The sequence below is a fragment of the Streptomyces sp. NPDC002787 genome (assembly GCF_053592095.1).
Window position 1 is genome coordinate 115,094 of record NZ_JBSFVC010000013.1, and the last position, 56,335, is coordinate 171,428.

Here is a 56,335-nt window from a genome sequence, read left to right on the forward strand (position 1 = left end):
CTCCCGAGCCTTGCCCACCTGCCAGGTGCGGCTGTGCGAGCCGGGGTTGTACAAGGCCAGCACCAGGTCCGCCGAGGCCGCCGCGCGCAGCCGCTCGGCGATGACCTCCCAGGGCTTGAGCCGGTCGGAGAGGGAGAGGGTGGCGTAGTCGTGCCCGAGCGGGGCGCCCGCCCGGGCCGCCGCCGCGTTGGCGGCGGTCACGCCCGGCAGCACCCGCACCGGGACGTCCGCGTACTCCTTCTGGGAGGCGACCTCCAGCACCGCCGTCGCCATGGCGAACACACCCGGGTCGCCACCGGAGACGACCGCGACCCGCCGCCCGCGCCGGGCCAGCTCCAGGGCGAACTCGGCGCGTTCCGACTCGACCCGGTTGTCCGAGCCGTGCCGGACCTGACCCGCGCGCTGCGGCACCCGTTCCAGGTAGGTGGTGTAGCCGACCAGATCGTCGGCGGCGGCGAGCGCACCCCGCGTCTCGGGCGTCAGCCACAGCGGCCCGGCCGGCCCGGTGCCGACCACGACGACCTCACCCCGTTCCCGGGACTCGGGCCGCTCGGCGTCGACCTGGCTGGGCAGGACGGCCACCGAGAAGTACGGCACCGACTCCGCGTCCACGTCCGCCAGTTCGGCGAGCCGCTCCCCGGCCATGGTCGCCCGCTCGACGTAGCGGGCCTCGCTCAGCCGTCCGGAACTCTCCAGCGCGCTCCGCACCTTGGTGAAGGTCCGCCCCAGCTTCATCACCACGGCCACGTCCGTCGCGGCGAGCCGCGCGGTCAGCTCCTCCTCGGGCAGCGTGCCCGGCAGGATGGTCAGCACCTCCTCGCCCTCGGCCAGCGGGGTCCCGAGCCGGGCCGCGGCGGCGGACACCGACGTGACCCCGGGGATCACCTCGGTGTCGTAGCGGTCGACGAGCCGCTTGTGCATGTGCATGTAGGAGCCGTAGAACATCGGGTCGCCCTCGGCGAGGACCGCGACCGTGCGCCCGGCGTCGAGATGCGCGGCCAGCCGGGCCGACGCTTCCGTGTAGAACTCCTCCATCGCGCCCTTGTAGCCGCCCGGATGATCGGTGGTCTCCGTCGTCAGCGGATACATCAGCCGTTCCTCGATGTGGTCGGCGCGGATGTGTTTCGCGGCGATCGAGCGGGCGATGGACCGGCCGTGGCGGGCGCTGTGATACGCGATCACATCCGCCTCGCCGATGACCTCGACGGCCCGTACGGTCATCAGGGACGGGTCACCGGGGCCGAGCCCGACCCCGTACAGCTTGCCGCTCACTCTTCCTCACTCGCGATCGCGTTGAGCGCGGCGGCGGCGATGGCGCTGCCGCCCCGTCGGCCGCGTACGACGATGTGCTCCAGGCCCGACGGGTGCGCGGCCAGAGCGTCCTTGGACTCGGCGGCACCGACGAACCCGACCGGGACGCCGATGACGGCGGCGGGCCGGGGCGCGCCCTCCTCGATCATCTCCAGGAGGCGGAAGAGCGCGGTGGGCGCGTTGCCGACGGCGACGACCGAGCCCTCCAGCCGGTCCCGCCACAGCTCCAGCGCGGCGGCGCTGCGCGTGGTGCCCAGCTTCGCCGCCAGCTCGGGAACGGCCGGGTCCGAGAGGGTGCAGAGCACGTCGTTGTCGGCGGGCAGCCGCTTGCGGGTGACTCCGCTGGCGACCATCTTGACGTCGGTGAAGACGGGCGCGCCGGCGCGCAGGGCCTCGCGGGCGCGGGCCACCACGCCGGGCGTGTACGCCAGGTCCCTCACGAGGTCGACCATCCCGCAGGCGTGGATCATCCGGACCGCGACCTGGCTGACGTCGGCGGGCAGGGCCGCGAGGTCCGCCTCCGCGCGGATGGTGGCGAAGGACTGGCGGTAGATCGCCGGGCCGTCCTTCTCGTACTCGTACGTGGTCACGGTGGTCTTCTCGCTGCTCTCGGTCGGCATACGGCTGTCGGTCGTCATAGCTGTCGGTCGTGCGGTCGTGCGGCTGTAGGTCGTGCGGATCGTGCGCTGCGTGGGGCTTATGAGGTGATCGCCGCCAGGGCGGTGGCGAGTCGGGAGGCGTCGGCCATGGGCGCGGTGCGCGGTTCCTGTCCGGGGGCGGTGCGGGAGACCTCGTAGCCGCCGCTCGGGACGGCCACCACATCGATCCGCTCGCCCGGGGGACGGCCGCAGCGGCGCTCGCATCCGGACCAGTACAGGGGGAGGCCGGCGCGTCCGGCCGCGGCGAGGCCGGCGGCCGCGTCCGCTCGTACGTCGGCCTGTGACTTCGCGCACCCGGGCCGCCCGACGCACGCGCCGACGCGGAGCCACGGGGAGGCGGGATCGATGACGAGGTTGGTGGCGGAGAGCCGGGCCAAGGCGTCGGCCGCCTGTCCGGAGTCCAGGCCCGGCACGGGCACGACGATGCCGCGCCAGGGGGTCAGACGCAGTTCTCCGGCGGGGTCCTGGGAGGCCACATCCGTCAACTCCCGCCACTGGAGGGCCGAGAGGCGGCCGAGGGGGACGTGTACGGAGAGGGCGGCGCCGACGATGCCGGGCAGGGGTCCGTCGCCGCCGGGTGTCCCGGCCCCGGCCGTTCCGTCCCCAGTCGTTCCGCCCCCGGTCGTGCTCGCGGTCTCGATGCCGTCGTCCGTCAGGCGGTGTCGGACCCGCTGTGTCAACTCTCCCTCGGGCAGCTGGAGTTCGGCCACCCGCCAGACCCGGGTCCCGCTCGTCCGCACCGCCTCCAGAAACGTCTCGGCGGCCGCCAGCGCGGCGCGGGGCGCGTCCGCGTCGGACACCAGAAGAGCTTCGTCGGCCGTTCCGAGGCGCAGCACCGCCGAGCCGTCGTCGGTCGCCCGCACGGTCACATCGGCGCCGAGACCGGCCACGTCCCCCCGCCCGTCGTCGAGCGCGAACAGGAACCGGCCGGACAACGCCCGCGCCGCGTCGCTCGCGCAGAGCGCCGCGTCGAGGCCCGTCAGCCACGGCCGTACGTCGCGCAGGCCCTGCCCGTCGAGCCCGGACAGCGGAGAGGCGACGATGTTGCGCACCCGCTCGTGCGCGGCGGAGGGGAGCAGACCGGCGGCGCTCAGGGCCTCGGCCAACTCCGCCCCGCAGCCGTCGGCCAGGCCGCGCAGCTGCACATTGCCACGCGAGGTCAGATGCAGCTCGCCGTCGCCGAGCCGCCGCGCCGCCTCCCCGAGGGCCTCGGCCTGGGAGACGGTCAGCACACCACCGGGCAGCCGTACGCGGGCCAGGGCCCCGTCGTCCGCCGTATGCAGCCGCAGGGATCCGGGGCAGGCGTCACCTCGGTCCCGTGAGACCACTGTGGCCTGGGAGGATGAACGGGGGGCAGCCATGGACATGGCGGCGAGCATACCCACCCCCACAACGGGATGTATGCCCCACCCTTTTGAGCCGACCCTTACTATGCTCCGTGGTGGATCATCCGGTCCACCGACGCCACGACGGCGACAGGGGAGGAAGCCCGGTGTGAGTCCGGCGCGGTCCCGCCACTGTGAGCCCGGCCCACGAGGGCCGGGCGAGCCAGGAACTCCCTTCCCCAGCACCTCGGGCCCGCCCGAGCAGGGGAGACTCCGATCCGACACCGCCCGGGGCGCGGACCCCGAGGAAGGCCCAGCCGCCACATGATCCTGCTCCTGTCGACGTCCGACACCGACCTGCTCAGCGCCCGCGCGGCAGCCGGTCCGGTCCCGTACCGCTTCGCCAACCCCTCCCGCCTCGCCCTCGACGACCTGCCCGCTCTCCTCGACGGCGCAGACCTGGTCGTCGTACGCCTCCTCGGCGGCATCCGCGCCTGGCAGGACGGCCTCGACCTGCTGCTCGCCGACGGCCGCCCGGTCGTCGTCCTCACCGGCGAACAGGCCCCTGACGCCCAGCTGATGGCCGCGTCCACGGTCCCCGTCGGCATCGCGGCCGAGGCCCACGCCTATCTCGCCCACGGCGGCCCCGCCAACCTGGAGCAACTCGCCCGCTTCCTCTCCGACACGGTCCTGCTCACCGGCCACGGCTTCGAGGCGCCCGCGCCCGCCCCCGCGTGGGGCCCGCTGGAGCGCACCCCCCGTGACGGCGTCGACGGCCCCACCGTCGCCGTGCTCTACTACCGCGCCCACCACATGAGCGGCAACACGGCGTTCGTGGGCGCCCTGTGCGAGGCGATCGAGGACGCGGGCGGCCGGGCGCTGCCGCTGTACGTGGCCTCCCTGCGTGCCCCCGAGCCCGAGCTGGTCGAGGCTCTCCGTCCCGCCGACGCGATCGTCACCACCGTGCTCGCGGCGGGCGGCACCAAGCCCGCCGAGGCCTCGGCCGGCGGTGACGACGAGTCCTGGGACGCGGGTGCCCTGACCGGCCTCGACGTGCCCGTCCTCCAGGCGCTCTGCCTCACCTCCTCCCGGGCCGACTGGGACGCCAACGACGAAGGGGTCTCCCCGCTCGACGCGGCCAGCCAGATCGCCGTACCCGAGTTCGACGGACGACTGATCACCGTCCCGTTCTCCTTCAAGGAGATCGACGCCGACGGTCTCCCGGCCTACGTCGCCGACCCCGAGCGCGCCGCCCGCGTCGCCGGAATCGCCGTACGACACGCGCGCCTTGGCCACATCCCCGCCGCCGAGAAGCGTCTCGCGCTCGTGCTCTCCGCCTACCCGACCAAGCACTCCCGCATCGGCAACGCGGTCGGCCTGGACACCCCCGCGAGCGCGGTCGCCCTCCTGCGCCGACTGCGTGAGGAGGGCTACGACTTCGGCGGCGCCGATGTCCCCGGCCTGGCCTCCGGCGACGGTGACGAGCTGATCCGCGCGCTCATCGAGGCGGGCGGCCACGACCAGGACTGGCTCACCGAGGAGCAGTTGGCCCGCAACCCGGTCCGTATCCCGGCGGCCGACTACCGCCGCTGGTACGCCACCCTCCCCGAGGAGCTGCGTACGGCGGTGGAGGAGCACTGGGGTCCGGCGCCCGGCGAGATGTTCGTCGACCGCAGCCGGAACCCCGAGGGCGACATCGTCCTCGCGGCCCTGCGTTTCGGGAACCTGCTGATCCTCATCCAGCCGCCCCGCGGCTTCGGCGAGAACCCGATCGCGATCTACCACGACCCGGACCTCCCGCCCTCCCACCACTACCTGGCCGCCTACCGCTGGATCGCCGCCAGGGCCGACGACGGCGGGTTCGGCGCCGACGCGATGATCCACCTCGGCAAGCACGGGAACCTGGAGTGGCTGCCCGGCAAGAACGCCGGCCTGTCCGCCGCCTGTGGCCCCGACGCCGCCCTCGGCGACCTCCCCCTGATCTACCCCTTCCTGGTCAACGACCCCGGTGAGGGCACCCAGGCCAAGCGCCGCGTCCACGCCACCCTCGTCGACCACCTGGTCCCGCCGATGGCCCGCGCGGACTCCTACGGCGACATCGCGCGCCTGGAGCAACTCCTCGACGAGTACGCCCAGATCTCCTCCATGGACCCGGCCAAGCTTCCCGCCATCCGGGCCCAGATCTGGACGCTCATCCAGGCCGCGAAGCTCGACCACGACCTCGGTCTGAACGACCGTCCGGAGGACGACGGCTTCGACGACTTCCTGCTGCACGTCGACGGCTGGCTCTGCGAGGTCAAGGACGCCCAGATCCGCGACGGTCTGCATGTCCTCGGCAACCCGCCCACCGGCGCCGACCACGTCAACCTGGTCCTCGCCGTCCTGCGCGCCCGCCAGATCTGGGGTGGCACGACGGCCCTGCCCGGCCTGCGCGAGGCCCTCGGCCTCGACGAGTCCGCCGCGACCCGTACCACCGCCGACGAGGCCGAGGAGAAGGCCCGCGCGCTGGTCCAGGCGATGGAGGACGCGGGCTGGGACCCGGACGCCGTCCCCGCCGAGCACGGCGAACAGGTCGCCGCCATCCTGGAGTTCGCGGCCCGCGAGGTCGTGCCCCGGCTGGCCGCGACCACGGCCGAACTCGACCACACCGTGCACGCCCTCAACGGCGGCTTCGTCCCGGCGGGCCCCTCGGGCTCCCCGCTCCGGGGCCTGGTCAACGTCCTGCCGACCGGCCGCAACTTCTACTCCGTCGACCCCAAGGCCGTCCCCTCCCGCCTCGCCTGGGAGACCGGCCAGGCCCTCGCGGACTCGTTGCTGGATCGCTACCGCACGGACAACGGCGAATGGCCCACGTCCGTCGGCCTCTCCCTGTGGGGCACCAGCGCCATGCGCACGGCGGGCGACGACGTGGCCGAGGCCCTCGCCCTGCTCGGCGTCCGCCCGGTCTGGGACGACGCCTCCCGCCGGGTGACGGGCCTGGAGGCCATCCCCCACGAGGAGTTGGGCCGCCCGCGCATCGACGTGACCCTGCGGATCTCGGGCTTCTTCCGGGACGCCTTCCCGCACACGATCGGCCTGCTCGACGACGCCGTACGGCTCGCCGCCTCGCTGGACGAACCGGCCGAGGCCAACCACGTACGGGCCCACGTCCAGGCGGACCTGGCGGCGCACGGCGACGAACGCCGGGCCACCACCCGCATCTTCGGCTCCCGCCCCGGCACGTACGGCGCTGGCCTGCTCCAGCTCATCGACTCCCGCGACTGGCGCACCGACGCCGACCTCGCCGAGGTCTACACGGTCTGGGGCGGCTACGCCTACGGCCGCGAACTCGACGGCCGCCCGGCCCGCGAGGAGATGGAGACGGCGTACAAGCGCATCGAGGTCGCCGCGAAGAACACGGACACCCGTGAGCACGACATCGCCGACTCCGACGACTACTTCCAGTACCACGGCGGCATGGTGGCCACGGTCCGCGCCCTGCGCGGCACGGCCCCCGAGGCGTACATCGGGGACTCCACCCGCCCCGAGACGGTCCGCACCCGCACCCTCGTCGAGGAGACCTCCCGGGTCTTCCGCGCCCGTGTCGTCAACCCCAAGTGGATCGAGGCGATGCGCCGCCACGGCTACAAGGGCGCCTTCGAACTCGCCGCCACCGTCGACTACCTGTTCGGTTACGACGCCACCACCGGCGTGGTCGCCGACTGGATGTACGACAAGCTCACCGAGACCTACGTCCTGGACCCCGCCAACCGCGAGTTCCTCCAGCAGGCCAACCCCTGGGCCCTGCACGGCATCGCCGAGCGGTTGCTGGAGGCGGAGTCGCGCGGGATGTGGGAGAAGCCCGACCCGGCGGTCCTGGAGGGGCTGCGGCAGGTCTACCTGGAGACGGAGGGAGACCTGGAGGGCGACGAGGGCTGACGGCACGCGTCCGGCGGCTTCAAACGCGTCCGGCACCGGACCGGTCCCGGCGGACGGCTCAGGGTGAGCCGTCCGCCGGCAGTTCCAGACGCAGTCGGTAGCCCCCGTCACCCAGGTGGCCGGACGTCACCGTTCCGCCGAGGAGTTCGGCCCGCTGGCGCAGGCCGATCAGGCCGTGGTGGGCGCCCGGGAGGGAGAGGGCCGGGCGGCTGGGCGCGGTGTTGGTGACGGTCACGCGGACGCTGCCGTCCTGGTGGCGGACGCGGATGGTGGCGCTGGCGCCGGGCGCGTGTTTGCGGATGTTGGTGAGGGCTTCCTGCACGGTGCGGTAGACGGCGCGCTGGACGGGCGGCGGGAGGTCGGCGGACAGGTCCGTCCGCAGGTCGGTCTCGATGCCGCTGCCGGCGACCAGCCGTTCGAGGTCGGCGAGGGACGGCTGGGGAGTCAGCTCGGTGGGGCGGCTGCCGGAGGCACGCAGGACGCCGACCATGTGCCGCAGCTCGTCCAGGGTCTGCACGCTGAGCAGCCGGATCGTGGCCGCCGCCTCCTTCGCCTCCGGGTCCCGGCTGCCGACCTGGAGGGCGCCGGCGCGGACGGCGATCAGACTGACCTGGTGGGAGACGGCGTCGTGCATCTCCCGGGCGAGCTGGGCCCGTTCCTTCGCCAGGACGCTCTGCGCGACCAGCAGCCGCTCGTGTTCCCGGGCCTCGGAGACCTCGACGAGACGCAGGGACAGCTCCCGGCGGGCCTGGACGAGCTGCCCGAGGAAGAGGGGCGCGGTCGCCTGCGCCACGCTGTAGGTGAGCGGGATCAGGGCCTGCCGGTCGGACAGGTCGGCGAACTCCGGTGACGGCCACGACCACCAGGTGAGGTCGCAGACCGTGAACCCCAGCGCGCAGAGCGCCAGCAGCCCCCGGTGATGGGTGCGCGAGGCGAGGGTGTACAGCGCCACCAGCGTCGCGAACACCGCGTCCGTGAACAGGGCCGTCGGCAGGGCGAGCAGGAACGCCGGCAGCGGCAGCCGGCGGCGCATGACGAGAGCGAAGACCGCGAGCAGGGCGGCGGCCAGTTCCCGGGGGTGATGGATGCCCACGTCATGGATCCACACATCCAGCAGCGAGGCCGTCACCAGCACGGCGTCCGTGACCGGCGCGTGCGGGGCACGGGCAGGAACGCGCGACCTCATCCGCGCTCCCGGCCCCGGCCGGAGGGGTGCGACGGCCTGAGCAGCCCCGCGCGCTCCGCCAGCAGGGCCGCCTGCACCCGGCTGCCCACCTCCAGCTTGGTGAGGAGGGCGCTCACATGGTCCTTGACCGTCCCCGTGCTCAGATGCATCCGGTCACCGATGTCGGTGTTGGACAGCCCTTCGGTGATGAGGACGAGCACGGCGCGTTCGCGCTCGGTGAGCCGCTCGACGAGCCGGACGGCGGCCTCACGGGGGCCGTTCTCCAGATAGCCGTCCACCACCGTACGGGTCACCCGGGACGACAGCACGACGCCCCCGGCCACCAAAGTCCGTACCAGATAGGCAAGTTGCTCCGGGTCGGTGTCCTTGAGCAGGAAACCGGCGGCCCCCGAGCGCAGCGCGGCCGCCACGTACTCGTCCATGTCGAACGTGGTGAGCATGGCCACCACGGGAGGCCGCGGGAGTCCGCGGAGTTCGGCGAGGACGGTGAGCCCGTCCACGTCCGGCATCCGGATGTCCAGCAGGACGACCTCGGGGCGCAGCTCCCGTACCGCCTGGACCGCCCGGCCACCGGGGACCGCCGCCACGACGTCGATGTCGTCGGCGGAGTTGAGGATGTGCTCGAAGCCGGTTCGGATCAGGGCTTCGTCGTCGACCACCAGTACCCGGATCACCCGTGCCCCGCTCGCCGTCGGACCACCACTGGACCTCTCTGGACCCCTACGACGTCCGAAGCCGCCGCCGGGTTCCCTTTTTCCCGGTTTCCCGTCACCTGGCGGGAGTTGATCCGGCTGGTCGGCGGGGATTCTCCGGCCACTCGCCGGATGGGCACGCGTGTGGGGCGCCCCCGACTGTGAAGTCCATGACACAAGACATGTCGTCGGACTTGTCGTCCACGCCGACCGCCTCCCGCGCCACCGCCACCGAGCGTGCCGCCGAGGCCACGGTCCCGACCGCCGCGCCCGGCACCGCGGCGGACCGGCCCGCCGCGGTCTCCGGGGAGCCGTCGACAGGGCGGCTGGTGGGCATCGATCTGGCCCGTGGGCTCGCGGTGTTCGGCATGTACGCCGCCCACGTCGGCCCGGACCCGGCGGCCGGCGGGCCGCTGGGATTCGTCATGGAGCTGGCGCGCGGCCGCTCCTCCGCGCTGTTCGCGCTGCTCGCCGGTTTCACCCTGGTGCTGATCACCGGCCGTCCGCAGCCGCGTACCGGGCGCGCCGGACGGCAGGCGGTCGGCCGGATGGTCATCCGCTCCCTCGTGCTGATCGTCCTGGGATCCGCCCTGACCGCCCTCGACACCGACGTCGACGTGATCCTCGCCTTCTACGGGCTGACCTTCCTCGCCGTCCTCCCGCTGTACCGGCTGGGGACCGGGACGCTCGCGGTCCTCGCCGCCGCCGGAGCGCTCGTCATGCCCCAGGTCCTGTACGCGGTACGCCTGTCGATCGAGGAGGGAAGCTGGGCGGACACCGTCGTCGCCGGGGACCCGCTGGCCCGCATCGGCGACACGGACGGCTTCATGGAGCTACTGTTCACGGGTGAGTACCCCGTGCTCACCTGGATGTCGTTCATACTCGTCGGCATGGCCGTGGCCCGGCTCGACCTCACCCGCGGCGCGATCCGCACCCAACTGGCTGTCGTCGGCGGTGCGTTGGCCGTGCTCGGCCACGGCGGCTCCTGGCTGGCGCTGCGTCTCGTCCCGCACGCGCAGGCGACCGTCGCCGCCGCCACGGACGGTGACGGGGCCACCTCGGCCTGGTGGTCGGACACCGTCGGCCACCTCGTCGACGACACCCCGGCGGCCTGGCTCCTGGTGGGCGCGCCGCACAGCCAGACGACCTTCTCCATCCTCGGCAACACCGGCGTCGCCCTCATCGTCGTGGCGCTGTGCGTCACCGCCACGGACCGGCTGCCACGCCTGAGGCGCCTCACCACCCCGGTCCGCGCCGTCGGCATGACGGCCCTGACCGCGTACGTCCTCCACATCCTCGCCATCCGGGAGTTCGGCATGGAGGAGGAGACCGGCCCGGCCCTCGTCGACCTCCTCCTCTACAGCCTGGTCGCGATGCTGCTCGCCACCGCCTGGACCCGACGGTTCCGCCGTGGCCCGCTGGAGCACCTGCTCCACCTCGGCACGCGCCCGGCGCGCCACATCAGGTGACGGTCGGGCGAACTCCGGTCGAACCACCGCCGATTCATCATGTCGTCATGGACAGGTCACGTCCGTCTGCGGGCAAGCTTCTCTCCGCACCATCTGCATGTCCCCGACATCACCATCTGCATGTCCCCGACATGCGACGACATCACGACGGTAAGGATGCGCCCTGTGAGAACGCCCCGCACTGCTCGAAGAGTCGCCCTGCTCGCCTCGGGCACCGCGCTGACCACCTTCCTCACGGCCTCCCCGGCCGGAGCGGGTACGTCCGCCCTCCCGACGGTGACCGCGAGGAGCGAGTCGGCCGCGCTCTACGACGACGAGGCCGGCGGCAACTCCGACGCCGACGACCCGGCGATCTGGCGGAACCCCGCCGACCCCGGCCGCAGCCTCGTCGTCGCCACCGCCAAGGAGGGCGGCCTGCGCGTCTACGACCTCGACGCCCGCCTGGTGCAGTCACTGCCCGCGCCGAAGCCGCCGGCGGGGGACGACGCCCCGGGCCGCTACAACAACGTCGACCTCGTCACCGGCCTGCGCACCTCCACGGGCCGAGCCGACGTGGCGGTGGTCAGCGACCGGGGCAACGACCGGCTGCGGATCTACCGCATCGACCCGTCCCGCCCCGGCGACCCGCTGACCGACGTCACCGACCCGGCCGCCGCGCCCGTCTTCTCCGCCGACCAGGCCGAGATCAACGACCAGCGCACCGCGTACGGCCTCGCCACCTGGACGGACACGGCCACCGGCCGCACCTACGCCCTGGTCAGCCGGCGCGAGCGCACCCGCCTCGCCCTGCTCGAACTCCTCCCGGCGGCGAACGGCAAGGTCGGCTACCGCAAGATCCGCACCCTCGACCTGCCCGCGTCCTTCCGCCTGCCCGACGGCACGACCTGGAGTCCCTGCGGCGAACCCGGTGAACTCCCGCAGGTCGAGGGCATGGTCGTCGACCCGGCCACCGGCACCCTCTACGCAGGCCAGGAGGACATCGGCATCTGGCGCCTGCGGGCCGACCTCACCGGCAAGCCGGTCCTGATCGACAGGACCAAGGAGTACGGCGTCCCCGGGACGTACGACGAGGAGACCGAGGAGTGCGCGCCGGGCGCCGACCCCGGCTACGGCGGGAAGCGGCTGTCGGCCGACGTCGAGGGACTGACGATCTATCAGGAACGCGACGGAGACGGCTACTTGCTCGCCTCCAGCCAGGGCGACGACACCTTCGCCCTGTACGACCGTGAGGTGAGCGAGGGCAACGAGTACGAGGGCGGCTTCAGGATCGGAGCCGCGACGCAGACGCTGGACAGCGTGGAGGAGTGCGACGGCGCCGCGATCCTGAACGCCCCGCTGGGCAGCCGCTATCCGCGCGGCCTCCTCGTCGTCCAGGACGGCCACGAGACCCCGGAGGTCCCGGACGGCGAGGGCGGCACCCGCACGGCCACCGGCTTCAAGTTCGTCGACCTCGGCAAGGTGGTCGACGCCACCGGTATGTGAGCGTCCATGGCGGCCGGTGCCGGCCGATGTCAGCCCTCGGTCGCGCAGAGGGGGTCGTCGACGAGCCCGGCCGCCAGCCACTGCTCCACGGCGGCGACATGGACGGTCGCTGCCGAGACCGCCAGCGCCGCGTCACGGGCCCGCAGGGCGCGCAGGATCTCCTCGTGCTCGCGGTGGGCGTGCTCCACGGCCCGCTCGGTGCGGCTGCCCCGGACGATACGGGCCCGCTGGGTGCGGGTGGAGAGCACCCGCAGCAGCATCGACAGCACCGGGTTGCCGACCGCCTCGACGATCCGTAGATGGAAGGCGATGTCGTGGCCGACGAACTCCTCGACCGTGGCGGCGGCCCGTGACCGCTCCAGGATGACGCCGAGTTCCCGCAGGTCGTCGGCGGTGAGCAGCGCGGCGGCCGCCCCGGTCGCCTGGGGTTCGAGCAGCCGCCGTACCTGGAGCAGTTGCAGGGCCGTCTGCCCCTGGGAGACGTCCGAGGCGAAGGAGAGCGACTCCAGCAGGAGATGGGGCTCCAGACTGGACACGTACGTGCCGTCGCCCTGCCGGGTGACCAGGATCCGCATGGCGGTCAGCGCCCGTACGGCCTCCCGCAGCGAGCTGCGGGACAGACCGAGTTGTGCGGCGAGGATCTCCTCCTTGGGGAGCCGGGAGCCCGGGGCGAGCTGACCGGCCACGATCATCGCCTTGATCTTGTCCATCGCCTCGTCCGTCAGTGCCACGAGGGTGCCTCCCTGTACCGGGGCTACTCCTGCTTCTCGCCCGAGGCGAAGCGGGAGATGATCAGCGCGACGATGATGATCGCGCCGTTGAGGAACTGGTTCCACAGCGGCGGCACACCCGCCAGCGTCATGACGTTCACGACGAGCTGCAGGGTGAGCACACCGGTGAGCGCGCCGAAGATCGAGCCCTTGCCGCCGTTGAGGCTCACTCCGCCGATGACGGTCGCGGCGAAGACCTGGAAGATCCAGCCGCTGCCCTGGGTGGCGGAGATCGAGCCGTAGTGGCCGCTGTAGAGGATGCCGGCGAACGCGGCCAGCACACTGCCGAGGATCAGCACCGCCCACACGATCCGGTCCACCCGGATGCCTGCCGTGCGGGCCGCCTCCGCGTTGCCGCCGATCGCGTACAGGGCCCGGCCGTGCCGCAGCCAGGCCAGCGCGCTGCCGCCGAGGGCGAACAGCACCACGCAGATCCAGATCGCGGCCGGCGCACCCAGCCACGACGCCTTGCCCAGGTAGGTGAAGGAGGAGGGCAGTTCGACGATGGACTGGCCCTCCGAGAGGGCGACCTGGAGACCGCGCAGCATGGTCAGCATGCCGAGCGTGACGATGAAGCCGTTGAGGCGCAGCTTCAGGATCAGGAACCCGTTGACGGCCCCGATCACCACGCCCACCAGCAGACAGAGCGGTACGGCCGTCCACTCGGGCAGCAGTCCGAGCCCGGTGAACCGGGCGCCGCTGGTCGGCAGGACCAGCCAGACGGCGATGACGGGCGCCACGCCGATGGTGGACTCCAGGGACAGGTCCATCCGGCCGCAGATCAGGATCAGCGCGGTGGCCAGCACCAGCAGACTCAGCTCGGTGGACTGCTGGGCCACACCGATGAGGTTGTCGGCGGTCAGGAAGGCCGGCGAGACGATGAACCCGATCAGGCCCAGGACCAGGATGGCCGGGACCAGGGACAGCTCACGGAAGCGACCGAGGTCGAGCCCGCGGCGGGTGTCTCCGGCGGTCTCCCGCGCCACGCTCGTGGCGGGGTCGGTGACATCAGTGGTGGCGGACATGACTACCTTCCGTGCTCTTCGGTGGTGTCAGAGGCGGTGTCAGCGGTGCGATCGGAGGCGGGGCTAGGGGCGGGGCCAGGGGCGCTGTCGGATGTGTCGGCCCGGTCGGCCACGCCCTCCATGGCGGCGACCACGTGCTCGTCCTTCCAGCCGCGGTCGAACTCGGCGACCACCCGCCCGTGGAACATCACCACGAGCCGGTCGCACACCTTCAGATCGTCCAGCTCGTCGGAGACGATCAGCGCGGCCTTCCCGCCGTCGGCGATCTGCCGGATCCGGCGCAGCAGGAACTCCTTGGACTTGACGTCCACGCCGTTGGTGGGGCGGATGGCCACCAGCACATGCGGATCGGTGGCCAGGGCCCGGGCCACGACGACCTTCTGTTGGTTCCCGCCCGACAGGGCCGATACGGGGGTGGCCCCGCCCGGGGTCTTGATGTCGAGGTCCCTGATCATGCGCTGGGCGAAGATCCTGGTCCGGGCGGGCAGCACCGTGCCGTACGGGCCGAGCTGGTCGGTGACGGTGAGCGTCGCGTTCTCCGCCACGCTGCGGTTGTTGACCAGCCCCTGCAGATGACGGTCCTCCGGGACCAGCCCGACACCGACGGCCAGCGCCGACGGCACACTGCCACCGCGTACGCGCCGTCCACGAACGGAGATCGTGCCCTCCTCGACGCGGTGCAGACCGGCGACGGCCTCGCCCACCCGCACATTGCCGCTGGCCGTGGCGCCGGCCAGGCCGACCACCTCGCCCGAGCGGACCGAGAGGGAGAAGTCCTGGCAGGCGCCGGGCAGGGTCAGGCCCTCGACCGCCAGGAGTTCGGGGGAGTCGGCCCGGACCGGGGCGCGGTTCTCGACGGCTGCCGCCGCCGTGACGGTGGTCTCCCCGGTCATGGCCTCCACCAGGGCCTGGTGGCCGAGCTCGGCGACGGGCGCGGTCAGGATGTGGGCCGCGTCGCGGTAGACCGTGACGGTGGTGCAGAGGTCGTACACCTCTTGCAGATGGTGCGAGATGAAGAGGAAGGCGACGCCCTGCCGCTGGAGGTCGCGGAGCTTGTCGAAGAGGCGGTTGATGCCGCGGGCGTCGAGCTTGGCGGTCGGCTCGTCGAGGATGATGAAGCGCGCGCCGAACGACAGCGCCCGGGCGATCTCGACGAACTGCCGCTGCTCGACGGTGAGGTCCTTCGCCCGTGCTCCGGGGTCGACGTCCACGCCGTACTCGGCGAGCAACTCCTCGGCCCTGCCGCGTAGTTGCTTCCACCGGATGGGCCGCAGGGGACCGTCGCTCTGCCGGTTCAGGAAGAGGTTCTCGGCGACGGTCAGGTCCTGGATGATCGTGGACTTCTGGTAGACGCAGGCGACCTTGGAGCGCCAGGCGTCGATGTCCCCGACAGCGGGCGCCGGTTCGCCGGAGAAGCGCAGGGTGCCGGTGTCGGCGTCTTGCAGTCCGGTCAGGATGGACACCAGCGTCGACTTGCCGGCGCCGTTGCGGCCGACCAGCGCGTGCGACTCGCCGGGGGCGATGATGATCCGGGCATCGCGCAGCGCGACGGTGGCGCCGAACCTCTTGCTGATGCCGGTGGCCTCGGCCACCGGGGCGGGGCTCCCGGCGGCCGGGTTCCCGCCGCCGTTCGCCGCGGCGGTGGCGGTGTCCGCCATGGTGGATACCGTCCTTCGTGGGGTGTCCTTCGTGGGGTGGATACGAGGGGCTGCGGGCGGAGGGACGGGCCGCGTCCCTCCGCCCGGCCGTCGGCCCTTTCGGCGCCGGCCGAACCGGCCGGACTAGCCGACGCTGTTGCCCCACAGGGTCTTGTCGTCCACGTTGTCCTTGGTCACCAGCGGTGCCGGCAGCTGGTCCTCCAGGCCGTTCGGGATCTCGATGATCGTGGAGTCGTGGTCGGTCTTGCCCGGCTTGAAGGTCTTGCCCTCGGCCGCCGCCTGCGCGTAGTACAGCGCGTACTTGGCGTACAGGTCGGCGGGCTGGGAGATCGTCGCGTCGATCTGGCCCTTGCGGATCGCGTCGAACTCCTGCGGGATACCGTCGTTGGAGATGATCGAGATGTGCCCCTTCTGGCCGGCCGGCTTGAGCAGGCCCTTCTGCTCGAGGAGGGCCAGGGTCGGCTGGAGGAAGACACCGCCGGCCTGCATGTAGATGCCGTTCAGGTCCGGGTGCTGGGCGAGCAGGCTCTGCAGCTTGGCGGAGGCCACGTCGCCCTTCCAGTCGGTGGGCAGCTCGAACACCTTGATGTCGGGGAACTTGGTCTTCATGCACTCAGCGAAGGCCTCGGAGCGGTCCCGCCCGTTGATGGAGTCCAGGGCGCCCTGCAGCTCGGCGACCTTGCCCTTGCCGCCCAGCTGCTCGCCGAGGAACTCGCACGCCTTGGTGCCGTACGCCCGGTTGTCGGCGCGCACGACCATGTAGACGTCGCCCTTGTCGGGCCGCGTGTCGACGCTGACCACGGGGATCTTCTTCGACGCGAGGGTGTCGAGGGTGGAGGCGATGGCCCCGGTGTCCTGGGGGGCCATGACGACGGCCTTGGCGCCCGTGTTCTGGAACACCTGCACGTTGGCGACCAGCTTGGTGATGTCGTTCTGCGAGTTGCTGAGCGGAAGCGCGTTGGTGCCCTCGGACTTGATGTCTTTCTTCAGGTACTCGGCGTAGGAGTTCCAGAAGTCGGAGTCGGAGCGTGGCAGGTCGAAGCCGATGGCGGGCTTGTCGCCGCCCGAGCCGGCCGACCCCGAGCTGTCGCGGTTGCACGCGGTGAGAAGGCTGAGGGCCGCGAGGGCGCAGGCCGCTGCTGCGGTGGAGCGGGTGCGAACGAGCTTCATGGCCGGGTTCTCCTTAGCCAGGACAGGGAGGCCGCCCTCCGGGACAGGCATGCGTGGACCGTCGGAGGGGAGGACAGAGGGGCAACCGGTGTACGAGGGGCGGAGTCTGAACGGCCGCTCTTTGAGGACGGGCTGCGGCGCCGATGCTATTCCTCCGATGTATCTCGGACGTCGAGGACGTTACGACGGCATTGCTTGAGTTGACAAGGGGTCGCCGCCAAGGAATTGCGGGCTCGATCTAGGGAGTGCGCGACGATCATCACGGGGGTGAATTCGTATATGCCGGATATGTTCCCTAAGCAACACCTCCCTGCCGATCAAATACATCCGAGGAATGCGTTGTCATGCCGCCGAACTGCCCTTAAAGTCACGGTGCGCCATTCCTCCGATGAATGAACGACCCCCATGGCAAAGGGAGCTGCCCCAGTGAAACTGCTACGCGTCGGCGCCCCGGGAGAGGAGCGGCCCGCTGTCCGCACCGATGACGGCCGGCTGCTGGATCTGTCCTCCGTGGCCTCCGAGATCGACGGCGCCTTCTTCGCCGGGGACGGCGTGGAGCGGGCCCGCTCGGCGGTCGCCGCGGGCGGGCTGCCCGAACTCGATGCGGACGGTCTGCGGGTCGGCGCCCCTGTCGCCCGTCCCGGCAAGGTCGTCTGTGTCGGGCTGAACTACCGCGACCACGCCGCCGAGACGGGTGCCGCGATTCCTCCTCGCCCTGTGGTCTTCATGAAGGACCCGGGCACCGTCGTCGGCCCGTACGACGAGGTGCTGATCCCGCGTGGCTCGGTGAGGACGGACTGGGAGGTCGAGCTGGGTGTCGTCATCGGCCGCCGGGCGCGCTACCTGGAGGGCCCCGAGGAAGCGGCCGAGGTGATCGCCGGCTACGTGGTCAGCCATGACGTCTCCGAGCGTGAGTTCCAGCTGGAGTACTCCTCGCAGTGGGACCTGGGCAAGTCCTGCGAGACCTTCAACCCGATGGGTCCCTGGCTGGTCACCGCCGACGAGATCGGTGACCCTCAGGACCTCGGGCTCCGCCTGAGCGTCAACGGTGTGAAGCGGCAGGACGGCCACACCCGCGACATGATCTTCCCGGTCCACGAGATCGTGGCCTATCTGAGCCGGTACATGGTCCTGGAGCCCGGTGATGTGATCAATACCGGTACGCCTGCGGGTGTGGCCCTCGGCCTGCCCGGCACTCCCTTCCTGCGCCCGGGTGACACCGTCGACCTCGAGATCGACGGGCTCGGCAGCCAGCGCCAGACCTTCGGCCAAGCGTGAAAGGCACCCCCGTGACTGCAACCCCCGCCCGGATCACCGCGGTCGACACCTACGACATCCGCTTCCCCACCTCACGGGAGCTGGACGGGTCGGACGCGATGAACCCCGATCCCGACTACTCCGCCGCCTACGTGGTGCTGCGCACCGACGCCGGCGACGGCCTCGAAGGCCACGGCTTCACCTTCACCATCGGCCGCGGCAACGATGTCCAGGTCGCCGCCATCAACGCCCTGCGACCCCACGTGGTGGGCCGCTCGGTCCAGGAGCTGTGCGCGGACCCCGGCTCGGTCAGCCGCGACCTGATCGGGGACAGCCAGCTGCGCTGGCTCGGCCCCGAGAAGGGCGTGATGCACATGGCCATCGGCGCCGTCGTCAACGCCGTGTGGGACCTGGCCGCCAAACGCGCCGGGCAGCCGCTGTGGCGGCTGCTCGCCCACGCCGACCCCGAGTGGCTGGTCTCCCAGGTCGACTTCCGCTACATCGCCGACGCCCTCACCCCCCAGGAAGCCCTCCACCTGCTGCGCCAGGGCCGCACCGGGCTCGCCGAGCGCGAGGCGATCCTGCTGGAGCGCGGCTACCCCGGCTACACCACCTCTCCCGGCTGGCTCGGCTACTCCGACGCGAAACTCACCCGGCTGGCCAAGCAGGCCGTCGCCGACGGCTTCACCCAGATCAAGCTCAAGGTCGGCGCCGACCTCGACGACGACATCCGCCGGCTGCGCACCGCCCGCGCCGCCGTCGGCGACGGCATCCGCATCGCCATCGACGCCAACCAGCGCTGGAACGTCGACGAAGCCGTCGAATGGACCAACGCGCTCGCCGAGTTCGACCCGTACTGGATCGAGGAGCCCACCAGCCCCGACGACATCCTCGGCCACGCCGCCGTCCGCCAGGGCGTGGCCCCGGTGAAGGTCGCCACCGGCGAACACGTCCACAACCGCATCGTCTTCAAGCAGCTCCTCCAGGCCGGCGCCATCGACGTCCTCCAGATCGACGCGGCCCGCGTCGGCGGCGTCAACGAGAACCTCGCCATCCTGCTCCTCGCCGCCAAGTTCGGCATCCCGGTATGCCCGCACGCCGGCGGAGTGGGCCTGTGCGAACTGGTCCAGCACCTGTCGATGTTCGACTACCTGACACTCTCCGGCACCACGGACAACCGCGTCATCGAATACGTCGACCACCTCCACGAGCACTTCACCGACCCCGTGGTGATCCGCGACGGCCACTACACCGTCCCTCTGACGCCGGGCTTCTCCGCCACCATGCACACCGCGTCCCTCGCCGAATACCGTTACCCGGACGGGACGTTCTGGGCCGCCGACCTCGCTGGACGGGAGGAAGTCGCATGATGGATCTGTCAGGTCTCCGCGCGATCGTCACCGGGGGTGCGTCCGGTATCGGGCTGGCCACCGCCCGGCTGCTGGCCGCACGGGGCGCAGAGGTCGCCGTACTCGATCTCGACCCCTCCGGGGCCTCGGCCCCGCTGCTCGGCCTCAAGGCCGACGTCACCGACGACGCCTCCGTACGGGCCGCCGTCACGGAGGCCGTGGAGCGGCTCGGCGGCCTGGACATCCTCGTGAACAACGCGGGCATCGGAGCGCAGGGCACCGTCGAGGACAACCCGGACGAGCAGTGGCACCGCGTCCTGGACGTCAACGTTCTCGGCATGGTGCGCACCAGCCGGGCCGCCCTGCCCCACCTGCGGGGCTCCTCCCACGCGGCGATCGTCAACACCTGCTCCATCGCCGCCACCGCCGGCCTGCCGCAACGCGCCCTCTACTCCGCCAGCAAGGGCGCCGTACTGTCCCTCACCCTGGCCATGGCCGCCGACCACGTCCGCGAGGGCATCCGCGTCAACTGCGTCAACCCCGGCACCGCCGACACCCCCTGGATCGGCCGACTCCTCGACGCGGCCGACGACCCCGAGGCCGAGCGGGCCGCCCTCAACGCCCGCCAGCCCATGGGCCGCCTGGTCACCGCCGACGAGGTCGCCGCCGCCATCGCCTACCTCGCAAGCCCCGCCGCGGCCAGCATCACCGGCACCGCCCTCGCCGTCGACGGCGGTATGCAGGGGCTCCGGCTCCGCCCGGCCGGCTCATGAGGACCACGACCCTCGGTCGCACCGACGTCCGCGTCACCGAACTGGCGTACGGCGCCGCGGGCATCGGCAACCTCTTCCGCCCGGTGCCCGACGAGGAGGCCGCCGCCGCGATCGACGCGGCCTGGGACGCCGGGATCCGCACCTTCGACACCGCACCCCACTACGGGCTCGGCCTGTCCGAACGCCGCCTGGGCGCCGCGCTCGGGGGCCGCCCCCGGAAGTCGTACACGATCTCCACCAAGGTCGGCCGGCTGCTGGTGGAGAACGAGAGCGTCGAGGGCGATGACCTGGCGAACGGCTTCGCGGTCCCGGCGACCCACCGCCGCGTCTGGGACTTCACCGCCGACGGCGTCCTGCGCTCCCTGGAGGCCAGCCTTGGACGGCTCGGCCTGGACCACGTGGACGTGGTGCTCCTCCACGATCCCGACGACCACGCCGAGCAGGCCCTGCGCGAGGCCTACCCGGCGCTGGAGCGCCTGCGCGCCGAAGGCGTGGTCGGGGCGATCGGCGTCGGCATGAACCAGTCCGCGCTGCCCGCCCGCTTCCTGCGCGAGACCGACATCGACGTGGTCCTGCTGGCCGGCCGCTACACCCTCCTCGAACAGGAGGGGCTGCACGAGCTGCTGCCCGAGGCCGCCGCCCGGGGGCGCAGCGTGCTGATCGGCGGTGCCTTCAACTCCGGCCTGCTGATCGACCCGAATCCGGGCGCCACGTACGACTACGCCCCCGTCCCGCGGACCGTGCTCGACCGCGCCCTGCGGCTGAAGACGGTCACCGAACGCCACGGTGTACCGCTGCGCGCCGCCGCCCTGGCGTTCCCCTCCGCCCATCCGGCGGTGGCGGCCGTGCTGACGGGCGCGCGCTCCGCCGAGGAGGTGCGCGACACGGTCGACCTGCTCAGCCGTCGGATCCCGGCCGCCCTCTGGGACGAACTGCGCGCCGAGGGGCTGCTGAACCCGAACATCCCCGTCCCACAGTTGAAGGAGGCATGATGAGAGTCGCCCTGCACACCAAGGTCCGAGCCGACCGCGTCGAGGAGTACGAGGCGGCCCACCGCGAGGTCCCCGAGGAGCTGACCACCGCCATCCGCGCCGCCGGGGTGAGCGAGTGGACGATCTGGCGCAGCGGCACCGACCTCTTCCATCTGCTGGAGGTCGAGGACTACGCGGCGATGATCGCCGAACTGGAGAAACTGCCGGTCAACATCGCCTGGCAGGCCCGCATGGCCGACCTCCTCGACGTCGTCCACGACTACTCGGCCGAGGGCTCCGACGCCGGACTGCCCGTGGTGTGGGAACTGTGACCGGCACGGACGACGCCGACGCCTGGACCGTCGACGCCCATCACCACGTCTGGGACCTCTCCGTCCGTGACCAGGACTGGATCACCGGTCCTGAACTCGCCCCGCTGCGCCGTGACTTCACCCTCAGCGAGCTGGAGTCCGCCGCGAGCGTCGCCCGTGTCACCGCCACGGTCCTGGTCCAGACGATCACCGTGCCCGAGGAGACCCCGGAGTTCCTGGCCCTCGCCGCCGGCAGCGACGTGGTCGCCGGGGTCGTCGGCTGGACCGACCTCACCTCTCCCGCCGTCGCCGACGCCCTGGCCGAACTGCGCGAAGGCCCCGGCGGGGAGTACCTCGTGGGCATCCGCCACCAGGTGCAGGGCGAACCCGACCCCCGCTGGCTGGCGCGCCCGGACGTCCTGCGAGGCCTCGCCGAGGTCGCCGACGCGGGACTCGTCTACGACCTCCTGGTTCAGCCGCACCAACTCCCGGCCGCCGTGGAGGCGGCGGCCCGTCTCCCGCAACTCACCTTCGTCCTGGACCACTTGGGGAAGCCACCCGTCGCCTCCGGTGAACTGGAGCCATGGGCGGGGGAGATCCGGCGGCTGGCCGCCCTGCCGAACACCGTGTGCAAGCTCTCCGGCCTGGTCACGGAGGCCGACTGGCACTCCTGGCAGGTCGCGGACCTCGTCCCGTACGCCGACACCGTGCTGGACGCCTTCGGCCCCGAGCGGCTGATGTACGGCTCCGACTGGCCGGTCTGCCGGCTCGCCTCCGACTACGTCGAAGTCCTGGACGTGGCCCACTCGTTGATGTGCAAACTGAGTGACGCCGAGGACCGGGAGGTCTTCGCGGGCACCGCCGTCCGCGTCTACGGCCTGCGGATCTGAGGCAGGAGCGGACCCGTTTCGGTGCCCGCCCCCGCCATGGCCGCCAGCTCGTCCGGAGTGCGCGGACCGGGCTCCTCCTCGGCCAACAGGCCCTGGTCGCGCAGGAGTCGAGCGACCGCGACACCCCAGGGGAGCCGAAGCCCCGCCGCCTGGAGGAGATCCGTGCGGGCGAGCATCTCGGCCACCGGGCCCGTGCGCGCGCCGGCCGGGGTGAGCAGCGCCGCGTCGTCGGCCCACCGCAGGGCGAGGTCGACGTCGTGGGTGGCCATCACGACGGTGGTGCCCGCCCGGCGCAGTTCGTCGAGGGTGGCGAGGAGCCGCTCCTGGCCGTCGGGGTCGAGCCCGGCGGTCGGCTCGTCGAGGATCAGGACACGCGGCCGCATCGCGACCGCGCCGGCGATGGCGGTGCGTTTGCGCTGGCCGTAGGAGAGCAGATGGGTGGGCCGGTCCGCGAGGGCGGCGATGCCGAGGGCGCCGAGCGCCTCGTCCACGCGGGCCCGCACCTGCGCGTCGGACAGCCCGAGGTTCAGCGGCCCGAACGACACGTCCTGCGCGACGGACGCCGCGAAGAGCTGGTCGTCCGGGTCCTGCACGACCAGCTGCACGGTCGTACGCAGCCGGGTCAGGCCCTTGCGGTCGTACGTCACCGGCTGCCCCTCGACCGCCAACCCGCCCGTGCGGGGCCGCAGTCCACCGCTGAGCAGCCGCATCAGCGTGGTCTTGCCGCTGCCGTTGCGGCCCAGCAGGGCGAGCGCGCGGCCTTCGCGCACCTCGAAGTCGAGGTCGCTGAGCACGGCCGGACCGTCCTCGTACGCGAAGGACGCGCCCCGCAGGGCGACCAGCACGGGCTCGCTCATGTCAGCGGCCTTTCCAGGACGAAGGTGAGGGCGGCCACGGCCGCGAGGAGCACGACACTGGCCGTGGTGAAGCGCACGGAGACCCGGGCATCGGGCACCAGAACGCGCAGGGTGCCGTCGTAGCCCCGTCCGGCGAGCCCGGTCTGGAGCCGCGCGGCCCGGTCGAAGGCCCGCACGAACGCGGTGGCGCCCAGCCCGGCGAGCGAACGCCAGGTGGCCGCCCGCGTGGTGTGACCCAGCCTGGCAGCCTGCGCCTCCCGGATCCGGCGTACCGAGTCCAGCAGCAGGAAGCTCATGCGGTACGTGACCAGCGCGACGTCCACGACCGGCGCGGGCACCCCGGCCTTCACCAGCCGGGGCAGCAGGTCCGACATAGGGGTGGTGAAGGCGAACAGCAGCACGCCGAGGGAGGCGGCCGAGGTGCGCAGCAGCAGTTCCCCGGCGCGGACCGGGCCGCCCTCGGCCAGGGTGACGAACCCGTCGGGCCCGCCGACCTGGACGAGCAGGGGCAGCGCGCCGGTCACGCAGAAGCCCAGGGGCACCCGGTAGGCGCGCCACAACCGACGGCCGGGCACGCCCGCCGGGCCCAGCAGCACGGCGAGCGCGGTCAGCAGCACCAGGGCCGCGCCGGGCCAGGGCGGCAGGGAGATCGCGAGGACCGTGAGGCCCAGTCCCAGCACGGCCTTGTCCACGGGATGGCGACGGCGCCAGCGGCTGCTGTGCGCCGCCGCGTCGATCGGCAGCACGAGAACTCAGCCCCGCCCGTCGGCGGACTCCCCGGCACCACCCGGCGATCCCTCGCCGCCGGGCGCGGTCTTCGTGGTCGTCACGGCTGCCGGGGTGGTCTCACCCGCCTCCAGCTGTGCGCGGGCCCGTGCCTCGCCCTGCCGGCGGCCCCGGTGGACGCCGAAGTAGTAGGCGAGGACGCCCGCGCCGAGCGCGGCCTGGAGGGCGAAGAGCGCCGACTCGATCTCACCGGAGGGCGGCTCGTACAGCGGCGAGAACCACGGCTCGTACCCGGGGTCGATCTCCGTGATCGCCGTCTCCGCCTCGGCGTCGGCGCCCGCGAAGGGCTCCTCCTTGTGGTCGCCGAGGCCGAGGGCCAGCGGCAGCACGGCGAGCGCGGCCACGACGAGCAGCAGCAGGACGTTGATCTTCGTGCTCCGGTTCATCGGGCCACCGCCTCGGTCCGGTTCCGGTTCCGCTCGCCGGTCAGGAGCACGCCGAGCCGGGTCAGTTCCCCCTTGCTCGACTGCACCAGCAGACGCATCACCAGCACGGTGAGGAGACCCTCGCTCACCGCGAGCGGGATCTGGGTGACGGCGAAGATGGAGCCGAACTTGCCGAGCGCGCCCACGAAACCGCTGCTCGGGTCGGGGAACGCGAGCGCCAGCTGGACGCTGGTGACGCAGTAGGTGACCAGGTCGGCGAAGAACGCGCCGAAGAAGACCGTGACCATCAGCGGCACGTCGAACCGCCGCAGCAGCCGGTAGACGCCGTAACCCGCCCAGGGGCCGACGATCGCCATCGAGAAGACGTTGGCGCCGAGCGTCGTCAGACCGCCGTGCGCGAGCAGCAGGGCCTGGAAAAGCAGGGTGATGGTGCCGAGGACCGCCATGATCGGCGGCCGGAACAGGATGGCACCCAGTCCGGTGCCGGTGGGGTGGGAGCAACTGCCGGTGACCGACGGCAGCTTCAGCGCGGACAGGACGAAGGTGAAGGCCCCCGAGGCACCGAGCAGCAGCGTGCTCTCGGGATGCTCCCTGACCTCACGGGTGAGTGACCGTACTCCGTGGACGACGAACGGCGCGGACGCTACGCCCCAGGCGATCGCGTGCGCCGGAGGAAGGAAACCCTCGGCTATGTGCATGGCTCAGCAGACCCTCTCCAGCACCTCGTGGATGGTTGACGCGCCTTGGCCGGTCTCCTGGCTTACGGGTACCACCGCCCGTGCTCCGCCTTCCCGGGTCCGAAGACCCAGTGGCTGTCCGTGAGGACCGGAGCCGGACTTCCCGATCACAGTGGCGAGGGCCGCACCGGCATGACACCGGATTTCCCGTTCACCAAGGCGTGGTGACAGTAGTGCCCGCACAAGGGCGCTGACAAGCGGAGACGGTGGCGCGGAAGCGGTGGTGAACCGCACACACCCCGGCGCACGCCCCCTCAGTCACATGCGACACACGCCCCGGGGAGAACGGACGGTCTTGCCCGGATACGACGGCTTCACCGGTGCGGCGGCCCCCTCGGTGCGGCCCGACTGCCCTTTTGGGAGGCCCCGATCGACCTTGGCCCCGACCGGCGCCCTGCGCTTGAATGCAGCCTTCACATCATCGGCACAAGGGAGTTAGCCGTGCACCGCCCGACCCTGGCACCCGGCATGCGCCGTCTCGGAGTCCTCACCACCGTCGCGTTCGCGGTGGCCGTCGCCGCCGCGGGACCAGCCGCGGCCCACGCGGAGGTCGAGGCGGAGGGGGCTCGGGCCCTCGACCAGAACGTCGAACTGACCTTCTCCGCGGAGTCGGAGTCCACCTCCGCCGGTATCACCGAGCTGGAGGTGATCCTGCCCGAGGGCATCGTCCCCGCCGACATCACCTACAAGGAGGGCCCGGACGGCTGGAAGTTCGCCCCCACCGAGCGCGGTTACACCGTCTCGGGCGAGAAGCTCGCCGTGGGGGAGGACGTCGAGTACGTCGTCACCGTACGGCAGTTGCCCGATGCGAAGACGCTGGTCTTCAAGACGCTGCAGTCCTACAGCGACGGCAAGGTGGACCGGTGGATCGAACTGGACGACGCCGGTGAGGACGATCACGGACACGGGCACGGTCACCCCGCGCCCAGCCTGGACCTGAAGGCCGCCGCCCCCGGCGCGAAGCTGGTCAGTCCCACCCCCAGCCCCTCGGAGGAGCCCACGACGGCCGCCCCTTCGCCCGAGCCGAGCGACCCGACCTCCGCACCGTCGGCGGAGCCCGCGGCGGACGGCACGGACGGTGACGACGGACTCCCCGTCGCCGTCTTCGTCGGTATCGGCGCTGCCGTCCTCGTGCTCGGCGGCGGTGCGTGGTGGTTCCGGAGCCGCCGGGGCGGGACCGCCTGACGGGCCGGCCGCAGCCGCCGGGGCGGGACCGACTGATGGCCCGGACTCCGACGCCGAGCCGATATCCGCAGGTCACATCGTTGGACTGATGCGCGATTTGCCTGGGTAACCCTTACCTGCAATTAATGTGCAACAACGTTGGCAATGCAGCAAGGGTGTGAGGCTCATGACGTCCCGACCGATACGACGTGTCGCCGTCGCGGCGGCGGTGGCCCTCGGGGCCACCGCGTGTTCGGCGCCGGGCGGCGGCACGGGCGGCGCCGGCGCCGCCGACTCGGTCGTGATCGGGGTGGCGTCCGAGCCGGAGACCCTCAGCCCGCTCCTCGGCTACGGCAAGGACGGCAACTCGAAGATCTTCGACGGACTCCTCGCCCGGGACGCCGACCTGGAGCTGAGACCCGCGCTGGCGAAGGCGCTGCCCGAGGTCGGCGACGGCGGCCGTACCTACACCTACACCCTGCGCGAAGGTGTGGAGTTCAGCGACGGCGAACCCCTGACCTCAGCGGACGTCGTCTTCACCTACCGGACCGTCCTGGACGACAAGACCAACAACACCGCCCGCAGTGAACTGGACGCCATCCAGGAGGTACGGGCGGACGGCGACGACAAGGTCGTCTTCACCCTCAAGTACCCCTACGCGCCCTTCGCCGGCCGCACGGTCCTGCCGATCGTCCCCGAGCACGTCGCGGGCGGGCAGGACCCCAACACCGGCTCCTTCAACACCGAGCCGATCGGCACCGGCCCGTACGTCCTGTCCACCTGGAGCAAGGGCGAGAAGCTCACCTTCGAGGCCAACCCGGAGTACTGGGGCGACGCGCCGAAGGTGAAGAAGTTCACCATGGCGATCGTCGAGGACGACGACGTACGCGCCACCCGACTGCGCTCCGGCGACCTCGACGGTGCGATCCTGCCGCCCAACCTCGCCGCGACCTTCGAGAGCGACGACGACCGGAAGACGTACGACGCCGAGTCCTACGACTACCGCACCGTCACCCTCCCCACGGACAACGAGGTCACGGGCGACCGCGCGATCCGGCAGGCCCTCGACGCCGCCGTGGACCGCCAGGCCATGGTCGACAAGATCCTCGACGGGGCGGGCCGTCCGGCGTACGGGCCGCTGCCCACCGAGGACCCCTGGTTCGCCCGGGGCATCGAACGCCCGCAGGACCTCGACAAGGCCGGGCGGATCCTGGACGAGGCCGGTTGGAAGGCCGGCGCGGACGGCGTCCGCGCCAAGGACGGCCGCAAGGCGGCCTTCACCCTGCTCTACCCCTCGGGCGACAAGGTCCGCCAGGACCACGCCCTCGCCTACGCCTCCGACGCCAAGAAGGCCGGCATCGACGTGAAGGTGGAGAGCGCCACCTGGGAGGTCATCGAACCCCGGATGAAGGACACCGCCGTCCTCGCGGGCTTCGGCAGCACCGGCGACCCCGACTTCGGCCTCTACACGATGCTGCACTCCTCCCTCGCCGGCGACGGCTTCAACAACATGGGCCGCTACGACAACGCGACCGTCGACGAGGCGCTCGACACCGGGCGCCGCAGCCAGGACGAGGCGGCGCGCAAGGCGGCGTACGTCACGCTCCAGCGCGAGCTGGTGAAGGACCCCGGCTACACCTTCCTCACCCACATCGACCACGTGTACGTGCTCGCCGACCGCTGGGAGGGACTGACCACACAGGTCGAGCCGCACGAGCACGGCTTCGCGTCCGGGCCCTGGTGGAACATCGAGGACTGGCAGCCGAAGAAGTGAGCCGACTCCCCTGGGGAGCGATGGCACGACTGGCGGGACGGCGGGCCCTGTTCGCCGTCCCCGTCCTCCTGGTCGTCACCTTCGGCGTGTTCGCGATCGCCGCCGCCTCCCCCTTCGACCCCGTCAAGGCGTACGCGGGCACCGCCGCCCTCGGCGCCGACCAGGAGACCCTGGACCGGCTGCGGGCCAACCTCGGCGTGGACGAACCGTTCGCCGTGCGCTGGTGGCGGTGGCTCACGTCCGCGCTCACCGGCGATCTCGGCCGGTCCAGCGTGATGCGGCAGCCGGTCGCCGAGGTGATCGGCGAGCGCCTCGTCTGGTCGACGCTGCTGTGCGCGGTCGCGTTCGCCGTCGCCGTCCTGCTCGGGACGCTGCTGGGTGTGCTGGCGGCCCGCCGCCAGGGAAGGTGGCTCGACCGGGCCGTCACCTCCGTCGCGTACGGCCTGGAGGCGGCGCCGGTGTTCTGGATCGCCCTGCTCGCCATCTGGTGCTTCGCCCTCCACCTGGGCGTGCTCCCGGCGGGCGGTCTGACGGACACCGCGAGTGAACAGGTCACGGCGGGACAGGTCGCCGGCCACCTCGTCCTGCCCGCCGGTGTCCTCGCGGTCTCCCAACTGCCCTGGTTCACCCTCTACGTACGGCAGGGGGTGAGCGACGCGCTGGCCGAGGACCCGGTACGCGGCGCCCGCGCCCGAGGCCTCAGCGAACGCAGGGTCCTGCTGGGCCACGCGCTGCGCTCCGGACTGCTGCCGGTCCTCACCCTGATCGGGTCACGCGTTCCGGAACTCATCACCGGTGCCCTGCTCGTGGAGAGCGTCTTCAGCTGGCCCGGCATCGCGGCGGCCACGGTGGAGGCGGCCACCGCCGTGGACTTCCCGCTGCTCGCCGCGCTCACCGCGCTCGCCACCGCCGCCGTCCTCGTCGGCAACCTGCTGGCGGACCTCCTGTACGGCCTGATCGACCCGAGAGTGAAGCTCAGTGAACTGTGACGGGGATGCCCATGGCTGACACGGCAACGCCTGACGCGTCCATGCCTGACGCGTCCATGCCTGACGCGGCGAAGGCTGACACGCCGACGACCGACTCGGCGATGGCCGACTCGGCGATGGCCGACTCGGCGATGGCCGACTCGGCGATGGCCGACTCGGCGATGGCCGACTCGGTGGTGGCCGACACGGTGGTGGCCGACACGGCGCTGGCCGACACGGTGGTGGCCGACACGGCGCTGGCCGACACGGTGACCGAGCCGCCGTCCGAGTCCGCGTGGCGGTCGCGCGGCTCCCACCGCCGTTCGACCCACACCCTTCGGATCCGGACCTCCGCCGCGCTCGTCGCGGTGACGGTCCTCGCCGTCCTGCTCGTACCGTCGCTGGTGCAGCTCGACCAGCAGGCCGTCGATCTGGCCGCCAAACTCCAACCGCCTTCCTGGGAGCACCCGTTCGGTACGGACGACGTCGGCCGTGACCTGCTGCTGCGCTGTGTCTACGGTCTGCGGGTCTCCCTGCTCGTCGGACTCGCGGCCGCCCTCACCGCGACCGTGATCGGCACGGCCGTCGGCGCGACGGCGGGGGCGCTGGGCGGCTGGGTCGACCGTCTCGTCATGCGACTGGTCGACACGGTGTCGTCCGTGCCGCACCTGCTGCTCGGGGTGTTCATCGTGGCCATGTTCCGGCCGGGTGTCTGGCCGGTGGTGGCGTCGGTCGCGCTGACCCACTGGCTGTCGACCGCCCGCATCGTGCGCGCCGAGGTGCTGTCCCTGCGCTCGCGCCCGTACATCGACGCCGCGGTCTCCGGGGGCGCCTCCCGGTGGCGGGTCGCCGTACGGCATCTGCTGCCGGGAGTGCTGCCGCAGGCCGCCCTCGCCGCCGTACTGATGGTGCCGCACGCCATGTGGCACGAGTCCGCCCTGTCCTTCCTCGGACTCGGGCTGCCCACCCACACGGCCAGCCTCGGCACGCTCGTCCAGAGCGCCCGGGGCTCCCTGCTCGCCGGCCAGTGGTGGCCGACCCTCTTCCCCGGCCTCTTCATCATCGTGCCGACCCTCGCCATCGCCGGACTCGCCGGAGCCTGGAGAGAGCGGGTCAGTCCCCGCCGCCGATCGGAGCTGATGCTGTGACCGCCGTAGCCGTAGCCGCAGCCGATGCCGCCGCCGAGCGGCCCGCGGTCCTGTCCGTACGCGGGCTCTCCGTGCGCTTCCTCATGCCGGGCGGGCGCCGTATCGCCGCTGTCACCGACGCGCACTTCGATGTCGCGGCCGGTGAATGTCTCGCGCTGGTCGGGGAGAGCGGCTGTGGGAAGTCCGTGCTGGCCTCCGCTCTCCTCGGCCTGCTTCCCGCCAATGCGCAGACCAGGGGAGAGGCCCGGCTCGGCGAACTCGATCTGCTCACCGCCGACGAACGGATCCTCGCCCGTACGGTGCGGGGCCGGCTGATCGGCCTCGTGCCGCAGAGCCCGGCGGCGCATCTCACCCCCGTGCGCACGATCCGCTCGCAGGTGGAGGAGACGGTCACCGCGCTCACCGGGGTCCGGGGGCGTGCGGCGGTGCGGGCCGCGGCCGAGGCGACCGCCGAGCGTGCCGCGTTCCCCGCGGACCACCTCGACCGGCACCCGCACGAACTCTCCGGCGGCCTCGCCCAGCGCGCCGCCACCGCGCTCGCCCTCGTCGGTGACGCACCCCTGCTCCTCGCCGACGAACCCACCACCGGCCTCGACCGCGACCTGGTCGACCGCACGGTCGACGAACTACGACGCCACGTCGACACCCACGACGGCACGCACCGCACGGGCCGAGCCCTGCTGATGATCACGCACGACCTCGGCGCGGCCGAACGCATCGCCGACCGGGTCGCCGTCATGTACGCGGGCCGCATCGTCGAACTCACCGACGCCACCACCTTCTTCGGCACCCCCGGCCCCCGGCACCCCTACAGCCGTGGCCTCCTCGACGCCCTGCCCGACCGCGCCTTCACCCCCATCCCCGGCATGCCGCCCGAACTCGGCGACCTCCCCGCCGGCTGCGCCTTCGCCGCCCGCTGCGACCTGGCCACCGACATCTGCGCCACACCGCCCGCGACGACGGACGGTCTCGCCTGCCACCACCCGCACGGCCCCGCCCCCCTCCGGAAAGAACTCCGGCCCGCCACGCCCGCCTCGGAGGACATCCGTGCTTGACCTGCGCGCCATCACCGCCGGCTACGACCGGCGCGCTCCCGTCATGCGGGACGTCTCCCTCACCGTCGCACCCGGCGAGGCCGTCGGACTCCTCGGCCCCAGCGGCTGCGGCAAGTCCACCCTCGCCCGGGTCGCGGCCCTGCTGCACCGCCCCGACGCCGGAACCCTGACCCTCGACGGCGAACCCGTACGGCACTGGCGGCACCGCGCTCCACGCGAACAGCGCACCGCCTTCGGCGTCGTCTTCCAGCAACCCAGGCTGTCGGCCGACCCCCGGCTGCGGCTCACCGACCTGATCGCCGAACCCCTGCGCGCAGGCGGCCGCCGCACGGAGGTACCGGACCGGGTCGCCGAACTGGCGTCGGCCGTCGGCCTCACCCCGGACCTGCTGAGCCGCCGCCCCCACGAGGTCAGCGACGGACAGCTCCAACGGGCCTGCCTCGCCCGCGCTCTCCTGCTCCGTCCCCGCTGGCTCGTCTGCGACGAGATGACGGCCATGCTCGACGCCTCCACCACCGCCGCGCTGGTCGCCGTGGTGGAGGAGTACCGGGCGTCCACCGGCGCGGGCCTGCTCGCCGTCGGCCACGACTCCGACCTCCTACGACGCTGGTGCGACCGCACCGTCCACTGGGAGGAGCTGACCCAGGCCCCGGCCCCGACCTGACCGAAACGTGGCACGAGCTTTACTGCGACCTACTTGCAGCTGCGAAGCTAGCGCACAAGGCTGAAAGGAATCGACGGCTCGCTCGGCAACCGGCTCGACCACCCGGACGCGGCACGACACGTAAGGCACGCCCCATGGCCCCCCTTCCCGGCACCGCCCGCACCTCGATGACGCGCAAGGAGTGGGCGAGCCTCGGCGGCATGGCCGCGTTCATCCTGGCGTCGCACGTCATCGGCTGGTTCATCCTGGTGGTGATCGTCGCCCCCGAGCACTACAGCATCGGCAGCAAGACCTTCGGCATCGGCATGGGTGTCACCGCCTACACCCTCGGTATGCGGCACGCCTTCGACGCCGACCACATCGCCGCCATCGACAACACGACCCGCAAGCTGGTGAGCGAGGGGCAGCGCCCGCTGTCGGTCGGCTTCTGGTTCTCCCTCGGCCACTCCTCGATCGTCTTCGCCCTCACCTTCCTGCTCACCCTCGGCGTCAAGACACTCGCCGGGCCGGTGCGGAACGACGACTCCGAGCTCCATGACATCACCGGCTGGATCGGCACCACGGTCTCCGGGACGTTCCTTTATGTCATCGCGATCGTCAACCTGGTGATCATGGTGGGGATCTGGAAGGTGTTCCGCGAGATGCGGTCGGGCGCCTTCGACGAGGCCGCGCTGGAGGAGCGGCTGAACAGCCGGGGCCTCATGAACCGCCTCCTCGGGCGGTTGATGAAGTCCCTCACCAGGTCCTGGCAGATGTACCCGATCGGCCTGCTCTTCGGCCTCGGCTTCGACACGGCGACGGAGGTCGCGCTCCTGGTGCTGGCCGGCTCGGGCGCGGCCTCCGGGCTGCCCTGGTACGCCATCCTGTGCCTGCCGGTCCTGTTCGCCGCCGGTATGTCACTGCTCGACACGATCGACGGCTCGTTCATGAACTTCGCGTACGGCTGGGCGTTCTCCAAGCCGGTCCGCAAGGTCTACTACAACCTCACGATCACGGGGCTGTCGGTGGCCGTCGCCCTCATCATCGGCACGGTCGAACTGCTCGGCCTGGTCGCCGAGAAGGCGCGTCTGCACGGCCCGTTCTGGGACTGGGTCTCCGGCCTCGACCTCAACACCATCGGCTACGTCGTCGTCGGCCTGTTCTTCGCCACCTGGGCGGTCGCCCTCCTGGTGTGGAAGTTCGGCCGGATCGAGGAGAAGTGGACGACAGGCTGAACCCGGCCGGGCCTACGAATCAGTCTCGATCCGTGGCCGCGCCTGGGGCCCCGAAGACGATCACGCCATCATGAGGCCATGAATCGGCCACCGCCCCGCTTCCACACCCCCGAGTGGTTCACGGCCGACGACTCGACCCTGAACGTCGCGCTCGTCTATCCGATGCGGGGGCCCGCCGGGATCTTCGGCCCCACCTGCGGGGCGTGCGCGCGGCTGGCCGCCGAGGAGGTCAACAAGGCCGGGGGAGTGCTGGGCAAGGAACTGCGGCTGATCGAGGTCGACGGCGGCGCCGAGCCGGGGCGGGTCGCGGAGGACGTCGAGGCCCTGGTCGTCTCGGGCGCGGTGCAGGGCGTCACCGGGTGGCACATCTCCTCCGTGCGGCAGGCGGTGGCCCCGCGGATCGCCCACCGGGTGCCGTACGTCTACACGGCCCTGTACGAGGGCGGTGAGCGCACCGAGGGCGTCTTCATGACGAGCGAGACGCCCTCCTGGCAGCTCCTGCCCGCGATGCGTCTGCTCGCCGAGTCACGCGGTGTGCGCCGCTGGTTCGTCGTCGGCAACAACTATGTGTGGCCCCGGCACACCGCACGGGCGGCCCGGGGCTACGCGCGCGAGTCCCGGGGCCGGGTCTGCGGCGAGGCGTATCTGCCGCTCGGCACCGAGGAGTTCGACGCCGTACTGCGACGTGTCGAGCGGGCGGACGCCGACGGGGTGCTGATGCTCCTGGTCGGCAGCGACGCGGTCCGATTCAACCGGGCCTTCGCCGCTTCCGGGCTCGACCAGCGGTGTCTGCGGCTGAGCACGCTGATGGACGAGAACATGCTGCTGGGCAGCGGCCCCGAGGCCACCCTCGACCTGTACAGCACGGCCGGGTTCTTCGCCTCGCTCGCCGACCAGAACACCCTGGACTTCCACGGCCAGTACGCGGGCCGCTTCGGCCTGGACGCACCGACCCCGGGCAGTCTCGGCGAGTCCTGCTACGAGGGTGTCCTGCTGCTCGCCGCGCTCATCGAGCGGGCGCGTGCCCTGGACGTGGCCGCGATCGGGGCGGCCGCCGACCGCGTCTCGTACGAGGGGCCGCGCGGTCTGCTGAGCCTGGACGGCCGGCATGTGCGCCAGCGCATCTACCTGGCGCGGGCGGACGGTTACGACTTCAACGTGCTCGCCCAACTGCGCGCTCCGCACGAGCTGCGCTGACCCTGCCCTGACCGTCGGCGGTCCCCTCCTCCAGGGTCCGGGCCAGCCGGTCCAGCAGAAGCTCCAGCCGCTCACCGTCCTCCTCGGCGAGCAGTGGCCCCAACTCAGCCCAGTCCGCCCGTACTTCACGGTCCAGCAGCTGTCGCCGCTCCATGCCCCGTGGAGTGAGGTGGGCGAGGACGCGGCGCCGGTCGGTGGGGTCGACGCGACGGAACACCAGGTTCTGGTCGACGAGTTGGTCGATCAGCTTGGTCAGGCTCGGCGCCGGCAGGAAGGCGTGCTCGGCGAGAGCCGTCATGTTGCGGCCCTGCCCATCGGAGAGCAGGTCGAGGACCCGCCACGCCTCGACGGAGCAGTCGAACTCGTCGAGCACGGACTGGACTCGACGTACGGAGAGGCGCTCGGCCCGGGTCAGCAGGTGGAGCAGTTCCTCGGGCCGCCTCGCCATCGCTCTCCTCGAACTCGCCTTCGCCCGCCCCCGCGACGGTGGTGTCCGAGCTTACCTTCGTCCACCGCGCACCTGGCAACGGAAACCAGGAACGCATCCTTTCTGGGGGAAGTAACAGGTTTTTCGCGGCTCAAAAAATTACTTCCCCTGGAAACTGTTCTTCAATTACCCGGAAACGCAAGGGAAACAGTTGCCTCGCAGGCTGTGGTCGCACTTCAGTGACCTAGGAGGTAATGCATGACCGGGATCAGGATCAGCAGACGCGGTGTCCTCGCGGGCGCCTCGGCACTCGGCGCGACCGCCGCCCTCAGCGCGTGCGGCGCCAAGACCGGCAGCGCCACGTCGTCGTCCGGCGCCCAGGCGGACACCTCCGGCGACACCGTCAAGGTCGGTCTGCTGAACTCGCTCTCGGGCACCATGGCCATCAGCGAGGTCACCGTCCACAACGCGCTGCTGCTCGCGGTGAAGGAGATCAACGCCGCCGGCGGCGTCCTCGGCAAGAAGCTGAAGCCCATCAGCCAGGACGGCGCCTCGGACTGGCCGACCTTCGCCGAGAAGGCGGAGGCCCTGATCACCGACGACAAGGTGGTCGCCACCTTCGGCTGCTGGACCTCCGCCAGCCGCAAGGCCGTCAAGCCGGTCTTCGAACGCCACAAGTCGCTCCTCTTCTACCCCGTGCAGTACGAGGGCCTGGAGCAGTCCCCGTACATCTTCTACATCGGCGCCACCACCAACCAGCAGATCGTCCCCGCCCTGGACTACCTCAAGAAGCAGGGCCTGACGCGGCTGTACCTGGTAGGCAGCGACTATGTCTTCCCGCGCACCGCCAACAAGATCATCAAGGCGTACGCGGAGGCCCAGGGCATGAAGGTGGTCGGCGAGGACTACGCGCCGCTCGGTTCCACCGAGTTCAGCACCATCACCAACAAGGTGAAGGACGCGGGCGCGGACGCCGTGTTCAACACCCTCAACGGCGACAGCAACGTGGCCTTCTTCAAGGAGTACAAGTCCGCCGGGCTCACCGCGAAAAGCCTGCCGGTGCTCTCGGTGTCGATCGCCGAGGAGGAGGTCAAGAGCATCGGCACGCAGTATCTGGAGGGCCAGTTGACGGCCTGGAACTACTACGAGACCACCCCGGGGGCCGCCAACACCAAGTTCGTGGCGGCCTATCAGGCGGCGTACGGCAAGGACAAGCCGACCAGCGACCCCATGGAGGCGGCCTACATCTCCGTCTACCTCTGGAAGGAGATGGTCGAGAAGGCCGGCTCGTTCGACGTGGCGAAGGTGAAGAAGGCGGCGGACGGCATCGAACTCGACGCCCCCGAGGGGAAGGTCACGGTCGACGGTGCCACGCAGCACGTCTACAAGACCGCCCGCATCGGCAGGATCGGCTCGGACGGGCTGATCGAGGAGGTCTGGAACTCCGGCAAGCCGATCGAGCCGGACCCGTACCTGAAGGGGTACGACTGGGCCGCCGGGCTGTCCTGAATCCGACGGTGCGTGGGGTTTCTCGCGCAGTTCCCCGCGCCCCTGCTTTTCAGGGGCGCGGGGAACTGCGCGAGCCACCCCCACCCACCTGCACCCGCCAACGAACCCCGCACCCCCCGACCCGGAGCCGCTCCATGACGGTCGTCCTCAACCAGTCCTTCACCGGCATCAGCATCGGTGCCGTCCTCCTGCTCATCGCCCTCGGCCTGACCCTGACCTTCGGGCAGATGGGCGTGATCAACATGGCGCACGGCGAGTTCATCATGGCCGGCGCGTACACGACGTACGTGCTGCAGAAGTCGATCAGCGGCGCCGGCGTCTCCCTGCTCGTCGCCCTGCCGCTGGCCTTCCTCGTCGCCGGGGCGATGGGCGCCCTGCTCGAATGGCTGCTCATCCGGCGCCTCTACACAAGACCCCTGGACACCCTGCTGGTCACCTGGGGCGTCTCCCTGATGCTCCAACAGCTGGCGCGTGACATCTTCGGCGCCCCCAACGTCCAGACCCGAGCCCCGGACCTGCTCACCGGCAACATCTCGGTCGGCGGCATCACCTTCGCCAACAACCGGCTCTTCATCCTCGGCCTCGCCCTCCTGTGCGTCCTCGGCCTCACCCTGATCCTGCGGCTCACCCCGCTCGGCCGCCGCATCCGGGCCGTCGTGCAGAACCGGGACCTCGCCGAGGTGTCCGGCATCGCGACCGAGCGCGTGGACCGTACGACGTTCTTCCTCGGCTCGGGCCTCGCGGGCGTGGCCGGTGTCGCGCTCACCCTGGTCGGCCCGATCGGCCCGACGATGGGCACCAACTACATCGTCGACGCCTTCCTCGTCGTGGTCGTCGGCGGCGTCGCCCAGCTCAAGGGCAGCGTCATCACGGCCTTCGCCCTCGGCGTCCTGCAGTCGGTCCTCGAATACTCGACGACGGTGAGCGTCGCCAAGGTCATCGTGCTCGTGGCGATCGTCGCCTTCCTGCAGTGGCGACCCCAGGGCCTGTACACACTGCGCACCCGGAGCCTGGCATGACGACGACCACGACCTCCCCGCCCACGCCCCCGGCCGCCGACGCGAAGCCGGCCGTGTCACCCTACGAACGCTTCCGCGTCCCGGGGGCCTTCCTCCTCGGCGCCGTCGTGCTGTTCGGCGTCGCCCCGCTCGCCCTCTCCGACTTCCGGCTCAACCTCCTCGCCAAGTACCTGTGTTACGCGATCGTGGCGGTCGGCGTGAGCCTCGCCTGGGGCCGCGGCGGACTCCTCGTCCTCGGCCAGGGCGTCTTCTTCGGCATCGGCGGCTACGCCATGGCCATGCACCTCAAGCTCGCCGACGCGGCCGCCACCGGCCAGACGCTGCCCGACTTCATGCAGCTGTACGGCACCGGAGACAGCCTGCCCTGGTGGTGGCAGCCCTTCGCCAACCCGGTCTTCGCCCTCGCCATGACCGTCCTGCTCCCGATGGCGGTCGCCGCGCTGCTCGGCTTCTTCGTCTTCCGCCGCCGGGTCAAGGGCGCGTACTTCGCGATCCTCAGCCAGGCCCTGGCCGCCGCCCTCGCCATCTGGCTCGTCGGCCAGCAGGCCACCACCGGCGGCACCAACGGCCTCACCGACATCCAGGGCTTCTTCGGCTACGACCTCAACGACCCCGTCAACCAGCGGACGGTGTACTTCATCATCGCCGCGGTGCTCCTGCTCCTGATGGCCGCCGCCCGCCAGCTGTTCGTCAGCCGCTACGGCGAACTCCTCGTCGCCGTGCGGGACTCCGAGGAACGCGTCCGCTTCCTCGGCTACGACCCGGCCAACGTCAAGCTCGTCGCGTACGTCGTGGCGGCGGGCATGGCGGGTCTCGCCGGTGCCCTGTTCGTCCCGGCGGTCGGGATCATCTCCCCGGCGCTGATCGGCATCGTCCCGTCCATCGGCTTCGTCATCGGGGCCGCGGTGGGCGGCCGGGCCTCCCTGGTGGGCGCGGTGCTCGGCGCGATCGCCGTGGCCTGGGCGCAGAGCACTCTCTCCGACGCCTTCCCCGCCGCGTGGACGTACCTCCAGGGCCTGCTGTTCGTGCTGGCCGTCGGCTTCCTGCCCGGCGGCCTGGCGTCCCTGGCGAGCGTCGTGCGCAAGCGGCGTGCCCCCACGACCGGCAACACCACCCCGACCCCGACCCAGACCTCGACCCCGGCCCCGGCCCCGGCCCCGACAGGAGGAACGGCATGAGCGGCGAGGGACTGACAGTCCGTGATCTGCGGGTGACGTTCGACGGCTTCAAGGCCGTCGACGGCGTGGACCTCGACATCCGACCCGGCGACCTGCGCTTTCTCATCGGCCCGAACGGCGCCGGGAAGACCACCCTCGTCGACGCGGTCACCGGACTGGTGAAGTCCACGGGGTCGGTCCGCTTCGGCGGCGAGGAGCTCATCGGCAAGCCGGTGCACCGGATCGCCCGCCTGGGCATCGGCCGTACGTTCCAGACGGCCACGGTCTTCGAGGAGCTGACCGTCCTGCAGAACCTCGACATCGCGGCGGGCGCCGGACGCGGCCCGCTGACACTGCTCCGGCGCCGCAAAGGCGTGCCGGAGGCGGTGAGCAAGGCTCTGGAGACCACGGGCCTCACGGAGCTGCGCGACCGCCCGGCGGGTGTGCTGGCGCACGGGCAGAAGCAGTGGCTGGAGATCGGCATGCTGCTGGTCCAGGACGTGAAGCTGCTGCTGCTCGACGAGCCCGTGGCCGGAATGAGCCACGACGAACGCGAGGCCACCGGCGAGCTGTTGCGGCGTGTCAGCGAGGACCACACCGTCGTCGTCATCGAGCACGACATGGACTTCATGCGCTCCTTCGCCCGCAGCGTCACCGTCCTGCACGCCGGAAAGGTCCTCAGCGAGGGCTCCGTCACCGAGGTCCAGGCCGACGCCAACGTCCAGGAGGTCTACCTCGGCCGCGCGTCCGAGCCAGAGCCCGTCCCCGTCGCCGAGGAGGCGTGACCCCCATGCTGGAGATCAACTCCGTCCAGGCCGGCTACGACCGCACGACCGTGCTGCACGGCGTGACCGTCTCCGTCCCCGAGGACGGCGTCGCGACCGTCCTCGGCCACAACGGCGCCGGCAAGAGCACCCTCCTGCGCGCCGCGATGGGCCTGCTGAAGCCGAGGAGCGGGACCGTCCTGCTGGACGGCGAGGACATCACCCACCTCGCCCCGCACCAGCGGGTGGCCAGGGGTATGGCGTACGTCCCCCAGGGCCAGCAGTCCTTCCCTCACCTCACCACCGCCGAGAACCTGCGCCTGGTCGCCGACGGCCGCCCGGACGGCAAGGAGGCCGTCGCCGAGGCCCTGGACCTGTTCCCCGTCCTGCGAGAGCTGTCCGGCCGCCGCGCCGGCCTCCTCTCCGGCGGCCAGCGCCAGCAACTCGCCCTCGCCCGCGCCCTGATCACCCGCCCCAGGCTTCTCCTCCTCGACGAGCCGACCGAGGGCATCCAGCCCTCCGTCGTCGCCGAGATCGAGGAGACGATCCTCGCCCTCACGCGCCGCGGCGGCCTGTCCGTCCTCCTCGTCGAACAGCACGTGGGCTTCGCCATGCGCGCGGCCGAGCGGTACTACGTCCTCGAAGCGGGCCGGGTCACCTCGTCGGGCGAGGGCGGCTCGGGAGCCGAACAGACCGTACGGGCGGCGCTCAGCGTGTGACACCAGGGGCGGGCGTGCCATGCGCCGGCCCCGGTACGGGCGTGCCACGTGCCCGCGGACCTACGTCCCGGCGTGCAGTCCGTCCGCGAGTTGGCCGTGTCGGTGCCGCCAGCCCGTCCGTACGCGGGTGGCGCCGGCCAGATGCGGGTGGCCGAGGGGCAGGTCCGCGTGCACATGGGGCGCGGGCGGCGCCGGCCACAGCCGTACGGCCAGCAGCGCGGCGGCCAGCGCGATCGAACCCAGGGCGAGGACCGCCCGGTCGAGTCCGCTCGCCGACCCGAGCCACCCGGCCAGGGGATACGTCACCAGCCAGCAGCCGTGCGACAGGGAGAACTGGGCGGCGAACGCGGCCGTACGCTCCCCGGGCGGCACGGAGCGCCGGACGAGCCGCCCCGCCGGGGTCAGCACCGCCGAGCACGCGGCCCCGAACGCCGCCCACACACCGAGCAGCGCGGGCAGCCGCCAACTCCCGCTGGACGCGGCCGTGACGACCCCCAGCCCGGCGAAGACGACGGTCAGCAGCAGCGCGCCCGGCAGCATCACGGCCCGGTCCTGCACCCTGTCCAGGACGCGCGGCAGGACCAGGGCCACGACCATCGACCCGGCCCCGTACGCTCCGAGCGCCAACGGCACGGCACCCTCCGACAACCCCAGGACGTCGCGGACGTAGACCACGGAGTTGACGGTCACCATCGCACCGGCCGCCGCGACCGCGAGGTTCAGGGAGAGCAGGGCCCGCAGCCGGGGGACGGCGAGGAAGAGACGGACGCCCGTGCCGACGCGGCCCTTTCCCGAGTCCCGCGCTCGCGGGACCCGTGCGGGCAACACGGCGGAGACGACCAGTGCGGCCGACGCGAGAAAGCCGAGCACGGTGCCCGTGAACAGCCAGTTGTAGGTGATGACGGACAACAGCGCGGCCGCGAGCGCGGGGGAGAACAGACTCTCCAGGTCGTAGGCGAGCCGAGACATCGACAGCGCCCGTGTGTACTGACGCTCGTCGGGCAGCACGTCGGGGATGACGGCCTGGAACGTCGGCGTGAACGCGGCCGAGGCGGACTGGAGGAGGAAGACCAGCAGGTACACCTGCCAGACCGCGCCGACGAACGGCAGGAACAGGGCGACGCCGGCGCGGACGAGATCCGCCGTCACCATGAGGGCCCGGCGCGGCAGCCGGTCGGCGACCGCGCCCACGGCCGGGGCGATCACCACGTACGCCACCATCTTGATCGCGAGGGCGGTACCCAACACCGAACCGGCGTCGGCGCCCGCGAGGTCGTACGCCAGCAGACCGAGGGCCACGGTCGCGAGCCCCGTGCCGACCAAGGCGATGACCTGGGCGGCGAAGAGGCGCCGGTAGGTGCGATGGCTCAGGACGGCGAGCATACGAACGGCTCCCCTCGGCGTGGCGGTTCCGGGCCGTACCGCCGAGTGTAGCCATCATGTGCGCAGATGCGCACATGATGGCTGGAGCTTCCCGAAGGAGCGCGGGGCTGTGACATGTGGGGCTCCGCCGAGTGGGCGCGACCACCCCCGACGATGCCGCAGCCGACCGACGGCCCACGGCGGTAACAGCGGAGCGCCTACGCTGGACTCATGCCTGAACGCCACGCAGTGTCACCTGCAGCCGGTGCGCATCTGCGCGCCCCCGACAGCGCGCGGCTCGCCGAGGCGACCGGGGTCTTCGCGATGCTCTCGGACGCCACCCGGCTGCATCTGCTGTGGCTGCTCGCCCAGGGCGAGTCGGACGTCGGCTCACTGGCCGAGCGCTGTGAGGCGTCCCGGACGGCGGTCAGCCAGCACCTCGCCAAGCTGCGGCTCGCCGGCCTCGTCGAGACCCGCCGTAAGGGCCGGCACATCTACTACAGCCTCGGCGACGGCCATCTGCGACGCCTGGTCGTGGAAGCGCTGAGCCACGCGGACCACCGGGTCAGCGGGCAGGCACCGCACGACTGAGGACGGCCCATGACCGCTGACTTCTCGCTCAGACAGCTGGAGTACTTCGTGGCCGTGGCCAACACGGGCTCGATGAGCGCGGCCGCCGTACGGTGTCACGCCTCCCAGGCGGGCATCTCGGCCGCCATCACCGACCTGGAGCGCCGGCTCGGGGTGCAGTTGCTGGTGCGGCGGCGCGCCAAGGGCGTCTTCCTCACCGAGGCCGGCACCCGGGTCCTGGAGCACGCGCAAGCGGTCCTGGCCCTCACCGAGGACCTCAGCGCCAGCGCCAAGGCGGAGAAGGGGCAGCTCGCCGGCCGGCTGACGATCGGCTGCTACGCCACGCTCTCCCCGTTCCTGATCCCCCCTCTGGTGGACGGCTTCACCCGCCTCCACCCCGCCGTCGACCTGCGCTTCGTCGACGGCTCCCAGGAGGAGATCCGCCAAGCCCTGCTCGACGGCGCCTGCGACCTGGCCTTCCTGTACGCGACCGGAGCCGAGGCCGGCCTGTCGTGCACGGCCGTCCGGTCGAGCAAGCCGTACGCGATCCTGTCACCCGGTCACCCCCTGGCCGGCCGAGCCGCCGTCTCCCTCACCGAACTCGCCGACGAGCCCCTGATCGTCTACGCGTCCCCTCCGGCACCGAGCAACGCCGACCGCTGGATGCACAGCGTCGGCGTCAAGCCGCACATCCGTTACCGCACCTCCAGCATCGAAGCCGTACGCAGCCTGGTCGCCCGCGGCCTCGGCTACTCCATGCTGATCCAGCGCTGGCCGACCGACACCAGCTTCGAGGGGCTGCCTCTGGCGTCGGTCCCGATCAGCGACCCGCTGGAGGAGGTCGACGTGGTGATCGCCCACGCCGCGAGCGTCACCCCCACCCGCCGGGCCCGCGCCTTCGCCCGGTACGCCCGGGACACCCTGGCGCCGACGACCACCTGACGCGGGCCCGGCGCCTGTGTACGGACGCCTGGTCAGAACCGAATCGTCCGCCGGCCCGTCCTGGAAGGCGGGGGCGAACGGACGGGAAGCGATGGTTGAACAGGCGGACAGCGGTGCGACGGCGTCGTCGGGCCGCACGAAGTGGACGCGCGGGCGGGGCGTCGCCGTGGCGGCGGTGCTGACCGCCGGGCTGTTGGTGTTCCACCGGGCGGTTCCCAACTCCGTGGGCCGTCCGGGCAGTCTGCTGGAAGCGTTCCTGCCCTGGCTCGGCCTGGCGGTCGTGGTCCTGCTCGGCCTGGGGCTGCTGCGCCGCTCGGCCGTCGCACTGGTGACTGTCCTGCTGCCGACGGCGGCCTGGACGTACCTCTTCGGCGGGCTGCTCCTGCCCGGGACGAAGGCGGGCACGTGCGACCTCACGGTGGTGCAGCACAACGTCAGCGACGAGAACGCCGACCCGGCGGGTACCGCGCGCGCCCTGGCCGACGCCGAGCCCGACCTCATCGCGCTGGAGGAGCTGGTGCCCAAGGCGCTGCCGGTCTACGAGAGGGCACTCGCCCGGCAGTATCCGTACCACGCGGTCCGGGGCACCGTCGGACTCTGGTCGAGGCATCCGCTCACCGAGGCACGGCTGCTGGACATCAAGCCCCGGGGGATCGCGGAGGAATGGAGCCGCGGACTGCGGGCCGTGGCCCGCACACCGCACGGCGAGATCGCGGTGTACGTCGCGCACCTGCCCTCGGTCCGCGTCGGGGCGAGCGGTCTCGCCTCCCAGCGACGTGACGAGAGTGCCGACCTGCTGGGCCAGGCCGTCGCCGCCGAGAAACGGAACCCGGTGATCCTGCTGGGTGACCTCAACGGCACGGTCGACGACCGTGGCCTGGACCAGCTGACCGCACAGCTGAACGTGGCGGAACGGGGCTTCGCCCTCAGCTTCCCCGCCGGCCTTCCCTTGGCCCGGATCGACCAGGTCATGGCCCGCTCGGCGACCGTCACCCATATCCGCACCCTGCCCACCACCGGCAGCGACCATCTGCCGGTCGCCGCCCGGATCGCCCTGGACCGACCGTCGAAATGCGGCCAACTCCTTTAGGCTGAGCGGAAATTGATGGCCCCTCATCGTGCACCGGGGCCCCCTCTACTGGGCGGCTCACCCTCCCGGACGACCTGGGCCCGGGTGTGGTCCTCGTCCACCCGATCCCGCGCGAGCGCCTCACCACCCCTCTCCTCCGCGCCACCGACGACCCGATGCCGTACCTCTCGCGCTGTCCGCGACGAGCGTCGTCAATCCCCCGGTGGCCGCGGAACCGCGTCGAAAGTCTCGACGGTCGGGCTTCCTCGCAGGTCGCGGTCGCCTCGGGCGAGCAGCAGACCGCCCAGACACGCCACACAGGCCGAGGCGAGCATGGTCACGGCCATCGGCAGAGCCGTCCTCTCCCCGCCCAGCCCCACGAGCGGTGCGACGACGGCCGCGAGGCCGAACTGCAGCGCGCCCAGCAGCGCCGAGGCGGTGCCCGCCGCATGCGGGGCGCGGGCGGTGGCGAGGGCCGTGGCGTTGGCGGCCACCAGGCCCAACGAGGACACGGCCAGGTAGGTCAGGACGACCGTCAAGACGAACGGAGGCCGCCCGGCCGCCGCCGACACGCACAGCAGGACGCAGCACAACGCCATCGACACGAGCCCGGCGCGCAACAGAGCCCGGGGGCCGAACCGGGCGACGATTCTGCGGTTGAGGGCACCGGTGGAAGTGAAACCGAAGGAGTTGATCGCCAGCGCCACCGTGTACATGCCGGTGGAGAGGCCGTAGAGGTGCTGGTACACGAAGGGCGACGCCGCGAGGTACGAGAAGAGGACGCCGAACCCGAAGCCGTACGCCAGGGCGAAGCCGACGTACCGCCGGTCGGCGAGCAGGCCGCCCACGCCGCGGAAGGGGGAGGTGAGCCCACCGCCGTGCCGCAGCCGCGGCGGGAGGGTCTCGGGTACGCGGAGGAGGACACCCAGGCACGTCAGTACGGCGAGTGTGGCCAGGACCAGGAAGATCCCGCGCCAGCCGGCGGGCCCGAGGACCGCCCCGCCGATCAGCGGGGCGACGACTGGTGCCACTCCACCGGTGATGACGAGGACGCCGAACGCCCGCGCCGCCCCGCTTCCCGATGCGCCGCTCTCCGCCGTCCGGTCGCTGATCACCGCGCGGGCGATGACGATTCCGGCCGCGCCGCCGAACCCCTGGACGAAGCGGGCCGCGATGAGGAGTTCGACGGACGGGGCGAGGGCGCAGAGCAGTCCCGCGAGCGCGCTCACCGCGGTGCCCGCCAGCATGGGCCGCCGCCGGCCCCACCGGTCGGACAGCGGCCCGATGACCAGTTGGCCGGTGGCGAGACCGATCATGAAGGCGGTCAGGGTGAGCTGGACCCCGCTGGCCCCGGTGTGCAGGTCGTCGATCATCCGGGGGAAGGCCGACAGATACATGTCCGTGGCCAGCGGCGCCACCGCGTAGGCGAGGGCCAGCACCAGCATGGTGGGCGTCGGCACGCCGGACTCGGTGCCGGAGCGTGTGCTTCGAGCGTCGCGACGTGAAAAGCGACCTGAGGAGCGACGTGAGTACAGAGGCATGCCGATCCCCTTTGATCACTGCCGACGGCAGCGTTACGAGTTCGCCTTGACGATCTCGACCGTGAGGCGGCCGAGTCCGGTGATCTCGCCCTCCAGCAGGTCGCCGGGCTTCATCCACTGCCCGGTGCCCAGACCGACGCCGGCCGGGGTGCCGGTGGAGACCACGTCTCCCGGTTCCAGGGTCAGGTGCTCGGTGATCTTCACCAGTTGCTCGGGGATGGACCAGATCATGTCCCGGGTGTTGGCGTCCTGCCTGGGCTCGCCGTTGAGCCAGAACCGCAGGCGCAGGTCGTTCTCGTCGACGAAGCGGGCCGGGACGATCGCCGGGCCGAGCGGGCAGCTGTCGTCGAAGGCCTTGCCGCCGAACAGGTCGAACTTCACCAGGTGCTGGGGGTGGCGCTGCCAGTCACGGGCGGACAGGTCGATGGCGATGGTGTAGCCGGCGACGTGCTCCATCGCGTTCTCCAGCGTCAGATGACGCCCTCGCTTCCCGATGACGACGGCCAGTTCGAGTTCGTAGTCGAACTTCTCCGTCTGCTCGGGGTAACGCACCGTCTTGCCCGGCCCCACCAGCGACGTGGTCGGCGGCTTGAAGAAGAAGAGGGGGATCTTCTTGTCCTTCTCCCAGTCGGTGTGACCGCCGTCCTTCTCCATGTGGTCGTAGTAGTTGGCCCCCGTCATCACGACCTTGCGTGGGTGCTGGAGGGGAGTGAGGACGTCCTCCAGGGCGGCGGGGGCGGGCAGTGGCGCCGTGGCGTCGGTGCCGTCGGACAGCCGCTCGGCCGCCGCGACGAGGATCGGCTCGGTCCGCTCCCAGTGGTCGAAGACGTTCATCAGGCCGCGCGCCGGCTCCGGCCGCAGCGCTTCGGGGGCGACGTCCGCCAGCGCCCACGAGCGGTCCCCGATCGACAGGACCGGGGTCGGGCGCCCGTCGACGCGCAGGGTGGCCAGGGAAAAGGTCATGGGAAGGGTCTCCGTCATTCGAGCGAGGTACGACGTTGTCGGGGGTGTGGTCGGCCCTGCGTGGTCGGGTGACGCGTGATCGGGCGGTGCGTGGTCCGGTGGCGTGTCCGCCGGGTGGGTCCGTTGCCTGTGTGCTCCGGTGCGCGTGGGCCGGGCGCGGTCGGCGATGGGTGGTCCCGGTGTGCGTCGGTCGGGTGTGGTCCGGCGCTGTGTGGTCCGATTGCGCATCGCCGGGTGTCGTGGGCCACGTGTGGTCCGGGTGCGCGTCGGCCGGTGCGGTCCCGTCGCGCGTCGGCCGGGTGCGGTCCGGCTACGCGTCGCCCGTGAGCGTCGTCAGCATGGTCGGGCCGCCCTGGACGGCCGTGCGCTGCATGTGGTGGAGGACGCCGCGGATGCCACCCATCTCCTCACCGCCGCCGGCCCGGCCGGGGCCGCCGTGGATCAGCGCGGGCAGCGGAGAGCCGTGGCCGGTGGAGGACTTGGCGGACTCCGTGTCCAGGACGAGGACCCGGCCGTGCCAGGGGGCGAGGCCGACGACCGTGCGGCGGGCGAAGTCCGCGTCACCGGTGACCACGGACGCGGCGAGGCTGCCACGGCCCTGGGCAGCCAGGAACACGGCGTGCTCCGGCGAGGTGTACGGGATGAGCGTGCTGACCGGCCCGAACGCCTCCACCTCGTGCGGGGCGGTGGCGCCGGAGTCGTCACAGCGCAGCAGCAGGGGAGTGAGGAACGCGCCGCGCTCGCCGTCGGCACCGACGAAGTCCACCCGGTCCGGGTCGCCCGAGACCACTCGCGCCGAGTCGAGCAGCGTCTTCACACAGCGCCGCACCTCCTCGCGCTGCCCGAGGCTCGCCAGCGCGCCCATACGCACCGAAGGATCGGCCGGGTTGCCCACCACCACCTCGGCCAGTCGCGTCGCGGCCGCCTCGCTCACCGCGTCCATCAGCCCGGCCGGGACGATGGCGCGGCGGATCGCCGTGCACTTCTGCCCCGCCTTCACCGTCATCTCGGTGACCAACTGGTCGACGTACAGGTCGAATTCGGCCGTACCGGGTGTGGCGTCCGGGCCGAGCACCGAGCAGTTGACCGAGTCCGCCTCGGCGTTGAACCGCACGGCCTGCCGTACGACCGCCGGATGCGTCCGCAGCCGTTCCGCCGTGGCCGCCGAGCCGGTGAACGACACCATGTCCTGCTCGGTGACATGGTCGAGGAGATCCCCCGCGCCGCCGCACACGAACTGCAGGCTGCCCGGCGGCAACAGACCCGACTCCACGACGAGTTCGATCAGCCGACTGGTGAGTTGGCAGGTCTGCGTCGCTGGCTTGACCAGGCTCGGCACACCGGCCAGCACCGCCGGGGCGAGCTTCTCCAGCGGGGCCCACACCGGGAAGTTGTAGGCGTTGATCTGGACGGCCGCGCCGCGCAGCGGGGTGCAGATGTGGCCGCCGAGAAAGCCGCCGTCCCGGCTCAGGCTCTCCCGCGCACCCTCGACATAGACCAACCCCTCGCCGCCCCCCGGCAGTTCACGCTCACCCAGGGACGCGTAGTACTGCACGACCCGGATGCCGCCGTCGATGTCGTACTTCGAGTCGAAGAGCGTGGCGCCCGTGGTGGCGGACAGCGCGTACAACTCCTCGCGGTGGCCCCGCAGATACGTCGCGATGTCGGCGAGGAGTCCGGCGCGCTGATGGAAGGAGAGTGCGCGGAGCTCCGGGCCGCCGACCGAGCGGGCGTGGCGGAGCGCGGCCGCCATGTCGACGCCGGCCGAGGAGACATGGGCGACCACGTCACCGGTGACGGCGTCGCGGACGGGCGTCCCCTCCTCGGTGGGGGTGTGCCACTGGTCCTGTACGTAGCTGCGCAGCGCGCTCATCGTGTCGTCCCGTCCGTCGTCGCAGGTGTCCGGACGGCCGCGACCGTCCCGGCGTATCCGTCGTCGCCGTCCGCGACGGCGTGATGGCCCCAGATGTCGGCCGTGTAGACCCGGCTCACCCAGGTCTCGTCGTCGACCTGGCGGCCCTCGGCGCCCACCTCGATGCCGAAACCGGCGGGGGAGCGCATGTAGAAGGAGAACATCAGGTCGTTGGAGTGCCGGCCGAGCGTCGCCATCAGCGGGACCTTGTGCTCGCGGGCCCGGTCGTGGGCCCGCCCGACCTCGTCCATGCTCGACACCTCGCACAGCACATGGTGGGTGCCCTCACGCTTGCGGGACTCGACGAAGGCGATGCTGTGGTGGCGAGGGTTGCAGCCCATGAAGTAGAAGGTCCCGCCCAGCGGCAGATGGGTCACATCGCTGAGCCGGAAGCCCATGACGTCGCGGTAGAAGTCCACCGCCTCCATGGCGTGCGGGGACTTGAGGACCACATGGCCCATGCCCTGGTCGCCCGTCACGAAGGTGACGCCGAGCGGGGAGACGAACGGGGTCGCGGCGACCCGGCGTCCGATGAACAGCTCGGTCCGCACCGCGCACGGCCCGTCGAACCACAGCATGCGGTCCACCTGTCGCCCGGCGCACTCCTCGGCCGTGCCCTCGTGGACCTCGACCCCGTGTGCCCGCAGCCGTTCCACGACGCGGTCGAGTCCGGCACGGTCACCGACCTCCCAGCCGATGTACGTCACGCCGCCGGTCTCGGCGGGTTCGACACTGAACCGGTAGGGATGCTCGTCCAGGCGCAGCAGCCGTTCCTCGGGGGAGCCGGCCGGGCCGGCGGGCATGGTGCCGATCACGTCACTGGCGTACGCGACCCAGCCGTCCGGGTCGGGCGTGCCGATGCCGAGATAGCCCAGGCTGCGAATACTCATCGAAACCTCCACTGGTCGGGGCCCTGCCCGTGAAGCGCGAGGGGCCGCCCGCTGCTCGAAGTTAGTTGTCAGGGTTCTAATTATCAAGACTCTGACTAACTTCTCGAGAAGGTTCGCAAGGCCCTTGACTGTCAGAGTTCTATCTATCTACGGTCGGGGCATCCGACGACGGCCCCCCGCCGTCACGACGACGTCGGCCGCCCGTTCAAGACGGCGCCGGCCGTCACGAAGGGCGACCACATGCCTGTATCTGAGCCGCGTCTGTCCCCCGTGGCGGAGAAGGACATCCCGGAGAAGGCGCTGACGGCCCTGGAGCCGTACCGCAACGCCGAGGCCGGCGGTGACATCTACGCGATCTGGACGACGCTCGCCGCACACCCCGACGCGCTGCGCCGCTTCCTCCTCTTCGGCAACCACGTCCTGGGCAGGAACACCCTGCCCGTCCGGTCGCGCGAGCTGGTCATTCTGCGGGTCGCATGGCTCACGCAGGCCGAGTACGAGTGGCTGCAGCACGTCCGCATCGCCCGCCGGGCGGGGCTGTCCGACGACGAGATCCGCGCGCTCGGCACCCCCGAGCCGGCCGGCTTCGACGACACCGAGCAGGTCCTGCTGCTCGCGACCGACCAGCTCGTCGGCGTTGCGGACCTCGACGACGGCGCCTGGAAGCAGCTGCGGGACCGGCTCGACACCGAGCAGCTCATCGACCTCGTCTACACGGTCGGCCAGTACCAGACCGTCGCGATGGCGATCAACGCCTTCCGCATCCAGCCGGAGCCGGACATCGCCGCACTCCGCGCGGAACTCCCGCTGCCCGCGCCCACCGCCGCCTAGCCCCTCCCAGCCCTCGTAGGAGACAGACCTCATGAAGCTCGCCAACCTCGCCGGCCGGGCCACGGTCATCGTCGGCGACCGCGCCCTCGATGTGGAGAAGGCCAGCAACGGGGCGCTCGGCCCCGACCCCGCCGTCCTCTACGACCTCGAGAACCACGACGCGCTGCGCCGGCTCGCCGAGGCGGCGGGTGACGCCGAGCTCGCCGAGTACGACGAGAAGCTCCTCGGCCCCGTCTCCCCGCGCGCCCCGAAGATCCTCGCCGTCGCGCTCAACTACCGGGGGCACGCCGAGGAGTCGGACATGCCGATCCCCGAACAGCCCACGGTCTTCGGCAAGTTCAGCAGCTCCCTGACCGGACCGTACGACCCGGTGATCGTGGCCGAGGGCATCGACAAGTGCGACTTCGAGGCCGAGGTCGTGGTCGTCATCGGCCGGACCATGCGCCATGTGGAACCCGAGGCCGTCTGGGCGGGCATCGCCGGGGTGACCGCCGGGCAGGACGTCACCGACCGCCGCGAGCAGTGGCGCAAGCCGCTGAACCAGTTCACCCTCGCCAAGTCCTACGACACCTACAGCCCGACCGGCCCGCTGATGGCGACCGTCGACGAGTTCGAGGACCCCGACGACATCGAGATCGTCGGACACGTCGACGACCTGGAGGTCCAGCGCGGCCGCACCTCCGACCTCATCTTCCCCATCCCGGAGTTGATCTCCTGGATGTCCCGGCGCGTCACGCTGGAGCCGGGTGACCTGGTCTTCACCGGCACCCCGGCGGGCTGTGGCGTCCGGCGCGTCCCGCGCCTGTACCTGGAGCCCGGAATGACGCTGACCACCGAGCTTCCGGGCGTCGGCACGATGCGCAATCCGATCAGTCGGTGAGATCAAGAGGCGCTGTTACGATGCGACCGGTCCGGACGAAGGGAGCTCACACGTGTCGGACGCCCACGTAGGTGACGCCGCCGACGCGGTCGGTCATCCGCGCTCCCGTGAGTTCGCCGCCAAGGTCCGGGGCCGCCATCAGGAGATGGGCCACACGGACCGTCAGCTGGACGGCGTCGCGCTGGTCACCCATCTCACCCGGCTCGTCGCGCGCCTCGTGCAGGACTTCGAGGCGTCCGTGCACCGGCCACTCGGGATGACCTGGGCCGGCTTCCGGATCATGAACACCCTCTGGGTCTTCGGGGACATGGAGCAGCGGGAGATCGCCCGTATCTCCGGCACCTCGCGGGCCAGCGTCTCCAGCGCCCTCAACACCCTCGAGGAGCGAGGTCTGGTCGAGCGGCGTCGCGAACAGGGCGACCGGCGGCTCGTCCGGGTCTCGCTCACCGAGTCCGGCCTCACGATGCTGTACAAGGCCATCGAGGGGCAGACCGAGCGCGAGCACGCCTGGATGGGTGTCCTGGAGGACCAGGAGATCTCCCAGCTGGTCGCCCTGCTCGGCAAGATGGTCAACCAGAAGTACCCGGAGTAGTCCGCCGTTCGACGGCTTCGGGGCCGCTCGCAAGCCCCTGACCGGCGGTTTCACGCCGTACGTGAGCACCCCTCGGGTGACACTCGGGAGAACTCCGGGCCGAGGTCGTAAGGCCCTTGACGATTAGACCTCTGACGATTACGTTCTCCACAAGTTCGACTGGTTCTCCCCACCCTGTTCCGCTTCCTGGGCAATGACGCCCCGCACCCGCTGCGAGGAACGATGGACATCGGCTGTCTGTTCGCGCCAACCACCGCCACCCCGGACCACATCGCGGAGGCCGAGCGCCTCGGCTTCACCTACGCCTACGTGTACGACTCGCCGTCGCTGTTCGCGGACGCCTGGATGACCCTGGGCCGGACGGCGGACCGCACCTCCCGGATCCGCCTCGGTGTCGCGGTGGTCACCCCCAAGCTGCGCCACCTCGTCGACAACGCCGCCGCCGCGGTGACCCTCGCGGCCCTCGCGCCGGGCCGGGTGGATGTCGTGGTCGGCGCCGGCTTCACCAGCGCCGCGCTGCTCGGCCGCCGGGGCGCGCGCTGGGCGGAGGTCGAGGAGTACATCGTGGCGCTGCGTGCCCTGATGGCCGGCGAGGAGATCGACTGGGAGGGCGCCAGGATCACCCTGACGTTCCCCGGCCACGCAGGACTCGCCCCCGTCACGGACGTCGCGGTCCTCGCCGCCGCACACGGGCCCAAGGGGTTCGCCGTCGCCAACCGGGTCGCCGACGGAGTCGTCACCAACCCGAGCCACAGCTCCGAGCCGATCCCCTTCGAGGGCCGGGTCGTGGTGACGGCGTACGGCACGGTCCTCGACGACGGCGAGGAGCTGAGCGACGCGCGGGTCGTGGACGCCGCCGGACCCGGCGCCGCGCTCGCCCTGCACCTCGGCGACTTCGGGCCGCTCGCCGGCACCGACGAGGTGCGCGGCTACCAGGCCTGGCTGGCCACGGTCCCGGAGCCGCGCCGCCACATAGAGACCCACCGGGAGCACCTGATCGGGGTGACCCCCGAGGAGCGCCCCTTCATCACCCCGAAGGTGATCGAGGCCGCGACCGCCACGGGGACGCCGGAGCAGGTCCGGCAGCGTCTCCAGCGGTTGGAGGGTTCCGGTGCCACGACGGTGGCGTACCAGCCCGCCGGGCCGGACATCGTGCGTGAGCTGCGTGCGTTCGCGGCGGCCGCGGGGCTGTGAACCAGGCCGGGGGTCTCTGCTTCCGGCCGCGTCAGAGCTCGGGAGGTGCGGTGCGTCGGCGGGTGCGGGGTGGTGGGGGCTGGTCGCGCCCACGCGGCGGAGCCGCACATGTCGCAGCCCCGCGCCCCTGAGGTTTCCCGGGCTCGCCCCACGCTTCAAGGGGTGGGCGGGGAGCCGGGAGCAACCGCACAGCCGGTCCCGGCTGGTCGGGACTTTCCGGTCCCGGTTCACCCGAACCCTCCGGTCCCGGTTCACCCGAACCCTCCAGTCCCGGTTCACCCGAACCTACGGTCCCTGCTCGGCACGAGCCGTCGGCTCACAGCCCCGCCCGAATCATCGGCCCACAGCCCCGCCCGATCCGTCGGGCTCCAACCTCCGTCAGATCCGGCGGGCCCGCCACTCCGTCCGATGGATCCCGCTCACATCCCCGCCCGCCCCACGGGCCCCTGCTACAAGGCCCAGCCGGCCGAGCCCCCGCGCTTGGGCCCACCCCGCTCCAGCGACTCCCCTCCGCCCCACCCCGCACGCCCAACGAGGAGTACGACCATGCCCCGCAGAATCGTCACCGGTCTGGACGAGAACGGTCAGGCCGCCGTCGTCCAGGACGGCCCCGCCCCGCGCACCTACGAGCTGAAGCACACGCCCGGCTTCGCCAACTCCCTGGTGTGGGCGACGCCCGCCGAGCCGGTCGTGCCCTTCGACGGCACCGACCCGACGCCGGCCGTCGCCTCCTACGTTCCCGCGTCCGGCGAGACCCGGCTGATCCACCTCGTGATCCCGCCGGACACCGTCTACATGAGCGAGGACTTCGACCCGGCCGCCGCCGTCGCCGAGCGGCTGGAGACCAGCCCCGGCCTCGCCGAGCTGTTCGAGCCGGACGCCCCCGGCATGCACACCACCGACACCGTCGACTACGGCGTCCTCCTCCAGGGCGAGATCGTCCTCGAACTCGACGCGGGCAACGAGACCACCCTCGCCCCGGGCGACGTCGTGATCCAGAACGGCACCCGCCACGCCTGGCGCAACCGCTCCGACGCCCCCGCCGTCGCCCTCTTCGTCCTCATCGGCGCCCGGAGGACTGCCTGATGCCGCACCTCGACCCCATCGACGCCCTGGAACTCGACTCCGAACTCGACGAGGTCGAACGGCTCATCCGGGACACCGTCAGCGCCTTCGTCAAGGACAAGGTCACCGACCACGTCGCCGACTGGTTCGAGGCGGGCACCTTCCCCACCGCCGAACTCGGCCCCGAGATCGGCAAGTTGGGCTTGCTGGGCATGCATCTGGAGGGCTACGGCTGTGCCGGCGCCAGCGCCACCGCGTACGGCGTGGCCTGCCGCGAGCTGGAGGCCGCCGACTCGGGCCTGCGCAGCTTCGTCTCCGTGCAGGGCTCCCTGGTGATGTTCCCCATCCACCGCTACGGCTTGGAGGAGCAGAAGCAGCAGTGGCTGCCCAAGCTGGCGTCCGGCGAGGCGATCGGCTGCTTCGGGCTCACCGAACCCGACCAGGGCTCCGACCCCGGCGGCATGCGCACCCTCGCCAAGCGTGACGGCGACGACTGGGTCCTCAACGGCACCAAGACGTGGATCACCAACGGTTCCATCGCCGACATCGCCGTCGTCTGGGCCCGCACCGAGGAGGGCATCCGAGGGTTCCTGGTCCCCAAGGACACCCCCGGCTTCACGACCAGCGAGATCCACCGCAAGCTCTCCCTGCGCGCCTCGGTCACCGCCGAGCTGCACCTGGAGGACGTACGGCTGCCGGGCGACGCGGTGCTCCCCGGCGTCACCGGACTGCGCGGACCGCTGTCCTGCCTGTCCGAGGCCCGCTTCGGCATCCTCTGCGGAGTCGTCGGCGCCGCCCGCACCTGCTACCTCTCCGCGCTCGAATACTCCACCACCCGCGAGCAGTTCGGGCGGCAGATCGGCGGCTTCCAGCTCACCCAGGGCAAGCTCGCCCACATGCAGGTCGAACTCGTCCGGTCCCAGCTCCTCGCCCTGCGCCTGAGCAAGCTCAAGGACGCCGGGAGGCTCCGCCCGGAGCAGGTCAGCCTCGGCAAGCTCGCCAACGTGCGCGCCGCCCTCGACATCGCCCGCTCGGCCCGCACCGTCCTCGGGGCCAACGGCATCACCACCGAGTACCCGGTGCTCCGCCACGCCAACAACCTGGAGACGGTCCTCACCTACGAGGGCACCGAGGAGATCCACACCCTCGTCGTCGGAGAGTCCGTCACGGGCCTCGCGGCGTACCGCTAGAGACCCTGATCCGCCGGAGAGGGCCCTTCAGCACCCCGGGCGGGCCGTATTGAGGGTCGGCCCGCCCGGGGGAGTCACGTACGACACCACGGGAGGCGAACGTCGTGACCACACACGCGCACCACGAGCAGGACCAGGCGAACGACTTCGCCCAGGGCATCCGTCTCGAAGACCTCTGGGACGACCCCTATCCCATCTACCGCAGGCTTCACCACGAGGCCCCCGTGGCCTGGGTCCCCGCCGCCGGCCGCTATCTGATCACCCGGCACGAGGACGTCGTCTTCGCCGAACAGCACCCGGAACTGTTCAGCTCCCGCGAGAAGGACTCCCTCGTCCTGAAGGTCATGGGCGCCAACATGCTCCGCGAGGACGACCCCGAGCACCGCAGACTGCGGGCCGCCGCCGAGCCGCCGGCCCGGCCCCGCCGGGTCAAGACCGACTGGAGTCCCATCTTCCAGCGCACCGCCGACGAACTGATCGACTCCTTCGCCGCCAAGGGCGAGGCCGACCTGTTCGCCGACTTCGCCGGCCCCTTCGCCGCCACCAACCTGGCGCACCTGCTGGGGATTCCACACGTCCCGGCCGCCGACATGATCCGCTGGTCGCAGGACATGATGGACGGCAACAGCAACTACGCCGACATCCCCGAGGTCTGGGACCGCGCCCTCGCGGCGGCCGGCGCCGTCGAGGAGGCCGTCGACGAAGCCGTACGACGGCTGCGGGACGAGCCCGACGGTTCGGTGATCTCCTCGATGCTGCACGCCGAGGACCCGCCCACGCTCCAGCAGATCAAGAACAACATCAAGGTCATCATCGGCGGGGGCATCAACGAGCCCCGTGACGTGCTGACCGCCGGAGTCTGGGCCCTGCTCACCCACCCCGAGCAGCGCGCCGCGGTCGAGGCCGACCCGGCCAGGTGGCGGCACGTCTTCGAGGAGACCGTCCGCTGGATCTCCCCGATCGGCATGTATCCCCGCCAGACCACCGACGACATCGAGCTGTCCGGCGTGCGCATCCCGGCCGGCTCTCGGGTCGCCCTGGTGATAGGCGCGGCCAACCGGGACGAGGACGTGTTCCCCGAGCCCGACCGCTTCGACATCGACCGTGAGCAGAGGGCCCACCTCGCCTTCGGCGGCGGACCCCACTTCTGCATGGGCACCTGGGTCGCCCGCCACGAGGTCGGCGAGATCGCCTGGCCCACCCTCTTCCGGCGGCTGCCCGGCCTCGAACTGGCCTCGGACGATCCGGTTCGGGTCGGCGGCTGGGTCTTCCGCGGAGTACTGAACCTGCCCGTCCGCTGGAAACGCCACTAGGAGCGACGTTGTCCGACAACATCAGCGCCCCGCCGGGCACCTGGTTCGGCGCCCGGCTCCCCGCCCACGCGGCCGAGGCCGGATCCCGCGTCGCCCTCGTCTTCGAGGACCGGACCTGGACGTACGGGGAACTGGACCTCGCGGTGCGCCGCGCCCTCGGCCGCCTCGCCGACCGGGGCGTGCGCAGAGGCGACCGTGTGGTGATGCGGGGGGAGGCCCGGCCCGAGGCCATCGTCACGATGTTCGCCGTGACGCGGATG

52 protein-coding genes and 2 riboswitches (2 of these 54 cut by a window edge) are annotated in these 56,335 nt (G+C 71.6%); of the genes, 33 read left to right on the plus strand and 19 right to left on the minus strand.

The genetic code is table 11. From position 1 onward, the window contains the following. The 3 genes in view from ACWD26_RS19600 to cobG are tightly spaced (at most 59 nt apart) and all read right to left on the minus strand, a layout consistent with a single transcriptional unit that may run on beyond the window. Positions 1 to 1,272: the 5' portion of a precorrin-2 C(20)-methyltransferase gene (locus ACWD26_RS19600; RefSeq protein WP_451271651.1), read on the minus strand. 219 nt of this gene lie to the left of the window's left edge; 1,272 of the gene's 1,491 nt are visible here — the first part of the coding sequence; the start codon lies at positions 1,270 to 1,272; its stop codon lies off the left edge, out of view. Next, a complete protein-coding gene (locus ACWD26_RS19605; RefSeq protein ID WP_451271653.1) occupies positions 1,269 to 1,949 on the minus strand; it encodes a precorrin-8X methylmutase in 681 nt (226 codons plus the stop codon). The genes ACWD26_RS19600 and ACWD26_RS19605 overlap by 4 nt, the downstream gene beginning before the upstream one ends. A gap of 59 nt (positions 1,950 to 2,008) precedes the next feature. Beyond that, complete coding sequence (gene cobG, locus ACWD26_RS19610) at positions 2,009 to 3,337, minus strand: precorrin-3B synthase (protein ID WP_451271655.1); 1,329 nt, start codon at positions 3,335 to 3,337, stop codon at positions 2,009 to 2,011. Positions 3,338 to 3,451: 114 nt separating this feature from the next. Further along, positions 3,452 to 3,528: riboswitch (cobalamin riboswitch) on the plus strand. A 91-nt stretch (positions 3,529 to 3,619) separates the two neighbouring features. Here cobG and cobN point away from each other — a divergent pair. After that, a complete protein-coding gene (gene cobN / locus ACWD26_RS19615; RefSeq protein WP_451271657.1) occupies positions 3,620 to 7,213 on the plus strand; it encodes a cobaltochelatase subunit CobN in 3,594 nt (1,197 codons plus the stop codon). A 58-nt stretch (positions 7,214 to 7,271) separates the two neighbouring features. Here cobN and ACWD26_RS19620 read toward each other — a convergent pair whose 3' ends face one another. After that, the gene (locus ACWD26_RS19620) at positions 7,272 to 8,399 is read right to left on the minus strand and encodes a sensor histidine kinase (protein ID WP_451271659.1); all 1,128 of its coding nucleotides are present in this window, start codon (positions 8,397 to 8,399) and stop codon (positions 7,272 to 7,274) included. Continuing rightward, on the minus strand, positions 8,396 to 9,073 hold the full coding sequence (locus ACWD26_RS19625) for a response regulator (RefSeq protein WP_451271661.1): 678 nt from the start codon (positions 9,071 to 9,073) through the stop codon (positions 8,396 to 8,398). Before ACWD26_RS19625 ends, ACWD26_RS19620 begins: the two co-directional genes overlap by 4 nt. Positions 9,074 to 9,261: 188 nt before the next feature. On the opposite strand from ACWD26_RS19625, the gene ACWD26_RS19630 reads away from it, so the two are divergent. Beyond that, a complete protein-coding gene (locus ACWD26_RS19630) occupies positions 9,262 to 10,560 on the plus strand; it encodes a DUF418 domain-containing protein (protein ID WP_451271663.1) in 1,299 nt (432 codons plus the stop codon). A 165-nt stretch (positions 10,561 to 10,725) separates the two neighbouring features. Beyond that, positions 10,726 to 12,042 carry a phytase gene (locus ACWD26_RS19635; protein ID WP_451271665.1) on the plus strand — a complete coding sequence of 439 codons (1,317 nt, stop codon included), beginning with the start codon at positions 10,726 to 10,728 and terminating at the stop codon, positions 12,040 to 12,042. Positions 12,043 to 12,071: 29 nt separating this feature from the next. Here the strand turns inward: ACWD26_RS19635 and ACWD26_RS19640 are convergent, their stop codons facing one another. From ACWD26_RS19640 to ACWD26_RS19655, 4 genes are all read right to left on the minus strand, one after another. Continuing rightward, positions 12,072 to 12,773: a FadR/GntR family transcriptional regulator gene (locus tag ACWD26_RS19640; protein WP_451271667.1), complete on the minus strand. Its 702-nt coding sequence runs from the start codon at positions 12,771 to 12,773 to the stop codon at positions 12,072 to 12,074. A gap of 23 nt (positions 12,774 to 12,796) precedes the next feature. Next, positions 12,797 to 13,837 (minus strand): ABC transporter permease, encoded by a 1,041-nt coding sequence (locus tag ACWD26_RS19645; RefSeq protein ID WP_451271669.1) that lies wholly within the window; start codon positions 13,835 to 13,837, stop codon positions 12,797 to 12,799. A 2-nt stretch (positions 13,838 to 13,839) separates the two neighbouring features. Next, positions 13,840 to 15,495 (minus strand): sugar ABC transporter ATP-binding protein, encoded by a 1,656-nt coding sequence (locus ACWD26_RS19650; protein WP_451271671.1) that lies wholly within the window; start codon positions 15,493 to 15,495, stop codon positions 13,840 to 13,842. Positions 15,496 to 15,618: 123 nt separating this feature from the next. Then, positions 15,619 to 16,665 (minus strand): sugar ABC transporter substrate-binding protein, encoded by a 1,047-nt coding sequence (locus tag ACWD26_RS19655; protein WP_451271673.1) that lies wholly within the window; start codon positions 16,663 to 16,665, stop codon positions 15,619 to 15,621. Positions 16,666 to 17,091: 426 nt separating this feature from the next. On the opposite strand from ACWD26_RS19655, the gene ACWD26_RS19660 reads away from it, so the two are divergent. The 6 genes from ACWD26_RS19660 to ACWD26_RS19685 are packed head-to-tail and all read left to right on the plus strand — an operon-like array spanning position 17,092 to position 22,216. After that, entirely contained in the window at positions 17,092 to 17,943 is an 852-nt protein-coding gene (locus ACWD26_RS19660) for a fumarylacetoacetate hydrolase family protein (protein ID WP_451271675.1), read from the plus strand. An 11-nt stretch (positions 17,944 to 17,954) separates the two neighbouring features. After that, positions 17,955 to 19,292 carry an L-fuconate dehydratase gene (locus ACWD26_RS19665; RefSeq protein ID WP_451271677.1) on the plus strand — a complete coding sequence of 446 codons (1,338 nt, stop codon included), beginning with the start codon at positions 17,955 to 17,957 and terminating at the stop codon, positions 19,290 to 19,292. Continuing rightward, complete coding sequence (locus tag ACWD26_RS19670) at positions 19,289 to 20,044, plus strand: SDR family NAD(P)-dependent oxidoreductase (RefSeq protein WP_451271679.1); 756 nt, start codon at positions 19,289 to 19,291, stop codon at positions 20,042 to 20,044. The genes ACWD26_RS19665 and ACWD26_RS19670 overlap by 4 nt, the downstream gene beginning before the upstream one ends. Then, complete coding sequence (locus tag ACWD26_RS19675) at positions 20,041 to 21,036, plus strand: aldo/keto reductase (RefSeq protein WP_451271681.1); 996 nt, start codon at positions 20,041 to 20,043, stop codon at positions 21,034 to 21,036. The genes ACWD26_RS19670 and ACWD26_RS19675 overlap by 4 nt, the downstream gene beginning before the upstream one ends. After that, positions 21,036 to 21,347: an L-rhamnose mutarotase gene (locus tag ACWD26_RS19680; protein ID WP_451271885.1), complete on the plus strand. Its 312-nt coding sequence runs from the start codon at positions 21,036 to 21,038 to the stop codon at positions 21,345 to 21,347. The genes ACWD26_RS19675 and ACWD26_RS19680 overlap by 1 nt, the downstream gene beginning before the upstream one ends. Next, positions 21,344 to 22,216, plus strand: a complete 873-nt coding sequence (locus ACWD26_RS19685) for an amidohydrolase family protein (protein WP_451271683.1) — start codon at positions 21,344 to 21,346, stop codon at positions 22,214 to 22,216. Before ACWD26_RS19680 ends, ACWD26_RS19685 begins: the two co-directional genes overlap by 4 nt. Here the strand turns inward: ACWD26_RS19685 and ACWD26_RS19690 are convergent. From ACWD26_RS19690 to ACWD26_RS19705, 4 genes are read right to left on the minus strand one after another with little or no spacing between them, the layout of a single operon-like run. Further along, complete coding sequence (locus tag ACWD26_RS19690; RefSeq protein WP_451271685.1) at positions 22,198 to 23,073, minus strand: energy-coupling factor ABC transporter ATP-binding protein; 876 nt, start codon at positions 23,071 to 23,073, stop codon at positions 22,198 to 22,200. The genes ACWD26_RS19685 and ACWD26_RS19690 overlap by 19 nt on opposite strands. After that, positions 23,070 to 23,819 carry a cobalt ECF transporter T component CbiQ gene (cbiQ, locus tag ACWD26_RS19695; protein WP_451271687.1) on the minus strand — a complete coding sequence of 250 codons (750 nt, stop codon included), beginning with the start codon at positions 23,817 to 23,819 and terminating at the stop codon, positions 23,070 to 23,072. Before cbiQ ends, ACWD26_RS19690 begins: the two co-directional genes overlap by 4 nt. Before the next feature lie 6 nt (positions 23,820 to 23,825). Continuing rightward, positions 23,826 to 24,245, minus strand: a complete 420-nt coding sequence (locus tag ACWD26_RS19700; protein WP_451271689.1) for an energy-coupling factor ABC transporter substrate-binding protein — start codon at positions 24,243 to 24,245, stop codon at positions 23,826 to 23,828. Further along, the gene (locus ACWD26_RS19705; RefSeq protein ID WP_451271691.1) at positions 24,242 to 24,943 is read right to left on the minus strand and encodes an energy-coupling factor ABC transporter permease; all 702 of its coding nucleotides are present in this window, start codon (positions 24,941 to 24,943) and stop codon (positions 24,242 to 24,244) included. Before ACWD26_RS19705 ends, ACWD26_RS19700 begins: the two co-directional genes overlap by 4 nt. 30 nt (positions 24,944 to 24,973) lie before the next feature. After that, positions 24,974 to 25,156: riboswitch (cobalamin riboswitch) on the minus strand. A 267-nt stretch (positions 25,157 to 25,423) separates the two neighbouring features. Between ACWD26_RS19705 and ACWD26_RS19710 the strand changes: the two genes are divergently transcribed. From ACWD26_RS19710 to ACWD26_RS19745, 8 genes are all read left to right on the plus strand, one after another. Then, entirely contained in the window at positions 25,424 to 26,167 is a 744-nt protein-coding gene (locus ACWD26_RS19710; protein WP_451271693.1) for a DUF1775 domain-containing protein, read from the plus strand. 166 nt (positions 26,168 to 26,333) lie between these two features. Further along, on the plus strand, positions 26,334 to 27,920 hold the full coding sequence (locus tag ACWD26_RS19715) for an ABC transporter substrate-binding protein (protein WP_451271695.1): 1,587 nt from the start codon (positions 26,334 to 26,336) through the stop codon (positions 27,918 to 27,920). Positions 27,921 to 27,940: 20 nt separating this feature from the next. Further along, on the plus strand, positions 27,941 to 28,909 hold the full coding sequence (locus tag ACWD26_RS19720) for an ABC transporter permease (protein WP_451271697.1): 969 nt from the start codon (positions 27,941 to 27,943) through the stop codon (positions 28,907 to 28,909). Between the two features lie 161 nt (positions 28,910 to 29,070). Beyond that, on the plus strand, positions 29,071 to 30,036 hold the full coding sequence (locus tag ACWD26_RS19725; protein ID WP_451271887.1) for an ABC transporter permease: 966 nt from the start codon (positions 29,071 to 29,073) through the stop codon (positions 30,034 to 30,036). 83 nt (positions 30,037 to 30,119) lie between these two features. Further along, on the plus strand, positions 30,120 to 31,091 hold the full coding sequence (locus ACWD26_RS19730; RefSeq protein WP_451271889.1) for an ABC transporter ATP-binding protein: 972 nt from the start codon (positions 30,120 to 30,122) through the stop codon (positions 31,089 to 31,091). After that, entirely contained in the window at positions 31,084 to 31,755 is a 672-nt protein-coding gene (locus tag ACWD26_RS19735) for an ABC transporter ATP-binding protein (protein WP_451271699.1), read from the plus strand. The genes ACWD26_RS19730 and ACWD26_RS19735 overlap by 8 nt, the downstream gene beginning before the upstream one ends. 134 nt (positions 31,756 to 31,889) lie before the next feature. After that, positions 31,890 to 32,969, plus strand: coding sequence for a HoxN/HupN/NixA family nickel/cobalt transporter (locus ACWD26_RS19740; protein ID WP_451271701.1), 1,080 nt, complete (start codon positions 31,890 to 31,892; stop codon positions 32,967 to 32,969). A 78-nt stretch (positions 32,970 to 33,047) separates the two neighbouring features. Further along, on the plus strand, positions 33,048 to 34,166 hold the full coding sequence (locus ACWD26_RS19745; protein WP_451271703.1) for a substrate-binding domain-containing protein: 1,119 nt from the start codon (positions 33,048 to 33,050) through the stop codon (positions 34,164 to 34,166). Here ACWD26_RS19745 and ACWD26_RS19750 read toward each other — a convergent pair. Continuing rightward, positions 34,123 to 34,614, minus strand: coding sequence for a MarR family winged helix-turn-helix transcriptional regulator (locus ACWD26_RS19750; RefSeq protein WP_451271704.1), 492 nt, complete (start codon positions 34,612 to 34,614; stop codon positions 34,123 to 34,125). The genes ACWD26_RS19745 and ACWD26_RS19750 overlap by 44 nt on opposite strands. Before the next feature lie 237 nt (positions 34,615 to 34,851). On the opposite strand from ACWD26_RS19750, the gene urtA reads away from it, so the two are divergent. The 5 genes from urtA (at position 34,852) to urtE (ending at position 39,761) form a co-directional block, all read left to right on the plus strand. Next, positions 34,852 to 36,102 carry an urea ABC transporter substrate-binding protein gene (gene urtA, locus ACWD26_RS19755; protein ID WP_451271706.1) on the plus strand — a complete coding sequence of 417 codons (1,251 nt, stop codon included), beginning with the start codon at positions 34,852 to 34,854 and terminating at the stop codon, positions 36,100 to 36,102. Between the two features lie 134 nt (positions 36,103 to 36,236). After that, entirely contained in the window at positions 36,237 to 37,121 is an 885-nt protein-coding gene (gene urtB, locus ACWD26_RS19760) for an urea ABC transporter permease subunit UrtB (RefSeq protein WP_451271708.1), read from the plus strand. After that, positions 37,118 to 38,299, plus strand: coding sequence for an urea ABC transporter permease subunit UrtC (gene urtC / locus ACWD26_RS19765; RefSeq protein WP_451271710.1), 1,182 nt, complete (start codon positions 37,118 to 37,120; stop codon positions 38,297 to 38,299). Before urtB ends, urtC begins: the two co-directional genes overlap by 4 nt. Next, the gene (gene urtD, locus ACWD26_RS19770; protein WP_451271712.1) at positions 38,296 to 39,063 is read left to right on the plus strand and encodes an urea ABC transporter ATP-binding protein UrtD; all 768 of its coding nucleotides are present in this window, start codon (positions 38,296 to 38,298) and stop codon (positions 39,061 to 39,063) included. Before urtC ends, urtD begins: the two co-directional genes overlap by 4 nt. Positions 39,064 to 39,068: 5 nt before the next feature. Further along, positions 39,069 to 39,761: an urea ABC transporter ATP-binding subunit UrtE gene (gene urtE / locus ACWD26_RS19775; RefSeq protein WP_451271891.1), complete on the plus strand. Its 693-nt coding sequence runs from the start codon at positions 39,069 to 39,071 to the stop codon at positions 39,759 to 39,761. Positions 39,762 to 39,821: 60 nt separating this feature from the next. Here urtE and ACWD26_RS19780 read toward each other — a convergent pair whose 3' ends face one another. Further along, entirely contained in the window at positions 39,822 to 41,144 is a 1,323-nt protein-coding gene (locus tag ACWD26_RS19780) for an MFS transporter (protein WP_451271714.1), read from the minus strand. Between the two features lie 210 nt (positions 41,145 to 41,354). On the opposite strand from ACWD26_RS19780, the gene ACWD26_RS19785 reads away from it, so the two are divergent. The 3 genes from ACWD26_RS19785 (at position 41,355) to ACWD26_RS19795 (ending at position 43,725) form a co-directional block, all read left to right on the plus strand. Next, entirely contained in the window at positions 41,355 to 41,714 is a 360-nt protein-coding gene (locus ACWD26_RS19785; RefSeq protein WP_451271716.1) for an ArsR/SmtB family transcription factor, read from the plus strand. 9 nt (positions 41,715 to 41,723) lie between these two features. Beyond that, positions 41,724 to 42,635, plus strand: a complete 912-nt coding sequence (locus ACWD26_RS19790) for a LysR family transcriptional regulator (protein ID WP_451271718.1) — start codon at positions 41,724 to 41,726, stop codon at positions 42,633 to 42,635. Between the two features lie 91 nt (positions 42,636 to 42,726). Beyond that, positions 42,727 to 43,725: an endonuclease/exonuclease/phosphatase family protein gene (locus tag ACWD26_RS19795; RefSeq protein ID WP_451271720.1), complete on the plus strand. Its 999-nt coding sequence runs from the start codon at positions 42,727 to 42,729 to the stop codon at positions 43,723 to 43,725. Between the two features lie 191 nt (positions 43,726 to 43,916). Here ACWD26_RS19795 and ACWD26_RS19800 read toward each other — a convergent pair whose 3' ends face one another. From ACWD26_RS19800 to ACWD26_RS19815, 4 genes are all read right to left on the minus strand, one after another. Beyond that, a complete protein-coding gene (locus tag ACWD26_RS19800; RefSeq protein ID WP_451271722.1) occupies positions 43,917 to 45,164 on the minus strand; it encodes a multidrug effflux MFS transporter in 1,248 nt (415 codons plus the stop codon). A 114-nt stretch (positions 45,165 to 45,278) separates the two neighbouring features. Then, a complete protein-coding gene (locus ACWD26_RS19805; RefSeq protein ID WP_451271724.1) occupies positions 45,279 to 46,208 on the minus strand; it encodes a fumarylacetoacetate hydrolase family protein in 930 nt (309 codons plus the stop codon). 310 nt (positions 46,209 to 46,518) lie between these two features. Continuing rightward, entirely contained in the window at positions 46,519 to 48,081 is a 1,563-nt protein-coding gene (gene paaZ, locus ACWD26_RS19810) for a phenylacetic acid degradation bifunctional protein PaaZ (protein ID WP_451271726.1), read from the minus strand. Beyond that, positions 48,078 to 49,010, minus strand: a complete 933-nt coding sequence (locus tag ACWD26_RS19815) for a VOC family protein (protein WP_451271728.1) — start codon at positions 49,008 to 49,010, stop codon at positions 48,078 to 48,080. The genes paaZ and ACWD26_RS19815 overlap by 4 nt, the downstream gene beginning before the upstream one ends. A gap of 240 nt (positions 49,011 to 49,250) precedes the next feature. Here ACWD26_RS19815 and ACWD26_RS19820 point away from each other — a divergent pair, with 240 nt between their 5' ends. The 8 genes from ACWD26_RS19820 to ACWD26_RS19855 all read left to right on the plus strand — a co-directional run. After that, positions 49,251 to 49,841 (plus strand): carboxymuconolactone decarboxylase family protein, encoded by a 591-nt coding sequence (locus tag ACWD26_RS19820; protein ID WP_451271730.1) that lies wholly within the window; start codon positions 49,251 to 49,253, stop codon positions 49,839 to 49,841. A gap of 31 nt (positions 49,842 to 49,872) precedes the next feature. Beyond that, the gene (locus ACWD26_RS19825) at positions 49,873 to 50,721 is read left to right on the plus strand and encodes a fumarylacetoacetate hydrolase family protein (protein WP_451271732.1); all 849 of its coding nucleotides are present in this window, start codon (positions 49,873 to 49,875) and stop codon (positions 50,719 to 50,721) included. Positions 50,722 to 50,773: 52 nt separating this feature from the next. Next, entirely contained in the window at positions 50,774 to 51,313 is a 540-nt protein-coding gene (locus ACWD26_RS19830; RefSeq protein WP_451271734.1) for a MarR family winged helix-turn-helix transcriptional regulator, read from the plus strand. Positions 51,314 to 51,535: 222 nt separating this feature from the next. Then, positions 51,536 to 52,507 (plus strand): LLM class flavin-dependent oxidoreductase, encoded by a 972-nt coding sequence (locus ACWD26_RS19835; protein WP_451271736.1) that lies wholly within the window; start codon positions 51,536 to 51,538, stop codon positions 52,505 to 52,507. A gap of 546 nt (positions 52,508 to 53,053) precedes the next feature. Further along, positions 53,054 to 53,593, plus strand: a complete 540-nt coding sequence (locus tag ACWD26_RS19840; protein ID WP_451271738.1) for a cupin domain-containing protein — start codon at positions 53,054 to 53,056, stop codon at positions 53,591 to 53,593. Further along, the gene (locus ACWD26_RS19845) at positions 53,593 to 54,762 is read left to right on the plus strand and encodes an acyl-CoA dehydrogenase family protein (RefSeq protein WP_451271740.1); all 1,170 of its coding nucleotides are present in this window, start codon (positions 53,593 to 53,595) and stop codon (positions 54,760 to 54,762) included. Before ACWD26_RS19840 ends, ACWD26_RS19845 begins: the two co-directional genes overlap by 1 nt. 104 nt (positions 54,763 to 54,866) lie before the next feature. Further along, positions 54,867 to 56,075, plus strand: a complete 1,209-nt coding sequence (locus ACWD26_RS19850; protein WP_451271742.1) for a cytochrome P450 — start codon at positions 54,867 to 54,869, stop codon at positions 56,073 to 56,075. A gap of 8 nt (positions 56,076 to 56,083) precedes the next feature. After that, a protein-coding gene (locus ACWD26_RS19855; protein WP_451271744.1) for a class I adenylate-forming enzyme family protein crosses the window boundary here: on the plus strand, positions 56,084 to 56,335 show its 5' portion. The gene runs 1,344 nt beyond the window's last position; only the first 252 of its 1,596 coding nucleotides appear in the window; it begins with the start codon at positions 56,084 to 56,086; the stop codon falls past the right edge of the window.

What these genes read in the sequence shown, in the direction of transcription:
- ACWD26_RS19605 (WP_451271653.1), bottom strand. Translation starts at nt 1,949, where the DNA reads ATGACGACCGACAGCCGTATGCCGACCGAGAGCAGCGAGAAGACCACC.
- cobG (WP_451271655.1), bottom strand. Translation starts at nt 3,337, where the DNA reads ATGTCCATGGCTGCCCCCCGTTCATCCTCCCAGGCCACAGTGGTCTCA.
- cobN (WP_451271657.1), top strand. Translation starts at nt 3,620, where the DNA reads ATGATCCTGCTCCTGTCGACGTCCGACACCGACCTGCTCAGCGCCCGC.
- ACWD26_RS19620 (WP_451271659.1), bottom strand. Translation starts at nt 8,399, where the DNA reads ATGAGGTCGCGCGTTCCTGCCCGTGCCCCGCACGCGCCGGTCACGGAC.
- ACWD26_RS19630 (WP_451271663.1), top strand. Translation starts at nt 9,262, where the DNA reads ATGACACAAGACATGTCGTCGGACTTGTCGTCCACGCCGACCGCCTCC.
- ACWD26_RS19645 (WP_451271669.1), bottom strand. Translation starts at nt 13,837, where the DNA reads ATGTCCGCCACCACTGATGTCACCGACCCCGCCACGAGCGTGGCGCGG.
- ACWD26_RS19650 (WP_451271671.1), bottom strand. Translation starts at nt 15,495, where the DNA reads ATGGCGGACACCGCCACCGCCGCGGCGAACGGCGGCGGGAACCCGGCC.
- ACWD26_RS19655 (WP_451271673.1), bottom strand. Translation starts at nt 16,665, where the DNA reads ATGAAGCTCGTTCGCACCCGCTCCACCGCAGCAGCGGCCTGCGCCCTC.
- ACWD26_RS19670 (WP_451271679.1), top strand. Translation starts at nt 19,289, where the DNA reads ATGATGGATCTGTCAGGTCTCCGCGCGATCGTCACCGGGGGTGCGTCC.
- ACWD26_RS19675 (WP_451271681.1), top strand. Translation starts at nt 20,041, where the DNA reads ATGAGGACCACGACCCTCGGTCGCACCGACGTCCGCGTCACCGAACTG.
- ACWD26_RS19680 (WP_451271885.1), top strand. Translation starts at nt 21,036, where the DNA reads ATGAGAGTCGCCCTGCACACCAAGGTCCGAGCCGACCGCGTCGAGGAG.
- ACWD26_RS19690 (WP_451271685.1), bottom strand. Translation starts at nt 23,073, where the DNA reads ATGAGCGAGCCCGTGCTGGTCGCCCTGCGGGGCGCGTCCTTCGCGTAC.
- ACWD26_RS19700 (WP_451271689.1), bottom strand. Translation starts at nt 24,245, where the DNA reads ATGAACCGGAGCACGAAGATCAACGTCCTGCTGCTGCTCGTCGTGGCC.
- ACWD26_RS19705 (WP_451271691.1), bottom strand. Translation starts at nt 24,943, where the DNA reads ATGCACATAGCCGAGGGTTTCCTTCCTCCGGCGCACGCGATCGCCTGG.
- ACWD26_RS19715 (WP_451271695.1), top strand. Translation starts at nt 26,334, where the DNA reads ATGACGTCCCGACCGATACGACGTGTCGCCGTCGCGGCGGCGGTGGCC.
- ACWD26_RS19720 (WP_451271697.1), top strand. Translation starts at nt 27,941, where the DNA reads ATGGCACGACTGGCGGGACGGCGGGCCCTGTTCGCCGTCCCCGTCCTC.
- ACWD26_RS19725 (WP_451271887.1), top strand. Translation starts at nt 29,071, where the DNA reads ATGGCCGACTCGGTGGTGGCCGACACGGTGGTGGCCGACACGGCGCTG.
- ACWD26_RS19730 (WP_451271889.1), top strand. Translation starts at nt 30,120, where the DNA reads ATGCCGGGCGGGCGCCGTATCGCCGCTGTCACCGACGCGCACTTCGAT.
- ACWD26_RS19740 (WP_451271701.1), top strand. Translation starts at nt 31,890, where the DNA reads ATGGCCCCCCTTCCCGGCACCGCCCGCACCTCGATGACGCGCAAGGAG.
- ACWD26_RS19745 (WP_451271703.1), top strand. Translation starts at nt 33,048, where the DNA reads ATGAATCGGCCACCGCCCCGCTTCCACACCCCCGAGTGGTTCACGGCC.
- ACWD26_RS19750 (WP_451271704.1), bottom strand. Translation starts at nt 34,614, where the DNA reads ATGGCGAGGCGGCCCGAGGAACTGCTCCACCTGCTGACCCGGGCCGAG.
- urtA (WP_451271706.1), top strand. Translation starts at nt 34,852, where the DNA reads ATGACCGGGATCAGGATCAGCAGACGCGGTGTCCTCGCGGGCGCCTCG.
- urtB (WP_451271708.1), top strand. Translation starts at nt 36,237, where the DNA reads ATGACGGTCGTCCTCAACCAGTCCTTCACCGGCATCAGCATCGGTGCC.
- urtC (WP_451271710.1), top strand. Translation starts at nt 37,118, where the DNA reads ATGACGACGACCACGACCTCCCCGCCCACGCCCCCGGCCGCCGACGCG.
- urtD (WP_451271712.1), top strand. Translation starts at nt 38,296, where the DNA reads ATGAGCGGCGAGGGACTGACAGTCCGTGATCTGCGGGTGACGTTCGAC.
- urtE (WP_451271891.1), top strand. Translation starts at nt 39,069, where the DNA reads ATGCTGGAGATCAACTCCGTCCAGGCCGGCTACGACCGCACGACCGTG.
- ACWD26_RS19780 (WP_451271714.1), bottom strand. Translation starts at nt 41,144, where the DNA reads ATGCTCGCCGTCCTGAGCCATCGCACCTACCGGCGCCTCTTCGCCGCC.
- ACWD26_RS19785 (WP_451271716.1), top strand. Translation starts at nt 41,355, where the DNA reads ATGCCTGAACGCCACGCAGTGTCACCTGCAGCCGGTGCGCATCTGCGC.
- ACWD26_RS19790 (WP_451271718.1), top strand. Translation starts at nt 41,724, where the DNA reads ATGACCGCTGACTTCTCGCTCAGACAGCTGGAGTACTTCGTGGCCGTG.
- ACWD26_RS19795 (WP_451271720.1), top strand. Translation starts at nt 42,727, where the DNA reads ATGGTTGAACAGGCGGACAGCGGTGCGACGGCGTCGTCGGGCCGCACG.
- ACWD26_RS19805 (WP_451271724.1), bottom strand. Translation starts at nt 46,208, where the DNA reads ATGACCTTTTCCCTGGCCACCCTGCGCGTCGACGGGCGCCCGACCCCG.
- paaZ (WP_451271726.1), bottom strand. Translation starts at nt 48,081, where the DNA reads ATGAGCGCGCTGCGCAGCTACGTACAGGACCAGTGGCACACCCCCACC.
- ACWD26_RS19815 (WP_451271728.1), bottom strand. Translation starts at nt 49,010, where the DNA reads ATGAGTATTCGCAGCCTGGGCTATCTCGGCATCGGCACGCCCGACCCG.
- ACWD26_RS19820 (WP_451271730.1), top strand. Translation starts at nt 49,251, where the DNA reads ATGCCTGTATCTGAGCCGCGTCTGTCCCCCGTGGCGGAGAAGGACATC.
- ACWD26_RS19825 (WP_451271732.1), top strand. Translation starts at nt 49,873, where the DNA reads ATGAAGCTCGCCAACCTCGCCGGCCGGGCCACGGTCATCGTCGGCGAC.
- ACWD26_RS19835 (WP_451271736.1), top strand. Translation starts at nt 51,536, where the DNA reads ATGGACATCGGCTGTCTGTTCGCGCCAACCACCGCCACCCCGGACCAC.
- ACWD26_RS19840 (WP_451271738.1), top strand. Translation starts at nt 53,054, where the DNA reads ATGCCCCGCAGAATCGTCACCGGTCTGGACGAGAACGGTCAGGCCGCC.
- ACWD26_RS19845 (WP_451271740.1), top strand. Translation starts at nt 53,593, where the DNA reads ATGCCGCACCTCGACCCCATCGACGCCCTGGAACTCGACTCCGAACTC.